The sequence below is a fragment of the Paenibacillus sp. GYB003 genome (assembly GCF_036577625.1).
Lineage (GTDB): Bacteria > Bacillota > Bacilli > Paenibacillales > NBRC-103111 > Paenibacillus_AB.
The window spans coordinates 1-57,671 of sequence record NZ_JARBDC010000045.1 but is presented as its reverse complement, the minus strand read 5'-3'; the positions used below and the strand labels follow the sequence as shown (position 1 = coordinate 57,671).

Sequence of the window (57,671 nt, the reverse complement as noted above, 5' to 3'; positions counted from 1 at the left end):
CTTTATAAAGAACGCCATGGAGTGGAGTGCTTCTTACAATAAAATAAAACATTATCGCCGAATTGCCACACGGTTTGAAAAATTAGCCTGTTTACTTTTAAGGCATTTTTGACTTTGGTTTCGATTATGCTTCGTTATGACTTAGGTTTGAAGAAAGGTCCTAATTGATCATTTTTTATAAATAGAGAATTTTATCGATTCTATTTGTTAAGGAGAAAGAGGTAGTGTCAAGAAGTTTGTGTAAGGCTTGGTAGGGGACCATCGGGACGATGGATAGTCAATATTTTTGTATTATTCAGACTTATTTCTTGAATAGGCGCTTAAGGAACCGGATGTCTTGATGATTATGGAAGTAATCCCCAAAGGCTTTATATGGAGTGGCGGGCATGATAGGCTTAATGCCTAGGTGACACAAGTATTTCGAGCTGTTGCGGCGTCGCCAACCATCATGCCCGCAGAGGCTCCATGTCAAGCCGGCTCATGCGTTACGGCCGCGGGATAACGTTCCTCGAACATCAAGGCGAGCTCTTTTTTGACTACTGCATCTCCGAAGCCGCGGATGACTCGACTACTGTATGTTTCGTTATAATCTAACACATCCAAATAGATGATCTTCTCCGCTGCATCAATAGTAGTCAGACTGTTCATGGGCTTCAGACGTTTGCGGAACTCTTTGTTCATACGCTCAATCGGATTCGACGTGTAGATGGCTGCTTTAATGAGTTCCGGATACTTGTAAAAGGTCAAAAGGGTGGGCAGTTGCTCTTCCCAAGATTGAATTTCCTTCGGATACTTTTTCCCCCACTTGGCCTTGACCGTATCGAAGGCAGCCAGAGCCAGATCATGATCCAGCGCGTTATAGATCGTTTTAAGGTCATCGATGAAGTCGGTTTTATCCTGCACGCGAATTTTTGGAAAAGTCGATCGAACTTTATGGACAATACAGTGTTGCACGTCGGCTTTCGGATACGTTTCCCGGAAGGCATCATCCAATCCAGGGAGGCCATCGAATACGCCCAGCAACACTTCTTGGGCACCTCGCTGGTATAAGTCTTTCAACACATCCCGCCAGCCGTTGGCGCTCTCTTGACCGCCTACGTAAAAACCAAGAATCTGACGATGACCGTCTTCATCGATGCCCATCGCAAAGTATATCACCTCACCGCTAACCGTGCTGCGTTTCAATTTCACATACAGGCCGTCCAGGTAGATAACCGAGTAACGTCTCTTCAGCGGTCTGGATTGCCAATTTTGAATATCTTCCAGAACGGTGGCTGTAATGTTACTTACGGTCGACGGTGAGTAGTGGCTACCAAACATACTTTCGATGAATCGCGCAACATCTCGGGTACCCATACCGCATTTGTACATCTGGATGACCGCCTCCTCCAGCCAGCCATCTCGGCGTTGGTACGGTTGAAATACCTGGGTATGGAAGTCCCCGTTCCGATCCCGCGGAACTTGTAAATCGTCGATATAGCCGAATTTGGTATGAAGCGACCGTTTGTAATATCCATTGCGGCTATTGTGTCCAGAATGATCGTCATCGTCCATGAAGCTTTTTATCTCCGCCTTCATGATCTTCTCGAGATTGTCTTGAATAAATTGTTTGACAAGATTTTCAAATAGCTCGGTAAGCATGTTTTCGTGTATAGTTGCCATGAGTAGGGTTCCTTTCTTGGTGACTTCAGCAATCCCGAGAATACCCTACTTTTTTGTTGCCTGACTAGGCTCCAAATCATGGTACACAAACAATTTTACACCGTCAGGAAAGATGTGATAAACGTAAGGTAAACCGGAGGTGTCTAATAATTTATGAAAAAAGAATTTAGTTTATCTGTCAATGCACGCCACATAAGTCAATTGGGTAGATGGTTAGTAACTGATTATGTTACTGCATTAGTTGAATTGGTGAAGAACTCGTACGATGCAGATGCCGAGGGAGTTAAAATAATTTTCGATGGAATAAAAACTAAGGATGGTAAAATCATACTGATTGATACTGGTTCTGGAATGACCACTGCGGACGTGGAAAAAAGGTGGGCCGTTATTGGAACAAATAATAAGGTTCGAAATTCATATAGTCCAGGTGGAAGAAAATATGCTGGAAAGAAAGGGATAGGTCGATTTTCTGTTGAAAGACTAGCAGAAAAGACAACGATATATTCATTCCCTCGAAATCATACTCCCTTCAAATTCTCACTTGATTGGAATAAATATGAAGAGATAAATATTAATGCATTATATCAAATGTTAAATATTTTAAAAATCTCCCCTAGTGATCATGAAAGTGCAAGATTTATCAAATGTAATGTTGATTACTTTATAACTAATCCTAATGTGAAAAAAGAACATAAAGAATTTATTATGAATACTCTTTTTAGTGGTTCTAAAAATCATTATTCTCTCTATTTGAATAATCCAGACATCCTAGAAAAAATAGAGGGAGAATTGATACCTATACTAAAAGAATATTCCGAAGAAGAAGTGCGGATCGATGCAGTAAAACATACTTTAGAGGATATCGGATCAACTGAAGAAAAAGAAATTCGATCGTTACTTTCGAATGTTTATGCTGAGATTTCTGTTTCAAAAGATATAGAAACTGGTTTGATTATTATTTTGGAGGGTTTAAGGGATGAGTGGAAACAGAAGGATATATTAAAGGTCCAAAAAGAACTTAGAGTATTAGTGGAACCGACGTTTTTGACTAATGATTCCTTTAAACCAATCCTACAAGCAGACGAATATGAATTAAAGAGTCATATTATTGTCAATAATATAATAGATCTGCATTATGCAAAAGTTGAAGCAAAACTCATTAATAATGGTGAAGTTCTGGAGTTATCTTATAAGGATAAATCAAAGCTAGTTCCGAAAAACGAAAACTTTTCTTTTAATCCAAGACTTTCTTGCGGAGATTGCTCTTTAGAGCTTTATTATTTTATCAGAGATGCACAGAATTTATCAAAAGAAGGGTTTAATATAACATTGGCCCGTGAAGTGTTAGATGAATTTTCTGGGATTAAAATATATAGGGATGGATTTCATGTTAAGCCTTATGGTGATGAAGGTAACGATTGGTTATTGTTGGATAACCAAAAAGTTAAGAATCCTCATAATTATTTAGTAAGCAATAATCAGGTTATAGGAATCGTAAGAATAACTGAACATTCTAATCCACTATTAATAGATGCTACAAACAGAGAAGGAATAATTGAGAATGAAGCATTTCAAGACCTGCAGAAATTTGTATTATTCTGTACAAACTTTATTAGCAACATTCGTTATGAAGACTATAAGAAGTCTTTAGAAACTAAAAAAATTGAAGCCCTCGATAAGAAAAGGATCGAAGAAGAAGACAAGAGGCGAATTGAGGAAGAAGAAAGGGAAAAACTCAGGCAACAAAGGTTAGAAAGCCAAAACCGAAAAATTCAATCATTATTGGAAAGCATCTCTGATTCTGAAGAAAAAAAAAATGTCTCACAGGTTATTGATCAAGTTGTTAAGAACGCAAATGACGAAGTGTTTTACCAAAAAAGTCAGTTAGAAAAAGAGCGAAAACAAGTAGACGATATAATTAAAACAACAAAAGAGGTTTATGAAGAAGAATTAGACAATAAAGAAAAAGAACTTAGTTTATATAAAAATCTTGCATCAATTGGAATGCTTACTGGAGCATTCGGACATGAGACATCAGACATAATACATAGAATGGCAATAAATATGAGTTATTTATCTAAAGTCATTTCGAGAAGTGAATTGGCTGCTAACGGGGATTTAAAAGCGTCAATTGAAAATATATCAAGTGATATATCAAGGATGCAGGGTTTTGGAAGATTGATTGTAAATTTTGTGAAAAAGGATAAAAGAGAAAAGTATGATTCGATAAATTTCAAAAGTATAATTGAAGAGATATCTGAGCTATATTTCAATATTATAAAATCACAAAACATAAATATTCTATTAGAACTAGATGATTTTCAATGTCATTTAAAAATGTTTCAAATTGACTTAGAGTCAATAATAATAAATTTGATTACAAATTCATTTGAGGCACTTAAGGCTACAAGAAATAAAGTAATAAAAATCTCCTCAAAGGAATATGAAGAATATTATGAAATCATTATTGAGGACAACGGTCATGGAATTAAAGAAGGGTATGAAAAGATAATTTTCTCCCCATTTCATTCTACAAAGGCCGGAGGAATTGGTTTGGGATTGGCTATTGTAAAAGATATTGTTGAAAATTATAACGGAGAAATTAGTGTTGCAAACTCTCAAGATCATGGGGGGGCAGTCTTTACAGTCAGATTTCCAAAAGGAGTTGGATAAATGTGTGCATAAAAGGATTTTATATTGAAGACGAATTAGAAAACATAAATTCTTTAAGAAGACACTTCAATCTTGAGGGAATTGAACTACATTATAAGGAAGAGCTACTAGAAAGCCCAAATCAATATTATGATTTATTCTGTGCGTTGAAAATAAATTTCTTAATAATTGATAAAAATCTGGACAAGAAGGGTATGGGATATTCAGGTCTTGATGTGCTTGAAGAAATTAGAAAACAGGATTCTAATATTTATATTGTTTTAATAACAAGTTATGTAAATGAAATAGAAATTAAAGACCTATCAGAGTTTGATCAGGTTATCGATAAAGGAAATCTTGAAAGCGAGTTGGATAGTTTGATCATTAGAATAAAAAGATCTTACAACAGAAGTAAAGTTAAACAAACTGTTGATGAATTTGAATTGGGTATGACTCAAAAAACATCTCGCCTAGATAGTGAAATATTGGAATTGAAGAAAATTAATGAAACAATTGAAAAATTACTTAAAGAGAAACATTAGGAGAATAAGTATGCCTCAATTTGTAAGAAGAAAAAGGTATGTAACATACAAAGATAAACGTTGTCGAAAATATTTGCGTATTGATTTCGATTATAAATGCGCATATTGTGGGTCTAATGAGGCGGAATTTATCGTTGGATATAAAGCTTTTCAAATCGATCATTTCATTCCACAAAATTTGGCTAGCATGTATCCAGAAGGCGATTTAGACAAATATGATAATTTATATTACTCCTGCGAAATGTGTAATAGTGTAACTGGTAAAAGTGGAAAGTGGGATAGTGATTTGCTTGATCCATGTAAAGATAATATTTATTCCGGTGAGAATCATCATATTGAATATGGAGTAAAATTGAAACATTTAACACAGCATGGTAAAAAATTTATCGAGACATTAAACTTGAATTCTTTAGAACATAGAAGGGTTCGAGAAGTAAGGGAAGAATTTTTCAGCGGTCTTAGAGAAAAAGAAAAAGAAATAGTTAGAATGTTGGAAAATCTCGATCATCTTGAGAAGCAGATTGGTAGTAACCCTAGTATTACTGATTCTCGGGACGCATTATTAAGATTGTTGGAACAAACAAAGGAAGAGTCTAAAGGAAAGTATTATTTCGTAAAGAGTGACGAACTATTTGATCATCATCAAGAAAGAATCTTTGAGAACGTATTAAGTAAGTATGTTTCTTTTAATAAAATATATTATGATTACGATTTGGATTATGAAATAATTTTTGAGGGAAATAATACGATCTGGTGTTCTTTTCACATAAGGGAGACAGTAAATTTTAATTCGCATAATACAAAGAAAATTAGATTGTCATCAGCACAAATTAGGGATTGGAAAGCTCATATTCTTCCAAAACCTATTGTAATAATGGTTTTAGACGAGAGCAATAATAAAATTTATTATTGTAATGCTTTAGATATAATTGAAAATGACTTTAGTGCTGAAAGGGAATTCATAACTTTTTATATTAGAAAAGATAGTGAACTCTGTGAAACAAACGCTGATAATTTTATATCGGTACTCTCAACGTTATCTGATCAAAGAATGAAGAGATTAGGATAAATACAATGGGTTTCTTTACGTTACTCTATATAAGTTATTCTGCCGCGAGTAACTTTTATATATTTTTTGGTTAGTGTTTTGTGCGCGAGCAATACAACATAATACAAGTGTAGTCTAAAGGTATCATCTAGAACAATATTATTATTCTAATTGGAAATATTAAATTTTGAAGGTAGTCTACAGCTTATTCTTTAGTCTAGTGTTCTCTTTGGCATCGGGAATATCACGGATGAATCTAAAGCGTCAGTCTACAACTTTATTATTTGTGAACAATAAAGTCTTAGTACTAGAGTGCACCAAACAATCAAGACAGCGGCAGCCACGGACGAAAGGTAAGTCCGGGACTGCCGCTGTATGATTGTATGATCGTTTTCGTTAGACCGATGTATCTTGCAAATATTAGCACATCGAGAGGTTCCCGAGCATTTCGGTCCCCGCAGCATTTCTGCCTTACGTTCCCCATGCAGACTTATAGCTTATCAAGCTCCACACCGTATTGATTAAAGATGGCCTTATAGTTAGTCTCGAATATGCTCCATCGCTTTTCTGTTCCGTACTTTTCCCGCAATGCCTTAAAATAATGTAAAGCGGCTGCCGCATCGTTCGATTGCAATAGCAAATGAAAGCTCTCTTCGCCCAGATGTAGAAATGGACCCGACATGTAATAATCGACAATGGATCTGGCGCTGGTCATAGTATCATAGAAATGAATAACCTGTTCGAATCCGGTTAGCAGCGTTTTCCTCAACACATCCATATTCGTATCAGGCGTAATTGAAAATCGATCCGGTACGGACTCGGCAATGTTCTCAATTCTTGCTCTGAAGTGACACTCCGCTTCTTTGGGCGCGGTCAAAATCGCTCTCGATTGGATCCGGGCCAGCTCCGTTGCATAAATTCCGCAGTTCACATAAAACATGACATTGTCGGCCGCATTTCCAGCGGATTTTTGGAAATTGAACATGTAGACGAGGCTTTCTGTTGCCTTATAGAAATTCAAACTGTTCTTTGCGAAGCCGTGCTTGGAAAGGAACGGCTTTACGTCCTGCTTTATGAAGTCGTTAAAGAGCTGCTGCAATAGGATCCCTCCTAGATTCTATACCCCGCCGTTTAATGGAACGAGCCACCGACCGTAACATTTTACCATAGTCGGGCGTGCTTGTATTTCAGCTATTGTGCCTGTTCTCGACGCCACCGCATGAGTCTAATTCTTTATTTTTACCGTGAAAAGTCACCGGGATTTTTTTTTAAAGAATGTGATTGACTAATCAATAACAAGGTGCTATATTAAGCTTAAATTAGTGATTGATCAATCACTAAACTCGTGACGAGGTGATTCTTATGAAAAAAGCGATAGTCGTAGGAGCAACGGGAGGCACGGGCGCTTCGGTTACCGAAGAGCTGGTCAGGCGAGGGATCCGGACCGTGGCCTTCGGACGATCTCGCAGGAAGCTGGAACAATTTCGGGCCAGGCTGGGTCAACCGGATCATTTGACGATCGCCGTTGGCGATGCTTTCCGCCCGGATGACATCGTCTCGGCTGCGGAAGATGCGGACGTCCTGTTTCATTGCGCGAACGTACCGTATCACGAGATGGCAAGCAAGCTGATTCCTTTGGGCGAATCCGTGATGGAGGCTGCCGAGCGGCTGAATGTAAAGGTAGTTGCGATTGACGGCATCTATCCCTACGGAAGAAAGCAAATGGAAAGGGCGACCGAAGATCATCCGAAGCAGCCGCATACGAGAAAAGGCAGGACCCGGCTTGCATACGAGAAAATGCTGTTCGACAAGCGGTGGAGCCGGGCCAAGGTCATGATCGTCCGCCTGCCGGATTATTACGGTCCGACGGCGAACGAGGCTTCTTATCTGGGATCGACGCTCGAAGCGATCGCAGCCGGCAAGACGGCGTTTTTCATCGGCAATATGCGAGTCCCCCGGGAATACGTCTACTTGCCGGACGCGGCGTTCATGATCGCGGAGATCGCGGGCAGGGACGAGGCTTACGGGCAGAACTGGCATATTCCGGGCCCAGGCGTCATATCGGGCAGGGAGATCGTGCGAATCGCCAGGCAGGCAAGCGGAAGCTCCAAACCGGTCATTTCGCTCGGAAAAATCGGCCTGTCCTTGCTCGGATTAGGCGTTCCGGTCATGAAGGAGGTAGTGGAAATGCTTTATTTGACGGAAGAGCCGCTTGTGCTCAGCGGGGACAAATACGAACGTTTGATCGGACCCGTACGGATAACCCCTTTCGAAAAAGGGATTGCGGATACGATTCGCGTCTTGCAGGAAAGAGGCGGCTCCCCTTCTCAACAATAGTTATTAATCAATCACTAACATGTCGAAAGTTATCTCGACACGACAAAGTTGCTGTTAAGCAGGCGCCGGACTCGTCTTTATCGACCGGCGCATTTGTTCCAGCGATGCTGCGCCGGCCGGTTATGCCGTACGCTTCGCCCGGAAGCATACGGCATAATCGGGAACGGTACAGCAAATTGCATGGCCCGTCGATTAGCCGAGTTTTGCGATAATGGCATTGGCGACCGCCCGAGTGGATTGAGGATTTTGTCCCGTGATCAGGCTGCCGTCCTCCTCATAATGCGAGGTCCAGTTCGGAGCCGCCACAAAAATCGCTCCCAGCTCGCGAAGCCGGCTTTCCAGCAAAAACGGAAGGTGCCGGGCGAGCGCGGTTTCCGCTTCTTCCTTGTCCGTAAAGGCATTGACCCGTTTGCCGGCGACAAGCGGAAGCCCGTTAGACAATGTAACGCCGGTCAATGCAGCCGGTCCGTGGCAAACGGCGGCGACGATTTTATTTCCTTCATAAAAATCGCGCAGCAGCTCTTGAAGCTTTCGATGGTTCGGAAGATCGTACATCGCCCCATGGCCGCCGGGCAAAAAAATCGCATCGAAAGCTTCGCCGTCCACTTCATCCAGTTTCGCCGTGTTCGCCAAATAGGCTTCGGCAGCTAAAATATCATCTTTAATGTCAGCCCCGATACTGCCGGGATCGACCGGGGCTTTTCCTCCAAGAGGGCTTGCCACGCTAATTTCGTACCCTTGGTTCAGAAAGTCCATGTAGGCTTCGGCAAATTCCGATAACCAAACACCGGTCGGTCTCCCTTCGTAAATTTCCGCATGGCTGGTGACGGCGATCAATACTTTTTTTGTCATTCGTACGGCCTCCCGCAGATTGGTTTTGGATACAACCTCATTCTACGGTTGAATTATCTATAAAACAAATTATGAAATATAGATATTATTATAAGAATATTTATAGAAGGAAACAGGAAAACGAGACCTGCACCTATTTTTTCCGGAAAGCGACTCGGATAAGGTGCCGGTAGGAAGGAAGACCTTACCCAAAGAAAAAGCCGCCGGCTTTATGCCGACGGCCTTTCTTCGATTCGCACAGCGTCTTACTTGATGTCGGCCAGCAATTCGGCCAAACGGTCCCACGTTTCGGTGACGCCCTGCATCATGCCCATATCGATTACTTTTTGGAGCGCTTCGGCCGTCTCGTAGCGGGCGCGGCTGATCAGCTTCGTCTTGCCTTCATGATCCTCGAAAAGCATCGTGATGCGGGGAGCGGGCATACCGGGCGTTTCATTGCCTTCGGCGTCCGAGAAATAATCGACGTAGACGAACTTCTCGTCCTGTACGATTTCTTCATAAACCGCTTTGCCCCAAGATTCGAAGCCGTAAAAGTCGCCCTGGTTTTTGTCGACGCATTTCATGCAGTAATGCCATACGCCGCCGGGACGGAAGTCGATATTGCATACCGTAAGATCCCATCCGCGCGGTCCCCACCAGCGCTTCAAATGCTCCGCTTGCGAGAAAGCCTGGAATACAAGCGAGCGCGGTGCGTCGAAGACGCGTTCCAATATGAGCTCCTGCTCGTTTTCCACCCGCGAAATCATGTTCGATGCCGTATTATTAGCCGACATTGCCGAATTCCTCCTCAAATCGATTGGTTTATGAATGGGTATCGCTCGTTACGATGGGTCTTTGTCCTTCTGCTGCAATTGCCGGAGATAGTCGTCCAGCCGGTCGAATCGTTCGTTCCATAGGCGGCGGTAATCTTCGAGCCAATCGTCCAGCTCCCGGAAAGGCTCGGGCCGCAGCCTGTAGATTCGCCGGTTGGCGACGGCTTGCAGCTCCACGATTCCGGAATCGAGCAGGACGCGAAGATGTTTGGACGCCTGAGGCTGCCGAAGCTGAAGCCGGTCGGCGATTTCCCCTACGGTGAGAGGGCCTCCGCGCAGCAGCTCGACGATATGCAAGCGGTTCGGTTCTGCGAGTGCACTCCATGTCGTAGTATCCATGACACGCTTAATCCTCTTTCATGGCATTGTTCGTGATTCGTATGGCCGCATCCGTCCTCCCATTATCGATTTTGCCAACGCATCGTGATCACATTTATAATATACCGAAAATGGAATATTCCAGTCAAGGAATATTTCTGGAGCAAAGCAAAAAACGATTGACGAATCGTGACGAAGGATGGTATCATTCCTAAGTAAATTCATAGTAAGTTTATAGGATTAAACAACATTGTCGACCGGACAGCCGGAGACTCGAACTTCCTACGCGCAAAGGGGAGGTCGTGTCTCCTTTTGTTTTTTTCAAGGACTGGAAGTTCCGGACTTGCAAAGGAGGTGACTTGCGCTTGAAACGGAAAGCGTTATGGTGCTACGCGTTTATCGCGCCGCAGCTCGTCATGTTTCTCGTATTCACGCTGTATCCGATCGTCATGAGCTACGTGTACAGCTTTTTCCGCTGGAACGGCTACGGGCCGCTGCAGCAGTTCGTCGGACTGGCGAACTTCGTCGAGACGATTCACGATCCGATCTTTTGGAACGCGTTCAAAAACAACTTTATTTTCATGGTCGTCCTTGTCGTCGTGCAAGTGCCGCTCGCTCTTGTCGTCGCGATGATTTTGAACGCCGTATGGCTGAAAGGCTCGGCCGTTTACCGCGCGATATACTTTTTGCCCGTCGTCACGACGACGGCGGTTGTCGGGCTCGTCATGCGGTTTATTTTCGGAGCTTACAAAGGTCTCGTCAACGAGGTGCTCCTGAAGCTGGGCCTGCTGGACAAACCGGTCGACTGGATCGGTTCGATCGACACGGCGCTGATCGTCGTCATTCTCGTGGGGATTTGGAAAAGCTTCGGCATGAAAATGATTTACTGGCTCGCCGGGCTGCAATCGCTGCCGAAGGACGTATACGAAGCCGCCAAGGTGGACGGGGCGAACGCGCTGCACTTGTTCCGTTATATAACGGTACCGCTGCTTCTGCCGGTCGGCAGCGTCATCGTGCTGCTGTCGGCGGTCAACGCCTTGCACGTCTTCGATCTGGTGAAGGCGATGACGGAAGGGGGACCGGCGTTCGCGACCGACATGGTCGATCTTTACATTTACCGCTATGCGTTCTCGAGCGCGGGAGAAGCGCGCGTCGGCTTCGCGTCGGCCGCGGGCATTTTTTACGGAATCGCCGTCCTGCTCATCTCGCTGCTGCTCGGAGCGTTCGTGAAGCTGGCCGGAGGCAAAGCGACGCATGGACATTGAGCGAAACGGTACGGGAGGGACAACGGGATGTTTACGCGGGGACTGAGGCGCGGGCTGCCCAAAGCCGCGCTGCATCTGGCGCTGATCGGCGTAGGGATCGTCTGGATTTATCCGTTTATATGGATGGTCGCTTCGTCGCTGAAAAGCAATGCGGAATATTTGACCGGCGGCTTGACGTTATGGCCGGAAAAGCTGCAATTCGACAATTACGTTCGGGCGTGGAAGACGGCGAACTTTTCGACGTACTTTTTCAATACGGTCGTCGTCACCTTGTCCACCGTTGCGATCGTAGTCGTGCTTTGCTCGTTGACGGGCTACGCGCTGGGCCGCTACCGGTTCAAAGGGCGGATCGCGTTCATTTCGGCGATTACGGCGACGATGTTCATGCCGAAAGGCTTTACGATCATTCCCGTCTACGCGCTGATCAACGCGATCGGCCTCAACAATACGCTGCTCGGCGTCGTGCTGGCCGAGTCCGGCGGCGCGCACGTGCTGTTCATTTTGCTGTTCATGACCCATTTCCGGGGGATTCCGAAGGAGCTGGAGGAATCCGCGGAGATGGACGGAAGCGGCTTTATCCGCACGTTCGTCCGAATTATGCTGCCGCTCTCCAAGCCGATCATCGCCACGACGGCGATCATGCAGTTTATGTGGACGTGGAATTCGTTCCTCGTTCCGCTCGTGTTTACGCTCTCGAAGGAGCAGCTGCGGACGCTCGGCGTCGGAATGTACCAGTTCGTCGGCGAGCACAGCATCGATTATACCGGAATGGCCGCGGCCGCGAGCATCTCGCTGCTGCCGATTATCGCCGTCTTCCTGCTGTTCCAGCGGTATTTCGTCGAAGGCATCGCCGGCTCGGTCAAAGGGTAAACGCGTTAACGGTTAAGCTCATGAATATTTCTACCTGGGGGATGTTGCGATGGGAAGCAAACGAAATCGATGGACGTCGCTGGCCGCGACGATCGCGCTCGGCTCGGTGCTGGTTGCCGGGTGCTCGGATGGGGCGTCGAAGCAAGCCGATCACGCGGCGAACGCGGGCGGGGAGGCGATCGTTCGGATATGGGGGCCGCACGACTTCATGAAGGGCGACGAAAGCCCCGGCCAACAGACGGTCAAGCTGTTCAACGAGCGGCATAAAGGGAAAATTCGCGTCGAAATGAAATATATGCCGTGGGCCGAATACAATACGGCGATCCAGGCGGCGGTCACGTCGAACGATTTGCCGGACATTTTCAACATGCCGCAAAATATCGACTTTCAGCAGGTGCTCGCCTCCAAATGGATTCGGCCGCTCGACGGCCTCGTTTCGGATAAATGGAAAAGCCAGTTTTATTCCGGCGCTTTCGCGGAAGGCGTCAACGTGATCGACGGCAAAACGTATACGTGGCCGATTTTCGGACCTCAATTGAACCAGCTGCTGTACTATAATAAAGACGTATTGAAAAACGCCGGTCTCGATCCGGAGAAGCCGCCGAGAACTTGGGACGAACTGAGAAGCATGGCGAAGACGGTCACGGAAAAAGGCAAGGGCGACGTGTTCGGGGTCGTGTTCGCGCTCGCCGAGAACGGCTACGCGTCGAATACGGTCACCGGGCTCGCGGCCGGCATCGACAACCTGACGTCGAGCGGCTTCAACTACAAAATCGGCGCCTATGCGTACGACTCGAAGGCGATTTCCGACTCGCTCAAGTTCATCCTCGATCTGAAGAAGGACGGCAGCATTTTGCCTTCCGCCTACAGCTTGAAGCATCCGGAAGCCGGAGCGCTGTTCGGTCAAGGGAAAGCGGCGTTTCTGTTCGACGGCCGGTGGAGAATGTGGCTGATCAAGCGCGACACGCCGGATGCGAAGTTCGGCATGGCCCCGCTGCCGACGCCGACCGGCGAGCCGATCGTCATGCACCATACGCTGGCGAACAACGGCGGATTTCTCGTCTCGGCGAACACGAAATATCCGGAGGCGGTCGGCACGTTCATCGAGGAAGGGCTCGCTTCGGAGCTGTTTTACGAGCGGTTTATGAAGAGCGGCGTCGCGCTCGCTCCGATCGAGAAGCTGAACGCCGACAAGTCCAAGTACCCGTACCCGGAATACGAAACGTTCGCCAAGCTGCATCGGGACGTCCTGCGCCTGCGTCCGGACCCGGCGGTGCGCAATCCGGAGGTGGCCAAGGCGCTCGCCGAAATCGGCGGCATGGGGCAGCCGAAAATCAAGCCGAGCTTCAACGAAATTTTGCAGGCGGTCATTACCGGAGCGGAGAAAGATCCGGACGGGGCGCTGAAGCAGTATAACGAGAAAATGGCCAAAGGCTTCAAGGAAGGCGTCGACAAGGTGAAGCAGGGCGGAGCGAAGGTCGAAACCGGCGATTTCGGCTTCCCGAACTGGGATGCGGACAAGGACTATACGACCCAAGATTACGAAGCACTGAAAAAATGACGGGAGGCCGCGAATGAACGAGAAGCTGAACGTAGTCGTCTTCTTCACGGACCAGCAGCGATGGGATACGACCGGCGCGCACGGCAATCCGCTCGGATTGACGCCCCATTTCGACCGGATGGCCCGCACGGGCACGCATTTCTACCATACGTTCACGTGCCAGCCGGTTTGCGGGCCGGCCAGGTCGTGCCTGCAGACGGGTCTGTACGCGACGGCCAGCGGCTGCTACCGGAACGGCATCCCGCTGCGGCGGGAGCATCGGACGCTGGCGCATTATTTTAAAGACGCGGGCTATGCGACCGGGTATATCGGCAAATGGCATTTGGCCGGGCACGAGCCCGTGCCGGAGGAGGAGCGGGGCGGCTACGAGGAATGGCTCGCGGCCAACGTGCTGGAATTTTCGTCCGATGCGTACGATACGGTGCTGTACGACAACGACAACCGCGAGGTGAGGCTGCCGGGCTACCGGGTCGACGCGCAGACGGATGCGGCGATCCGGTATATCGACCGGCACAAGGACGAGCCGTTTTTCTTGTTCCTCTCGTATTTGGAGCCGCACCATCAAAACCATTCGGACAACTACCCGGCGCCGGACGGCTACGAGGAGCTGTACGCGGGCCGGTGGACGCCGCCGGATCTGCAGGCGCTCGGCGGCACGTCCGCCCAGCATCTGGGCGGCTATTACGGGATGGTGAAGCGGCTGGACGAAGCGCTGGGCCGGCTGCTCGACGCGCTGAAAAGCCTCGGCCTGCACGAGCGCACGCTCGTGCTGTTCACCTCGGATCACGGCTGCCACTTCAAGACGCGCAACTCCGAGTACAAGCGGTCGTGCCACGAAAGCTCGATCCGCATTCCTGCCGCGATGCTCGGGCCGAGGCGGCTGAACGGCGGACATATCCGCGAGCTCGTCAGCCTGATCGATTTTCCGCCGACGCTGCTCGACGCCGCCGGCATTCCGGTGCCGGAGACGATGCAGGGCCGGTCGGCGCTCCCGCTCATACGGCGAGACGACGCGGATTGGCAGACCGAAGTGTTCGTGCAGATCAGCGAGTCCGGAGTCGCCCGGGCGATCCGTACGGACCGTTGGAAATACGGCGTGCATGCGCCGGACCGGGACGGCAGGAAGGACGCGGGCTCGGACCGGTACGAGGAGCAGTTTTTGTACGATTTGGCCGCCGATCCTTACGAGCTGACGAATTTGATCGGCTTGGACAGCTACCGGGCGGTGACGGACGACCTGCGAAGCCGTCTCGCGAAACGAATGACGGAGGCCGGAGAGCCGGAGCCCGTCATCGTGCTGGCCGCCTCGCGAAAAAGCGGCCAGCGCGCCGTGTCGATCGCGGACCGGCGGGCGGACGTGTCGCGGGGGCCGATCAAGCGAGGCTGACGGCCGCGTGCCGGAGCGGGACCGCAAGGGCCGCGCCCGCGATTCGTACGCGAAGCGGCCGCATTTGCATTTTGCGAGGAGGCGTAACCGTTTTGAAAGCCATCATCGTATTGTTCGACTCGCTGAACCGCCACATGCTTCCCCCTTACGGCTGCGAATGGGTTCATGCGCCGAATTTCGCCCGGCTGGCGGAGAGAAGCGTCACGTTCGACGGAAATTGGGCCGGCAGCCTGCCGTGCATGCCGGCGCGGCGGGATTTGCTGACCGGCCGGCCGCATTTTTTGCACCGCGGCTGGGGGCCGCTCGAGCCTTTCGACGACTCGATGCCGGCCCTGCTGCAGCGGCACGGCGTCCATTCCCACCTCGTCAGCGACCATTACCATTATTGGGAGCCGGGCGGGGCGACCTACCACAGCCAGTACAGCACATGGGAATTCGTTCGCGGTCAGGAAGGCGATCCTTGGAAGGGAGAGGTCGCGGACCCGGATATACCGGAGCACGTCGGCAGCTATGAAGGGCATCGCGCCAAGCTGTTCCGCCAGGATTGGATCAACCGCAACTATATGGCGACGGAAGAGCTTCACCCGCAAGCCGAAACGTTCGCGAAAGGGCTCGAGTTTATCCGGACGAACCGCAGCGAGGACCGGTGGCTGCTGCAAATCGAGGCGTTCGACCCGCACGAGCCGTTCTTCTCCCCGCAAACGTACAAGGATTTGTATCCGCATGATTATACGGGCAAGCATTTCGACTGGCCGAACTATGCGCGCGTGCGCGAAACGCGGGAGGAAGCGGAGCATTGCAAATACGAATACGCCGCGCTGCTCAGCATGTGCGACGCCTACTTGGGCCGGCTGCTCGACGCGATGGACGAGTACGGCCTGTGGAGCGATACGATGCTGATCGTGACGACGGACCACGGCTTCCTGCTGGGCGAGCACGACTGGTGGGCGAAAAACGTCATGCCGTTCTACAACGAGATCGCCCGGACGCCGCTGTTCGTATGGGACCCGCGCGACGGCCGGAAAAACGAACGGTGCGGGCAGCTGACGCAGCTGATCGATGTGGCTCCGACGCTGCTCGACTATTTCGGCGTCCCCGTGCCCCCCGATATGCAGGGCATTTCGCTGCGGGAGGCGATGCGCCGAAACGAGCCGACCCGAGAGGCGGTGCTGTTCGGCATTCACGGCGGGCACGTGAACTGCACCGACGGCCGCTACGTCTATATGCGGGCGCCGGTTCGGCCGGACAACTCCCCGCTGTACAACTACACGCTGATGCCGACGCATATGGCATCGTTGTTCAGCCCCGAGGAGCTTCGGAGGATGGAGTTGGCCGAGCCGTTTTCGTTTACGAAAGGGGTGCGCACGCTGAAAATTCCGGCAGGCTCGTATATCCCGGCCCATACATACGGGACGCTGCTGTTCGACCTGGCGAACGATCCGGGGCAGCTGCATTCCATCGCCGGCGACCGCGCCGCGGAGGAGCGGATGGCGTCCCGTCTGGTTCGGCTGATGCGGCAGTACGACGCCCCGGCGGAGCAGTACGAGCGGCTCGGTTTGGTTGATGCGGCGAATCGTTAATGGGGTAAATAATTCGGGCTGCCGAACGATCGGCAGCCTGTTTCGTTTCGGTCGGGCCGTGCGCGGCTTCGGTTACCTGTTGTCGCGCGCGGCGCGTATTTTTTCCTCGTAATGCCGGAAAATGACGTTCCCGTCGTACTGCTCCATCAGCTGACGCCGGTATTCCGGCCAGCGGGCGCCCGATTTGTCGGTAACCATCATGCGAACGAAAAATTCGTTCTGTTTGGCGCGCATCGCTTCGACGTTAATGCCGAGCGGCGGGGTTAGCGTCGTGCCGAGCCCCTCGTGCACCGGAATGGACGCAACGGTTTGCAGCAAAATCCGATCGCGCGCCGACAGGCGGGGATCGATGACGGTCAGGCCGAGTACGTCCGGCGCGTCCGGGGTGAAGAAGTCCCATATTTTCAGGAAATTGCCTTGCCGGACGATGTCCTCCTCGATCCGGTCCGGCTTCAGCAGCACGGTGTTTCCCGTACGGGTATAGTGAACGTTCTCGAGTCCGTAGTGCGTAAGCAGAAACCCCTCTACGCCCGCCAGCCAATCGAGTATTCCGGTAATCTTCTTCAGCTTCTCCGGGTGAAGGCCGGCGGCGTTGTTCGAATACACGAACGGGTAGTCCGGCGTCGGGGCGGCGCGCAGCGGGACATCGCCGAACGGATTGAACGGAACCCAGTCCGCCTTCGGATCGAGCAGCCTGGTGCGCGTTTGGATGCTTTCCGGATTCGCGTCCAGCGCGAAGTCGGCGGAATCTCCCAGCACGACGCCCGCTTTCCCCTGCACCGCCTTGTCGAGATGCTGCCGCCCTTTGTTCAGAAACCAGTCCGGGTCGATGACGCCGCTGCCGATCACCTTCAAGATGTCGGTCACCGTCTGTTCGACGCGGAGGTCGGTCTGCATGTCGACGAGCGCGCCGTTCTCGAAATAGGCCGGGAACAGCAGGCCGTTCTTGACGAACTCCGGCCAGTCGAGCGACAAGGCGGAGCCGTTGCCGGAGGCGGTGAAGCCGTACGTATCGGGCTTGCCGTTGCCGTCCGGATCGCCGAACGTAAACGCGCGCAAGGCGTCGACGTATTCGCCGTACGTGCGCGGGACGGGCAGGCCGAGCTTGTCCAGCCAATCTTTGCGGATATAATAGGCGCGGTACGATCGTTTGTCGTACGGAATCGGCGCACGCACGAATTTGTTGTGCAGCTGGTATTCGCGAAGCTCTTTCTCGTTCATCCAGTACGTAAAATAGTTCGGCATCGTCTTCGGGGTGACGAAGTAGGTCATATCGGCCAGCACGTTGTCCAGCGCCTGCTTCGCGCCGCCGTCCGGACTGAGCTGAAGCCACATGTCCGGCGGATCGTTCGCGGCCAGCAGGCCGGCGATTTTCGCCTCGTACGGCTCGCCCGGCTCCATGAACGTCAGCTTGAGGCTGACGTCGAACTTCGATTCGATCGCCTTGCGGACGAAGTCCCGTTCGGGGGGCGGAAGCGCGGCGCCGGGCGAGCCGCTTATAAACAGGCTGAGCCTCATGCGCCCGTCATCGGCTCCGGGCCGCCCGTCCGACGCTCTTATGCCGGCATACCGGTGCCAGACGGCATAGACGAGCGCCGCGGCGCACAGAAAGGCAAGCGTCGCAAACGTACCCCATTTGGCGTATTTCAACGGAAGCAGGCCCCCTCTCGCGCGATTCAATTTCATCTTAAACCGTTTCGGACGCAAAGGAAAGCGATTCCGAAAAAGCGTTTACATTTCCTTGCGCCCGAATGTACAATCGGATCAACAGAGTACGCTCGCACGATCATGGCACATTGCCGGGGGGAGAAGGATGGGAAAAAAACGAGGGTTTCGGCGGCTGCTGTTGTCCTATTTGCCCGTCTTTTTCGTCATCAGTCTGACGCTGCTGCTGCTCGCCTATTTGGCGCTCAGCGAAATGTCGCAGCGTTCCGCGTCGAAGGCGAACACGCTGCTGTCGCATAATATTAGCCAGACGATCGACGACGCGCTGCGCGGACTGGACGAGCTGATGAGCAGCGAGCTGCGGGACAACGAGGCGATCAAGGCGTTCTTCGCGCCGGTTCCGGCCGCCGACCGGCAGCGGACCGATTACGAAGCCGCCGCGGCGCTGAACGAAACGATGCGCAAGCATCCGTTGCTGCATTCGATTTACTTGTACCGCACGCCGGACGCAACGGTGCTGACGCCGTCTTCGCTCATCCCGCTCGATCGTTTCGGCGACAAGCAGTTTATCGGCGCGAACGTGTCCGCGCTGACGCCGCTTCGCTGGGAGACGAAGCGGATATACAAGGAACGGCCGGACAGCGCCGGCGCGCCGGTCGTCAGCCTGGTGAAAATCGCCCATTTGGCCGAGCGCAGCCTCATCGTCTATCAAGTCGGCACGGACCGTCTCAGCGAGCTGATCGCCAAAATGTCCGAATCGAAGCTGAACTTCGTGGAGCTGGTCGACGACGACGGGAAGCTGATCGCCTCCAAGCGGCTGGCCGGCTCCGGAAGCGATGCCGGCGACGCGCCCGATTCCGGCAAGCAGCTGTCGTTCGTCCGATCCGACTATACCGGCTGGTCGGTGCGGAGCGGGATTTACGACTCGAGCGTCTTGGATTGGGTGTCGTCCCTGTTCTACGTCTGGATTTCGTTCGGCTTCGCCGTCATCGCGCTCGGCGCGGTTTGGCTGTCTTACGTCACCCGCCGCCATTTCAAGCCGATCGAGAGCGTGGCCGGCCGCATCGAGGCGTTCGCCAGGCAAAAATCCGAGCAGCTGCGCATCGACGAGAAGTCGGACGAGGTCAACTATATCGAAGCCGCGATCGAGCAGCTGCTCGACCAGCACAGCCTGATGCAGATGCGGCACGAAGAAAATATCGTATACCGGAAACGGCACGTCTTTCTGAACATGCTCGAGGACGAAGAGTTCGCGGAGCGCGCGTCGCAAGCCGAGCTATCGCTGCTCGGCATCGAGCCGCCGGTCGCGGAGGCGCTCGTCGCTCTGATCGAAATCGATCAAAGCTACGAATTCGCCGGCAAGTACAGCCGGAGAGACCGGCATTTGCTGAAGCAGGTCATCGGCAACGTCGCCGGGGAGATCGCCGGGAACGCCCCGGTTCGCCAATGCTCCGAATGGGTCGGTCCGCACCAGATGGGCATCGTGTTCGCGGCGGACGACCCCGGGGTCGCGGAGCGCGCCGCCGTCGAAACGCTGGAGAAGCTGCGCGCGTGGATCGAGCAAAACTTGTCGTTCACCGTAACGGCGAGCGTCGGCGGCCGCTGCCTGTCGACGGCCGGCTTGCCGGGAAGCTATCGCCGGGCGCAGCAGCTGCTCGGCTACAAAACGTCGCTCGGGACGAACCGTCTTATCGTTCCGGCCGACATCTCGCAGCCGCACGACGAAATGTTCAAACGGCTGCAGGACGTTCGCCTCCTGTGCCAATCGTTCCGCTCCGGCGATCCGGATTGGGCGGAACGGCTCAACGAGCTGTACCGTTCCGTCCGGGCCGCGCTGCTGACGCGCGAAGATTTGTTTCGTCTGTTCCATATGCTGACCGTTCACCTGCATCGCGAAATGATGGAGCTTCCCGGCGAATTTCAGGCGATCTGGTACACCGGGTTCGGCCGCCGGCTGGAACGGATCGCAGAGCGGCACGAGACGCTGGACGATACGTTCGCCGCGCTGGACGGGCTGCTCCAGGAAGCGTTCGGGCGGATGCGGGAGCTGCGGGAAGCGAAGACGGCGCACCAAACGCTGCAGAACGTCAAAGCGTACATCGAGGAGCGGTACGGCGACCCGGACCTTTCCCTCGCCCAGGTAAGCGAGGAATTCGGCTATAACGCCAGCTACTTCAGCCGCGCGTTCAAGGAAACGTTCGGCGTCAAATTGATCGACTACGTCACGCGGATCCGGGTGGACAAGGCGGCGGAGCTGCTGCGGGAAACGTCCGTCTCCATTCAGGAAATCGCCGAACGGGTCGGCTATACGAACGCGCTCTCGTTCATCCGGGCGTTCAAGAAGCTGACCGGCACGACCCCCGGCCATTACCGCAAGGAGCGTCCGGACGAGCCGGAGCGGACGAATCAACAAAAACGATAACCGCGTAAAAAAAGGACGATCCGCGTTAGTCCCGGTTCGCCCCGCTGCGGCATACGCGCCGCCGCCGGGAGCGGACCGTTTTTTTCGCCTCGCCAGCCGCGTCAACAAATTTGCATATGGCGTAAAAAATGAAATATTTACACGTTCTCCGAAAAAATGGTACGGTACATGGCGAGCCGGCCGGTTCATTCATCGCAGCGAAAAGTCCAAAGGAGGGTTCCCGCTTGATTCGAAACATGAAAACGATTTCAACCCCGTTCGTATCCGTCATGCTCGCGCTGGCCGTCGCGGCTTGCGGCGGCGCCGGAACGAAGACGCCGGCAAACGGCGAACAAGGAAGCGGGGGGCCGGGCGGTTCGACGAACGTTTACCCGGAAAACGGGCTGCCGAAAGACCGGAAGGTGACGCTCAAGGTCGGCTTTTTCGAAAGCGGCATGGGCCGCGAATGGTTCGACTACGCCATGGACTCGTTCAAGAAAAAATTTCCGAACGTCGGCTTCGAGGTCGTCTATTCGCCGAAAATCGATACGATTACCGGAACGAAAATATCCGCGAACAACGATCAGGATATGTTCGATTTGTTTTCCGGCGGCATTCCCGGCGGCGTGGAGCCGGTCGTGGCGGCCGGCAAGCTGGAGCCGCAGGAGGAGCTATGGGACCGCAAGGCGTACGACGGCGGCGGCAAGACGCTGAAGGAGATCGCGCTGGACGGCGAATACGTCGCGGCCCCGCGGGTGCTCGGGAAAACGTACGCGCTGCCGAACGCCGGGACGAGCGCCGGACTGATGTTCGACAAAAATGCGTTCGAGAAAAACGGCTGGAACCAAAACCCGAAAACGTGGGAGGAGTTTCTGAAGCTGTGCGAGGACATTAAAGCGAAAGGCGTCGTGCCGATCACGTTTCCCGGCCAATATCCCGGCTATCTCGATTACGCGTTCGGCGTCTGGAAGCTGTTCGAGCTCGCCGAGCTTAGCGGCAACCTGAAAAAGTTCGAGGACGACTACCGCAATTTCAAGCTGCCTCAGCATTTGGCGCCGGAAAGCGTCGAGCGGTGGAAGCGGGTGTACGAGATGGGGAAGAAAGGGTATTTCCCCGAAGGCGTCGCCGCGCTCAATCATACCCAGTCGCAAATGCAGGTGCTGCAGGGCAAAGCGGCGATGGTCGCCTCGGGCACGTGGGTGCAAAACGAAATGAAGGATTCGACGCCGAAAGACTTCAAATGGGGCTTCATGGCGGTGCCGATGAGCAGCAAGCCGGGCAGCACGATATACGCGCGCCTGAGCGCGGGCAACGGCTTCTACATTTGGGCGGCGAAGCCGGAACTGAACAAAAAATGGGCGAAAGAGTTCAACGTCTGGCTGTGGAATCTCGACATCCAGACCGTGATCGCCGAGAAGGGCGGCATGCTGCCGGTGCGCAAAGATTTTTCCGACGATCCCGTCCGCGCGGCGAAAATCCAGGATGCGCCGAAAGCGATGTACGACTATATGAAGACGAACAAGGTGATGCTGGAAAGCGGCTTCCGCAACGTTTCGCTGACCGATCCCGCCTACCAGCAGTCGAACAAGGTCGTAACCGAAGCGGTGACGCAAATCGCGCTCGGCAAGCAGGATCCGATGCCGGTGCTGCAGGAAGCCGAGGCGCTGCTGAAAAAAGCGATCGAAGCCCAAAAGTAAAGGAGTGTGCCCGAGTTGCACGCGGTCCGAAACGAAACGAACGCAGGCCGGGCCGTCCGGGCGGGACGGCTGCAAAAGGCGAACGTGCAGAAGCGGCTGTTTCTGCTGCTCGCCGTCGTCCCGGCGTACGGAGGGTACTTGCTCTTCACGCTGTACCCGAACCTGATGTCGGTCTATTATTCGCTGCTGAACTGGAACGGAATTTCGGACGCGAAATTCGTCGGCCTGCAAAATTACGCGTACATGATTCGCGACAAATACGTGTGGAGAGCGCTCGGCCACAACTTGTTCTACATGGCGACGGTCCCGGTCTGCGTCATCCTCATCTCGCTGTTTCTCGCGTATTTGCTGACGAACAAAGGGTATAAAGGAACGAAGCTGTTCAAGGTGCTGTTTTTTTTCCCGAACGTGCTGGCCACGGTCGTCGTCGCGCTGCTGTGGGCGTTCGTCTACGACGGCAGCTACGGGCTGCTCAACGCGCTGCTTCGCCTCGTCGGCATCGATATGAACGGCTACTACTGGCTTGGCGACGCGAAGACGGCGCTGGCCGCCATCGTCCCGCCATACGTCTGGGCCGGGGTCGGCTTGTATGTGGTCATTTTCATGAACGCCATGGCGACGATTCCGAAATCGCTCTACGAGTCGGCCGTCCTCGAAGGGGCCGGGCATACGACGAGGCTGTTTCGCATCACAATCCCGCTCATGTTGCCGATTATCCGCGTCTGCGCGCTGTTTCTCGTTCTGGGCTCGTTGAAAAGCTTCGACAAGGTGCTCATCTTGACGAACGGAGGACCGGCCGGCTCGACCGACCTGATCGGCCTGTACATGTTCAATTTGGCGTTCGGCAGCGAAGCGCACAATTACGGCTACGCGTCCGCGATCGGGATGTTTCTGTTCGTCGTTCTCGTCGCAGCCAAGCTGCTGATCGACAGGCTGATGCCGAACCGGGCTTACGAGTATTAAGGGGGAGAGCGCTCTATGAAGGAACGGCGCACGTGGGTCGACGTCTTCTGGCGGCTCGTCTTGGTCTTCTGGTCGCTCACCGTTTTGTTCCCGCTCGCGTGGGTGCTGTACGAATCGCTCAAAACGAACCGCGAATTTTTCCAGAACGTCTGGTCGCTGCCGGAATCGTGGAAATGGGTCAATTACAAAAACGCCTGGATCAAATATAGGCTCGGCGCCGCGCTGCTGAATACGCTTTATTACGTCGGGGCCAGTCTGCTCCTCGGCACGCTCCTTACGACGCTGAACGCGTACGCGCTGACGCGCCTGGAGTTCAAGGGGCGCAAGCTGATCTGGGGCACGATCATGCTGTCGCTGTTTTTGCCGGGAATCAACGCGCTCATTCCGCAGTACGTGTTGATGCGCGACCTGCATTTGACGAACAGCCTGACCGGGCTGATCGTGCTCGAAAGCTTGGGCGAGAGCGTCTTTTTCCTGATGCTGCTCGGCGGGTTCATGCAGTCGCTGCCGAAGGAGCTGGAGGAGAGCGCGTTTATGGACGGTGCGTCGCTGTTTCAAGTATTCGGGCGCATCATCGTGCCGCTGGCGATGCCCGGCATCGTCACCGTGGCGATTTTCAAATTTTTGGGGCTGTACAACAATTTCCTGGCGCCGTTCATTTATTTGAGCGATCCGAACAAATATACGATCGGGGTCAATATGTACCAGGCCAATCAAATGATGCAGTACACGGCCGACTGGGTCACGCTGTTCGCCGGCGTGACGATCGCGATGATTCCGTCCGTCGTCATGTACGTCCTGTTCCAGCGCTCGATCATGGAAGGGGCTACGATGGGGGCGGTAAAAGGATAATGCGGAGCCGGCCGACACGGGCCGCGCGCCGCAGAGGAGGTGATGCGCTCATACGTGAGAGGCGGCAACGACGGCAGCATGACGACTTCCGGTCAGACCTATCCGAAAAAGACGGAACGGCTCGATCGTTCCGGCGGTACCCCATTCGATCAGGTCAAGGAGGAATTTGAAAATGGAAACACCCATACGCAATCCGATGCGCAAATGGCTCGTCGCGCTGCTGGCCGCGTTGGTCGCCGGCTTGTTTCCGGCAGGCGGCGGAATTACCGGTCAAGCGTTCGCGCAGGGCGGCGGAGAGCTGCGCATCGTGGAAAACGGCGCCCCGCACGCAGTCGTGCTCGTGCCGGAGCAAGCGGACGCGACGACCGCCCATGCGGCCGGCGAGCTGGTCGAATACGTACGGAAGTCGACCGGCGCCGTTTTGCCGGTCATGACGGAGGCGGAGCTCCATGCGGGAGGCGGGAGCCTGAACGGCCGCGTCCGACTCTATGTCGGCGACCCCGGCTCCGATCCGCATATGGCGGGCTTGCTGCAGGGGATGGACGGCGACGGCTTCGTCATCCATCCGCACGGCAACTGCGTCGTCATCGCCGGACCGACGCCGGCCGGCACGTCGTACGGCGTGTACGAGTTTCTGGAACGGTACGTCGGCGTGCGGTGGCTGATGCCCGGCAGCGACGGCGAAGACGTGCCGGTTCGCACCGATATAACGGTACCGAAGCAGGACGTGAAGGAGCAGCCGGCCTTTTTCTCGAGAGTGTTTTCTCCCGGCATCAGCTGGGCGCAATTTCCGGAGCGGTCGGATTGGCAGGACAAAAACCGGCTCCATAACCGCATCCAGTTCCATCACAACCTGCTGAAGCTGTTCCCTCCGTCGCGGTACGGGACGACACATCCCGAATATTTTCCGATGCGAAACGGGGAGCGGTATATTCCGCCCAACGACACGACGCACAACTGGCAGCCCTGCTTTACGGCGCCCGGCATCGTGCAGGAGGCGGTAAGCAACATCATCCGCTATTTCGACGAACATCCGGACGAAACGTCGTACTCGCTCGGGATGAACGATTCCGGCGGTTTTTGCGAAGCGGACCCGAATCATCCGGACTACCCGAACAAAAAGAACTCGATCGGCCTTGTGGACATGTCGGACATTTATTACAACTGGGTCAACCAGGTCGCCGAAGGCGTGCTGGCCGTTTATCCGGACAAATGGTTCGGCCTGCTCGCCTACCAGGAAGTGATGGACCCGCCGTCGTTTCCGCTCAACCCCCGCGTCGTTCCGTTTCTGACGAAAGATCGGATGGCGTGGGCCGACCCGGCCGTCGAGGCGGCGGGCAAGGCGCAGATGGAAGCGTGGGCGGCTGTAACGGAAAATTTGGCCTGGTACGACTACATGTACGGCACGCCGTATGTGCTGCCCCGAGTGTACAACCATCGGATGGCCGACAATTACAAATACGGCAAACAGGCCGGCGTTACCGCCCATTATGCGGAGCTGTATCCGAACTGGGGGGAAGGTCCGAAGCCGTGGCTGTCCGCCAAGCTGCAGTGGAACCCGGACGCGAATGTGGACGAGCTGCTGCAGGAATGGTACGTCCGGGCGGTAGGGCCGGCGGCGGCCGCCGATCTGGCGGCGTACTACGATCATTGGGAGCGGTTTTGGACGCAGCGCGTGCTGTCGACGACCTGGTTCCAGACCCGGAAAATATCCACATACTTGCCTTTTAACGCGGCGGACTATTTGAACATCGTGACCGACCAGGAAATCGCCGAAAGCCGCCGGCTGCTCGAGTCGGTCGTCAGCAAGGCGCAGACGGCGCCGCAAAAAGCGCGTGCGACTATGCTGCTGCGGGCGTTCGAATATTACGAGGCTTCGGCACTGAGCTACCCGAAAGATACGGCGCCTCCGACGGACGCCGCCTCCGCGTTGGCGCTGCTGACCGATCTGGACGCGAAGCGGCTGATGCAGCAAAAACGGTTCGCGCTGGTCGACTCGTTCAAGAGCGACCCGGTGCTCGCCCATCCGTTAGATCCGAGAACGTACTCGCTCGAATGGTCGATCTGGAACGCGTCGACGTTCTGGGATTTGGCCAACTATATGAAAACGTACGAACCGAACGGCGGAACGGTGACGAATCGGGTCGCCGAGCTGGCCGCAAGCTCGCCCTCGGCGACGCTGCAGGCGTTCGCCAAGCTGCTGCAGGAAGCGGTGCGCGGTTTGTTCCCGCTCGAGACGAACGGATCGTTCGAATCCGGCGCATCGACCGCGCCGCCTTGGACCCACTGGATTCAAAGTACGGGGACGATGCAGCGGTCGACGGAGCAAGCCCGGACGGGATCGGCCAGCCTGAAAATTCAAGGACTCGATCGCGGCGGGCCTGTTCAAGTATTCGCGGTCAACCCCGGCTTGCTGGCGGCGCGTGTCTATTACTCCGTTCCGGCTTCTTATACGGGCAGCGCCACGATTCAGCTCGCCATGAATTTGCGGGATGCGTCCGGCAAACAGATCGGCACCGTCCGCGGGAAGCTGCAGCCGCTCGCCGCCGGCGCCGGCGCGTGGAAGGAAGCGGTTATGCTGTACGAGATCCCGGCGCAAATAAGCGGCGCCGAAGTCAAAAGCGCGCAGTTCGTCGTCATCGTCGACGGTTTGCAGAACGGCGTCGCGTATGTGGACGACGTATCGGTGTATCAGGCGTCCGGCGGCTTGAAGCTGGAGTCGACGTTCTGGAACGTGCTCGATTACATCCGCGCTTCGGAGCCGCAGGGCGGGCCGGTGAAGCAGTCGGTCGCGGATACGGTGTATGGGTCCGTCTATGCGGCGGAGCGGAGCTATGCGAAGCTGATTCTGGACTTCGCCGACAACCGGCCGTCCGCGACGGCAAACGGTTCGTTCGAGACGGGAACGGGGGCATCCGCGACGCCCTGGAGCTACTGGGTCAGAACGACCGGCAGCATCGCCCGCCTGACGGAGGCGTCGCGCACCGGACAGTACGGCCTGCTGATCCAAAATATGGAGCGGGGCGGTCCGGCCCAAACGGTGACGGCCGAATCGGGTTACTTCGCCGCGGAAGCGTGGTACAAAGTGAAGGAAGGGACTCCGCCGGGCGGCACGATCCAGCTGGGTCTCAACCTGATGGACGCCGCCGGAAAAACGCTGTCCACCGTCTTGTCGGACATCCGCCCGCTCGATGCCGCTTCGGTCGGCACGTGGCGGCCGGTCCGATTGAAAGGGATCATTCCCGCCTCCGTCGGCGCGAGCGAAGTGAAAAAAGCGCAGCTCGTAGTCATCGCCGATAAAGCTTGGAACGGAACGGCGCTGTATGTGGACGACGTCTCTCTGTATATGACTCCATCCGGTCCGTAACGGGACGAAACGATAAAAAAGGCTGCCGATCGTTCGGCAGCCCTCTTTTCCGTTATCGCGGCGTTTCTTACAGCCCGGATTTCAAATTCGTCGACTTGCGCTTCCAGGGCAGCTTGCCGATCGCCTTTTTGCCGATCGCGAATGCGGCCCGGGCGACGCTGTCCGCTCCGTACGCGACCGCGATCGCGATGAACGGGATGCTGGGCGCCCTGTACCGGTACATGCCGTCGATGAACAGGACGATGCAGAAGATGAAGATGGCCAGGATGCATAACCAAACGATCGACGCCTTTTTGAATATCCCGTTGACGATCGAGGCGACGAAGCCCGCTACGAAAAGCGCGGTCGGCACCATGTTGGAGACGAACGTTTTGATGCCCCCGAACGTCGACAAGTCGGTCAGCCATACCCAGCGGCCGAGAAAAGCGACGACCCTTCTCGCGTAAATGGCGGCGACATGGTCCCAGTTATGGACGAGAAAGCTCAGGATCAGACTGTTTCCGATATCGATCGTGTAGTCGGGCTTGTAGAAGATGGCGCCGGGTGTCGGCTGGTCGTATACCCAGCCTCTGGCGTAAATGTTGTACAGCACCAGCTTGGCGTTATACTGCAGCGATTGAACGAGCGGGGCCAGCTTCCCGCCGAACAGCGCGTAGGCGCCGACGGCGACAAGGGCGGCGGCGATGCCGCCGAGCGTATATTTGTGCCTGCGCACAAACCGGAGCGCCTTCGGTTTGTCCATGCGTATCGCGATATAGATCAGGATGAACAGCAGCGACAAAATCCCCGTCGGCCTGAAGATGAACAAATATGCCGCTGACGCGACAAACAGCGCCTTATACGCCGTTTTGCCGGACTCGAAGCTTTTGAGCAGAAGAAAGACGCACAGCAGCAGCAGGCTGATAAAGAAGCTGTCGGTCAAAATGTACGTCGTCCACAGCGTAATGTCCCACGAATAGCCGTACAAAATGGAAGCGATTACGGCCGTCGTCCTGTTGAAAAGCATTCGTGCGATTTTAAAGACAAGGATGACGCTGAGGCCGGCGGTCACGGCTTGAATGAACAAGATCGCGACCGGATCCTTGAACAGCATAAGCAGCACGGTAAGCAGCATGTTGTAGCCGAAATACAGCAGATCGTTCATATGCAGGCCGATTTTGAAATCGGTCATGAGCGATCGTGCGTAGGCGAGGTACCACTGGCTGTCGGCCGCATCCGGAAAGCCTTTGCCGGACGAGGCGAGAAAGAAAAAGTACCGCAGCCGCACGTACAGCGACAGCGCCACGAGCGGAACGAGGAGAACGAAATCGCGGTGCTTCAGTTTGTGATAGAGGGCAAGCATGCTTCACTGCTCCTGGTCGCAGGGTGGGATATGGGAAGTTGGACTCATTTTTTCATACTATATCAAATGGCTCGCGGGCTGACAATCTGAAAATGGGTCCCGTCTTTACAACGGGAAGCCCCCTGTATATAATTAAAACCGAATTGCATAACGGGATGTACGGGAGGAGCCTGCCAAGCGCGGGCTCTTTTTGTCTTTTTTCGGCGATAGGAAAGGCGGACGAACTAAATCCGCGCCGGATCGGGCAAATTATAACATCCGCATGAATCGGGAGGAATTATGGAACTGCAAGCTTTAGTCGCCATCGGCATTTTTCTTGTTACATACGGTCTTATCATCGCCGAAAAAATTCATCGGACGATCGTCGCCATGATCGGGGGCGTCGTGATGGTGGCGATCGGCATCGTGGACCAGGAGACGGCCGTCCACCATATCGACTTCAATACGCTCGGGCTGCTGATCGGTATGATGATCATCGTCAGCATAACGGCGGAAACCGGGCTGTTCAAATACGTCGCGCTCGTTGCGGCCAAGAAGGCGAAAGGGGACCCCGTAAGGATCATGCTGTCGCTGGCGCTGCTCACGGCGGTCGGCTCGGCGTTTCTCGACAATGTGACCACGGTGCTGCTGATGGTTCCGGTCACGTTCAGCATTACGAGACAGCTGCGGGTCAACCCGGTTCCGTTTCTGATCACGCAGGTGCTGGCCTGCAATATCGGCGGCGCCGCCACGCTGATCGGCGATCCGCCGAACATCATGATCGGCAGCGCCGTCAAGGAGCTGACGTTCATGGCGTTTATCGTCAATCTCGGCCCGATCATCGCATTGATTATGGCCGTCCATCTCCCGATATTCGTCTGGCTGTACCGGAAGCGAATCCGGACGACCGACGAGCTGCGGCAATCGATCATGCGGATGGACGAGAAGGAAGTGATCACGGATCGCGCGCTGCTCGTCAAATGCTTGACCGTGCTGGGCGTAACGATCGTCGGCTTCTTCCTTCACCAGCTGCTTCATCTGGAATCGGCGACGGTCGCCCTCGCCGGGGCGTTTCTGCTTCTGCTGTTGACCGGGGAGCATGCGATGGAAAACGCCTTTACGAAGGTGGAGTGGACGACGATTTTCTTCTTCGTCGGCTTGTTCGTTCTGGTGTCGGGCCTGGTGGAAACCGGCGTCATTTCGCGGCTGGCGAAGGAAGCCGTCGATTTGACCGGCGGCGAGCTCGTCGCCACGTCGATGCTCATTTTGTGGCTGAGCGCGATCGCCTCCGCGTTTCTCGACAACATTCCGTTCGTGGCGACGATGATTCCGATGATTCAGGAAATGGGCAACATGGGCGTGGCCGACCTGGAGCCGCTTTGGTGGAGTCTGGCGCTCGGCGCCTGCCTCGGCGGAAACGGGACGCTGATCGGGGCGAGCGCCAATCTGATCGTGGCCGGCTTATCGGGGAAGGAAGGCTACCCGATCCGCTTCGTCTCGTACATGAAGGTCGCGTTTCCGCTCATGCTGCTGTCGATCGCCCTGTCGAGCGTCTATATTTACGTCCGTTATTTGATCTGAACCGGAAACGGAGGGAATCGGGATGAACATGCATTATGAATGGGATGCGGAGACGATCCGGATCGAAGAGAGCGCGAACGGCGAAGATACCGAATTCGCGATCGAAATCGTCCGACATGATCCGTTCGCGGAATCGATGAAGCGGGTGCAGGCGCATTTCGAGGCGAACGAGGTGCATACGGACGTGCTGTTTTACGCGTACCCGGGGCACCGGTACCAGGTGATCGTCCGCAAAGACTACTATGTCGATTTTTTGCTGGAGCTGATGAAGCATCGGCTGCTGCGGGCGTTGGAATGGAAATAAGATCAGCAGTCGGCGGTCAGCCGTCGATCACCCGTCCGGTCAACGCGTGAACGATGACCGTTCGGCCCGCGGCATTTCCTTCCCCGGCTCCGAACGATACGATATAGACGAGCGGAACGCCCTCCCGCTCCGGGAGGTAACAATCCCGCACGCGGGCGGTTGCCGCCGCGGAAGCGTCCCCGCGGACGTAACGGGCGGCTTCCTCCGCCGCCTCCTTCCCGGAAACGGCCGGAATCATCGGACGATGCAGCCTTTTGCGTTCCAGATCGGCATGCATCGTTCCTTCGACCCGGCGGACGACCCCGCTTTCGTCCAGCTCGATCCGCAGACCGTCCCCGCAGACCGGCTTGCCGTACAGCCGCCGCTCCATCGCGACCGTAACCGCGCCGGACCCGCTCCGCTCGACGCTTGCGACCTTCATCGATTCGTTTACGCGCTTCAACCCGTACGCAGCTTTGGCCCGCTCCAGAAATTCGTACGAAATCCATTCCGGCGAATGCCGCGACGGCTTGCTCAGCCGGCCTTCCAGCAGCTCCGGCGTTCCGCTCTCCGCGTTCCAGCGGACGACCGGCGCTTCGCCGCTTTCCGCCTCCAGCCTTTGCACGAACCGCTCGGCAAGCCCGCGCACGCCGCCTTCCGATTTCAAGCCGCCGACCGGCGCGAAAGTCCAAATCAGCGCCGCCATCCCGATCATCCATTTGCCGCCCCGCATGTCGCATCGCCTCCGATACAAACCAGTTTCGGCCAGTACGGCCCGGTTTTATTCCCGGCGCGAGCGGGTTCACAAAAAAATAATCATAATATTTTGTTCATATACTTAGAAAACGGCAGGAAATGCGATGATATACGTCGTAAAATAGAGGTTATAAGTTTCAAACGGCTGGATTCGAGGAGGAGTGGCAAAAATTGGATGAGAAAAGGTTACCGCTGAACCGCCTCGGGGTGATGATCGGCTAGCTGCTGACCAAGGAACGTTTACGTTCCCACGCCGCCCGACAATCGAACGCTTCCAGGCGATCGGCTTCTCCGTTAGAATAGAAAGCGTTCGATTGGACTACGAATCTGGAGCTGTTTAACCGCTGTGTATCGATTGTACATGAAATGGAAAGACCGGGACTTCGTCTACTGGATCCCGCTTGCGCTGTTTGCATTGACGGTCAAATTCCGTTACTTTTTCTTCCTGCTCCGATCGGGCCAAGGAATCCCGCAATCTCCGGATTCCGACTGGTATCTCGCATACGCCCGCTCGCTGATGGCGAATTTCCGCATCGGCCTCAATATGGACGATTTGATGTACGCCGGCTATAATTTGCTGCTTACGCTGCTGCTGGCCGTATTCAAGGATCCGGTCGCGGTCGTGTTCGTGCAAGTGCTGACCGCCGGTCTCAGCGTCATTCTCGTCTATCAAATCGCGCGCATGCTGTTCGGGCGCACGACCGCCGTTTTGGCGTCGCTGTTTTACGGCTACTCGTGGGACATTACGCTGTGGTCGACGTACATTTTGACCGACAGCTTCTTTATCGACCTGCTGCTGCTGTGCGTCTTTTTTCTGCTCAAAAGCTACGAGTCCGGCAAAACGGCGTATAAGGCGCTGTTCGTCGCGACTTCGTTCTATATGTTCATCTTCCGCCCTACCGGCGTCATGACGCTCTTCTTCATTCTGGTGTACATCGTCGTCCGGACGGACAAACAAAAGCTGGCCGCCTTGTTCGTCCGCTACCGGCTGGTCGCCGGAGGGGCGCTCGCCGTCGCGGCGGCGGCGCTAACGATCGCTTTAGCCGGCGGCAAGCTGGACCCTCTCGTGGAATCTTTACAGATCAACGCGAAAAAAGTGTTGTATAATATGTACGCGAACGGATGGATTTACGACAAGCCGTCGGACCAAGACTATCATTTCGAGCCGGACTTCACGGTCGATATCGGCGGAAGCGTCGTCGCCAGCTTCTTCGTCCATAACTGGAACGACATTCTCGTCCTGTACGGAAAAAGGACGATCGCCTTCCTGGGGCGATGGGTTTGGGAAATCGGCACGGGCCACGGGATCGGCTGGTACGCAAGACATATACTGCCGGTTGTGCTGTTCGCCGCCGGAACCGCGGCCGCCGCGATGAACGGTCTGTTCCGCAAAGCGTCCGTCGTCTGGCTCGTTACGCTCGCCGTCTTTCTGTTTTGTTTGGTCTTTTTCATCGACGGTCTGTACCGGTACAAGGCGCCCGCCATTCCGTTCGTCGCGATGGCCGCCGCTTACGGGGCGGACCGGATCGGTCGGGGATTGGTTGTCTTCGCAAAAAAAACGACGGGGATGCTGTTATGGAACAAGGAAAAATACTGATAGTCGTTCCGGCCTTCAACGAGCAAAACAATATTTTGAAAGTGATCGGCGACATTCGCAGCAGCATCGAGGGCGGCGACATCCTCGTCGTCAACGACTGCTCCCTCGACGCGACGTCGGCTACGGCCCGCGCGGCGGAAGGGGTGAAGGTCGTCGATCTCCCGTACAATCTCGGCATCGGCGGCGCGGTGCAGACCGGCTTCAAATACGCCGCCGTCCAAGGCTACTCCTACATGGTGCAGATCGACGGCGACGGCCAGCATCTTCCGCGCGAAGTGAACAAGCTGCGGGAGACGATGGAGCGGACCGGCGCGGACATGGTAATCGGCTCGCGGTTTCTCGACGTACAGTCGTTCCGGACGACGTGGACGCGGAGGCTCGGCATCAAAGTGTTTTCGGTGCTGTTCCGGGTGCTCATCCGCACGAAGGTGACGGACGGCACGTCGGGGTTTCGCATGTACAACCGCAAAAGCATCGAGCTGCTGAGCAAGCATTATTCGGACGACTATCCGGAGCCGGACGCCATTATTTTGCTGAAAAAGAACGGGCTGCGCATCTGCGAGGTCGGCGTCGAAATGAGCCGCCGCGAGCACGGCACCTCATCCATTACTCCGCTTCGCAGCGCGTATTACATGGCGAAGGTCACGTTATCGATGCTCTTTTCCTGCATCCGGACAAGGTGGTGAGGCGGCTATGGATAGCTTGAACAGCGTTCAACTGATGGGCATCGCGTTCAGTCTCGTTTTGATCGTATCGGTGTTTTTCATGGTGCGGGCGCGCATGATCCGGGAAAAATATTCGCTCGTCTGGTTTTTGATCGGAACGTTTACGCTCATTATGTCCGTCTTTAAAGATATGCTGGACTGGTTTTCGAGCTTGATCGGCGTTTATTACGCGCCGTCGGCCTTTTTCGCCATATTGATCGTTTGCGCTTACTTGCTGCTGCTGAACATGAGCGTCAGCATTTCGAGGCTGAAAATGCACAACAAGGCGTTGACCCAGGAGCTCGGCCTGACAAAGCTCAGATTGGACGAGCTGGAGAAGCGACTGAAAGAGAGGGAGCTCTAATCAAATATTTCATGCTTTTCGGAAGCGTGATGATGACCGTTACGGGCAGCACGCTGCTGAAGCTCGGCAGCCGGTCGGTGTCGTTCGACGCTCCGCTGTTCGGCATCATCATGGGCTATTTGACCACGCCGGCCTTGCTGGCCGGCTTCGCCGCTTACGCGCTGGGCGCCTTTCTATGGGTGTACTGCCTGTCCCAGTTCGACCTGAGCTACGTCACGTTTGTGACCAGCTTTCAATACGTGCTGCTGCTCCTCGTGTCCATCTTCATTTTCCACGAACAGATCAGCGTGATGAAATGGGCCGGATGCGCTATTATTATGGTAGGCGTATTTATGTGGCTGAAAGGATAACGAACCGATGTACAAATGCGTGGCGTATACCGAACGGATGAAGGACGAGTGGGACCGGCTCGCGCGGGAGCGGGGGACGGTGTTTCATACGACGGCGTTCCGGGACGTCTTGATCCGCTCCTTCGGGTACGATTGTTTGTATCATGCCGTCGTGGAAGGCGATCATCGCGTGCGGGCGCTCATCCCGCTCGTCGCCGGCCGCAATCTGGGGCTGCGGAAGGTGGCCGTATCGCTTCCGTTCGCGAACTATACCGATATATGCGCGGACGATGCCGAAGCGCTGCGCTTCGCCATCGACTCGGTGCCGGCGATCAAGGACGAAGCCCGGCTCGGCTACGTCGAGCTGCGGCTGAAGGACCAGAGCGTGGGAGGCCGTACCGGCTGGAGCGCGAGCGCGCACAACTACACGTTCAAGCTTCCTCTCGAGGGCGGCGAAGAACGGGTGCTGGCGCTGTCGACCGGAAGCAACCGGAACCATGTGCGGAAAGCGTACAAAAACGATTGGTTTGACGTTTCGTTCGACGCCGGCCGTTTGGAGGCGTTTTATCGCATTTACGTGCGAAGAATGAAGCAGCTCGGTTCGCCGGCGCCCGATATCCGCTTTTTTCGCGCGTTTTTCGAACTGATGCCGGAGCATGCGCATCTGCTGACCGTGCTGGACAAGCAGAGCGGAAGCGTGGCGGGCGGCATGCTGCTGCTGACGAGCCCGGGCAACTCGACGGTGTATTATCCGTACGGGGCGAATTTGATCGAGTACAACTCGAAATATTTGAACAATTTCATGTATTGGGAAGCGGCGAAGTTCGCCATGCGGGGCGGGTTCGGCCATCTGGACCTCGGCCGCTCGCCGGCCGGCTCCGGTACGTACAGGTACAAGGAGCAGTGGGGCGCGAAGCCGGAGCCGCTCGAGTATTCCGTTTTCGACGGCGGGGCGGGGAAGAGCGGGCCGCCGGACAAAGAAAGTCTCGGCTTTTTCGTCGAGCTGTGGAAGAAGACGCCGAAGTTCGTGACCGACGCGGCGGGCAAGCGGCTGATCAAATACATTTTTCCTTAACGCGGAGGGCTTGGGCTCATGGGCAATATCCACTGGAAGCAGTATTTCGACAAAAAGGCCGAGGTGCATGGCGCTTCCGTCAAATCGTCCGATTATTTCAACGAGAAAAGCTTTTTCATGCAGCGGGACAACACGCTGCGCTGGCTCGGACCGTGCAAGGGCAAGCTGATTCTGGACGCGGGCTGCGGCGTAGGCGCTTTCAGCGAGCCGCTGACCGAGCATAATATCGTCTACGGCGTCGACTTCTCCGAGAAAAGTCTCGAATATGCCGCCGCCCGCGGACTGAAGACGATGCCCGGCGATTTGACGGCGCTCGAGTTCGAGGACGGCAAGTTCGACATCGTCGTCTGCAACGGCGTCATTCAGCTGATCGAGCAGTACGAGGACGTCATCAAGGAGCTGGCGCGCGTCACGAAGCCGGGGGGAACGCTTCTGGTGGAGACGCTCAACCGGGGTTCGATTCAGCGCAAGCTGCTCAAGCTGCTGGAGAAGGACAAAAAATTCGACCGCATGTACGAGATGAGCGAGCTGCGCGACGTTTTCGCCAAATACGGCTTCGACAACATCGAGTTTCTGCATATTTACCATCCGTTCCATTTCGTGACGCAAGGAAGCGGACAGAACATGCTGGCGAACAAGTTCAGCACGTCGTTCGCGATCAAAGGGAGAAAAGCGAATTGACTACACAAGGCAAGGCGTCCGCCGCCAATATGCTGACGTTCGACATCGAGGAATGGTTTCACGCCAACTACGACGGGCTTGCGATGGACGGCGCGGGCAAAGAGACGCACTTTCGGGCCAATATGGACGAGCTGCTTCGGCTGTGCAGCGATGCGAACGCCAAGGCGACGTTTTTCGTGCTCGGCTATATCGGCGAGCGTTACCCGGACGTCGTGCGGGCGATCGCGCGGGAAGGGCATGACGTCGCCTCCCACGGGTACGGGCACGAGCTGGCGTACAAGCAGACGTACGAGCAGTTTTACGAGGACGTCCGCAAGTCGGTCGGCATTTTGGAAAGCCTGACCGGCAAGCCGGTGCTCGGCTACCGCGCCCCGTCCTGGTCGATCGTGGAACGCAACCTGCACTATTTGGAGGCGCTCGAGAAGCTCGGGCTGAAATACGATGCGAGCGTGTTCCCGGTCCGAACGTTTCTGTACGGCATCCCGGACGCTCCGACGCACATTCACAAGCCGCGGGTCGGCGGCCGGGAGCTCGATCTGTACGAGGTTCCGATGTCGGTCATGAGGCTGGCCGGTCGAAATATCGGGTACTCCGGCGGCTTTTACTTCCGCTTTTTCCCGACGTTTTACATCAAACGGCAAATCGCGAAGGCGAACCGCCGCGGCGAAAACGCGATCGTCTATTTGCATCCGCGGGAGATCGACCCGACCGAGCATCGGCTCGAATTGCCGGCCAAGGAACGCTTTATTCATTACTACAACGTCGGCGGCACGAAGGCGAAGCTGGCGAGCATACTGCACAGCTTCCGCTTTACGTCGATCGCCGATCATTTGCGGCAAACGCACGGCTTGGACGGATGAGCCGAATCCTCTTCCCGGCAATGACGGGGAGGGGATTTTTTTGTTCGGCGCGATGGGCTTCCCGGCTCCGCTCCGTTTATTCGAACCAGCCCTTTTTCCGAAACCAGGCGAACATGCCGAGACCGATGACGAGCATGACGCCGAGCACCGCGAAATAGCCCCAATGCCACTTCAGCTCCGGCATATAGTCGAAATTCATCCCGTAGATGCCCGCGATAAACGTCAGCGGCATGAAGATGGTCGTAATGACCGTCAGCCGTTTCATGATGGCGTTCATCCGGTTGGAGCTGACCGACATATATTGGTCGCGGAGGTCGGCCGTAATGTCGCGGTTCGAATCGATCATCTCGGACAGCTTCAGCAGGTGATCGTAAATGTCCGTAAAATAAACGTGCTGCTCCTTCAGCCCGGCGATCCGGTCCGAATTGACGATCCGGTACAGCAGGTCGCGCATCGGCACGATCGTTTTGCGCAGCTTGAGCAGCTTGGAACGAATGTCGAAGACGTCGTTCATCAAGGTGCGGCTCATGTTGCGGCCGCCGCCCGTTTCGATGTCGAGCAGCTGGTCCTCGATCGAATAGACGGCGGGGAAATATTGGTCGACCAGCTTGTCGATGACCGTGTACATCGCGTGAAGGCGGCCCTTTTCCCACAGGCCGCCGCTTTCCGTTATGCGCCGCCAGGCGTCGTCCAGCTCCGCGAGCTCGACGTGATGGAACGTGACGATAAAGTTCGGGCCGACAAACAGGTCGACCTCGTGCACGGACAAATTTTGTTGATTCAGGGCATGCAGCACGAAAAAATGCACGTCGCCGTAATGGTCCAGCTTCGGCCGCTGGAGCAGGTGAAAGCAATCTTCGATGGCGAGCGGATGGAAGCGGAAATGGCGCTCGAGCTCCATCGCTTCCTCCTCGGTCGGCGCGTTGAAGTCGACCCAATACCACGCAAGCCGCCGCTCGTCGAGCTCGCCGAGCGGCAAGTCCCGCAGCGTCTCCGATTCGCGGGTGACGGCGAACGTTCGCAGCATAAGCATCCTCCTCTTGGCCGTTTCCACTATTATACAACGGCGCCGCCCAATCGCCTAAGTGTCGCCCGTTCGTTTTTTGCAAATGAGTGATTACTCACTTTACAAACCGTTGTCCGCAGAGTATGATAAAACCATAAAATGAGTGAGTGGTTACTCACTATTAAGGAGTGAGTGTGCGATGCCTATCGCGATGTCCGGCGACATCTCGCAAACGGCGGCGGTCGAACTGCACGATATCGTGCGCAAATTCGGCGGCCGCACCGTACTCGAAGGAATTACGCTGCGCGTGGAGCGCGGCGAGCTGTTCGGGCTGCTCGGCCCTTCGGGCTCGGGCAAAACGACGCTGATCAAGCTGATCACCGGCATCGACAAGGCCGACGGCGGCACGGTCCGTCTGCTCGGCGAGCCGATGCCGAAGCTCGCCATGCTCCACCGGTTCGGCTATATGGCGCAATCCGACGCGCTGTACGGCGAGCTGACGGCGAAAGAAAACTTGCTGTTTTTCGCATCGCTTTACGGGCTGTCCGGCTCCCGGCGTCTGGCGCGCATCGAAGCGGCGATGGCCGTCGTCGGTCTGCAGGACCATCTGAACAAGCAGGTGGCCGCCTATTCCGGCGGCATGAAGCGCCGGCTGTCGCTCGCGATCGCGCTGCTGCACGAGCCGGAGCTGCTCGTGCTGGACGAACCGACCGTCGGCATCGATCCGGTGCTGCGGCAATCGATCTGGAAGGAGCTGCTCGCCTTGCGGGAGAAAGGGACAACGATCCTATTGACGACGCACGTGATGGACGAAGCCGACAAATGCGACCGGATCGCGCTCATCCGGGAAGGCCGTTTAACCGCGGTCGACAGTCCCGAAGCGCTTAAAGCGAAAAGCGGGACGACGAATATCGAAGACGCGTTCATCGCGCTCGGGGGAGGGGGGCGGTCATGAGAACGCGAGCGCTCGCCCTCCGCATTATCCGGCAGTTCATTCGCGACAAGCGAACGCTGGCGCTGCTGTTTTTGGCGCCGCTGCTCGTGCTCACGCTGCTCCATTACGTGTTCAACGGGCAGGCGGTCAAGCTCGACATCGGCACCGTGGACGTTCCGGCACTGATGACGGAGCGACTGAAAAACGCGGACGTCCAAGTCACGGCTTACGCGAACGCCGACCAGGCGAAGCAGGCTTTGGAGGAACGCACCCTCGACGCCGTATTGTCGCTGGGGGGCGGGAAGCCCGTCATTACGCTCGAAGGCAGCGATCCTTCGGTCAGCAAGGCGGCGCTGCTCGCGCTGCAGCGGTCGATGCAGACGGCGGCGCAAGCCGTTCAGCCGGAGATCGCTTATTTGCACGGCAAAGAGGACTTGTCCTCGTTCGACTCGTTCGGCCCGGTGCTGATCGGCTTCTTCTCGTTTTTCTTCGTCTTCCTGCTGGCCGGGGTGGCGTTTCTGCGGGAGCGGACGACCGGCACGCTGGAGCGGCTTATGGCGACGCCGATTCGCCGGTACGAGGTCGTGGCCGGGTATTTGGCCGGAATCGGCGTGTTTACGCTGCTGCAGGCGGCGCTTATCGCGTCGTATTCGATCGGCGTCCTCGGTTTGTACATGGAAGGCTCGATCGGGCTCGTGCTGCTGATCAATCTGCTGCTGACGTTAACGGCGTTGACGCTCGGCACGCTGCTTAGCTCCTATGCCGGAAGCGAGTTCCAGATCATTCAGTTCATCCCGCTCGTCGTCGTGCCGCAAGTGTTTTTCTCCGGCTTGTTCAGCCTGGAGGCGATGGAGCCGTGGCTGCAAAAGCTGAGCTACGTCATGCCGCTATATTACGGGGCCGACGCGCTGCGCGGCATTATGATTCGCGGGGAACGGTTCGCGGACATTCAGCTCGACGTTTACGTCCTGCTCGGCTTCTCGATCGTCTTCGCGCTGCTGAACGTGATCGCGCTGAAAAAGCAGCGGGCGATTTAACAAGGGGCTCGCGGTTATGGTATGATGAGGCTTACAGAAACCACGCGCGGCGAGGGTAGAAGTAAGGGGTTGGCGCACTATGTCCGACGCTGTCGAGCCTTGGATCGAAGAGCTGCTGCAGGCCGGCAACGCTCCCAATAAAATGACCGACAAGCAGCGTCGCATCTTCGAGGCGGCCATCGAGGTGTTCGCGGAGAAAGGGTTCGCCGCATCGTCGACGAGCGAAATCGCGCAGCGGGCGGGAGTGGCCGAGGGCACGATTTTCCGGCATTATAAAACGAAAAAGGAGCTGCTGGTGTCGATCGTCACGCCGACGATGGTGAAGATGATCGCTCCGTTCGTGCTTCGGGAATTTAACGACGTTCTGAATAAAGAGTACGACAGCTACGACCAGTTTTTGCGGGCGATGATCGCGAACCGAATTTCGTTTTTGCAAAAAAATATGAGCCTGCTCAAAATCGTCGTGCAGGAAATCCCGTTTCACCCCGACCTGCAGGAGCAGTTCAAGCAGGTCGTGCTGCTGAAAATTATAGATCGGCTCGAGATCGTGATCGACAAATTCAAAGCCGCGGGCAAGCTGGCCGATTTGCCGAGTACGACGATCATGCGCCTTACGATTTCGGCCGTGATGGGCTACATCGCGACCCGAACGTTTTACGGCATGCGGGAGGACGCGATATGGGACGACGAGCGGGAGCTCGAGGCGACGATCGGCTTTTTGATGAAAGGGCTGGCGCCCTGATGCGAGGCGAAGCGCCCCGTAGCGGACGCGAAGCGTCATGCCGGGCGGAGCGGACGCAATGCCGGAGAAGCCGGCGTCGGCAATAACCGGCGTCGGCTTTTTGGCGCCCGCGGATAGCGGACGATCGGGACTTTTCATACGGCCGGGGCGGCGCGGCGGCATGAGACCGGGCTGCTCAAAGACTGCGGCGAAACTCGTTGTTCCGGAACGCGCGGGGCGTCTCCCCGAGCTCCCGTTTGAAGATGGTGCAAAACTGGGCGTCGTTTGAAAAGCCGCATTCCGACGCGACCGACGACACCGGAAGCTCGGTAAAGCGGAGCAGACTGCGCGCCTTCTCGAGCCGTTTGTCGATCAAATACCGGATCGGCGAGACGCCGAATTTCTTTTTGAACAAGTGCCGGAAGTGGTGGTAGCTGTAGCCGGCCATCGCCGCGAGATCTTCGACGGCTATTTTCTGGTTGAAATTTTCGTCGATGAACGTGCGGGCGTACAGCAGATTGTCGTCGGGGCGGCCGGGCTGCCCCGGGGCGACGGAACGCGCGTGCTCGATCAGGATTTCGCTCATGCGCAAGTTCAATTTTTGGGCGTAAAAGGCGTGCTTCTCGTGCATTTCCGCTTTCATGCCGAGGAGGAGACCGAGAATGGAAGCCGGGTCCGAATCCTGAAACAAGCCGTGCTGCAGCGACGGCATGTCGCGGCTGACGAGACTGAAGCCGATGAAAAGGACGTCGGTGTCCGCAAGCCGCCTTTCGTCGTGAGGCATGCCGGGGGGAATGACCGTGTACGTGTTCGGCTCGTACCGGTACTCGAGATCGTCGAGGCGGGTCACGCCCGTCCCGGCCATGTAATAGACGAGCTCGTAGCAGCGATGGCGGTGCATCGGCATGTACGTGTCGGCCGGGCGCATCGCGTGAAAGATGAAATCCGTCTGAGCCAGCATAAACGGCCTCTCTTTCCGGCTGAAATCCTACATTAGCCATTTCATATAAACAAATCGCCGAATCGTGAAATAACGGGCCGACACGCTTGTGTAGAATGGGGAAGTAGGAGGCGAGGTACATGATCCCATATCCAACCATTCCGCAAGAGAAGCTGCTGCGGCGGCTCACCTATCCGAAGCGCGCCGTGCGCATGGTGCTCGACACCGATACGTTTAACGAAATCGACGACCAGTTCGCCGTCGTCTACGCGATGAAGTCGCCGGAGCGGCTGCGCGTCGAGGCGATTTACGCGGCGCCGTTTCACAACGCATTGTCGACCGGGCCGCTGGACGGGATGGAGAAAAGCTATAACGAGCTGCTGACGATCCGCTCCCATCTGCCCGAAATGGCCGGCGTTCCGATTTATCGCGGATCGGGATCGTTTTTGCCCGGCCCGGAAACGCCCGTGGAAAGCGAGGCGGCGCGAAACCTGGTAGAACGCGCCATGGCTTCCCCCGATGACGACCCGTTGTACGTCGTGGCAATCGGAGCGATCACGAACGTGGCGTCGGCGATCCTGATGGAGCCGCGGATCATCGGGAAAATCGTCGTCGTCTGGCTCGGCGGTCACGCGCTGCATTGGCCGAACACCCGGGAATTCAATTTGTTCCAGGATTTGCACGCTTCCCGCACCGTCCTGAACAGCGGCGTCCCGTTAGTGCTGATCCCGTGCCTCGGCGTAGCCTCGCATCTGCAAACGACGTTATCCGAGCTGCGGGACTACGTTAAGGACAGGGGGGCGATCGGCGGCTATTTGTACGAGACGTACGAGAACAGCAACAAGGATCATTTCGGATATTCCCGGGTCATCTGGGATATCGCCGCCATCGCCTATTTGATCGACGAGGCCTGGCTCCCGAACGAGCTTGTGCACAGCCCGCTGCTGTCGGACGATTTCCGCTGGAGCTTCGACGCGTCGCGCCATTTTATACGCTACGTCCATTATATTCATCGGGATCGCGTGTTTAAAGATTTGTTCGGCAAGCTGAAGTGAACGGGCGCGGGGCGCCCGCCCGAACATATGCGGATCCGGCGGCAACGCCGGATTTTCCCGTTTAGGAAGCGCGATGTCCCGGCCCGGGCTTCGGCGGCATTCATCACGTTTCGCTCCGTTTCGACGAAACTAGCGGGGGGAATGTCTGCGGCGAATAGGTCCAGAGAATCATGGAAACGCTTTCCTGGGTTGATATAGTAGACGTAGGACATACAGGTAAAAACCTTGTATATGATGACTACCCGGCAGCGACCGACTGTCCGAATTCAAACAAAAGGAAGGAGCGATTTGATGAACTTGCGCAAAATGAAGTGGCTCGGCTTGTTGACGATCATGACGCTGCTCGCGGCGCTGCTGCCGCCCATGGCTTCGGCCGATACCGGCGGGCCGACGGCTGCCGCGCCGCTCGTCAACGGCGGGTTCGAGCAAACGGCCGGCGGCAAGCCGGTCGGCTGGATCGGCTACGGGAGTTCGATTTACGGATCGGTTTACGCGCCCGTCCGCAGCGGGGGATTCAGCGTCAAGCTGACCGACAATTCGCCGCAGGCCGGAAACGGCGTGCGCAGCGGCAACCTTCCCGTCGAGCCGGGCAAGCCGTACAAAGCTTCGGCGTACGGGTATAACGAATCCGGCTCGTCCCAGCTGTATTTGGAATTTTGGAATGCGGCGGGCGAGCGGATCGACGTTAAAATCGCCGGCATTTCCGGGACCCAGCAATGGAGGGGCGGCGAGGTGATCGCCGAAGCTCCGGCCGGAGCGGCTTACGCCACGCTGCTGCTTTATCAGCCCGTGGGGAATGTGGGCGTCGCTTATTTCGACGATGCGATGTTTGCGGAGGTGTCGCGCGATATGCCGTACAACGGCGGTTTTGAAGAAGTGTCCGCCGGCAAGCCGGTCGGCTGGACGCCGCTCGGCTCGGGATTCGAGTACGGGGCGGTGACGAATACCGTTTACAGCGGCGTTTACAGCCTGAAGCTGGTCGATCCGAACAATACGGCGGCGCCGGGATTGCGCAGCGGCAGCATGCCGGTCGTGCCGGACCAGCTGTACGAGGCGTCCGTGCAGTCGTACAACGAATCGGGCGTATCGCAGCTGTATTTGGAGTTCTGGAACAGCTCGAACGTACGGATCGATACGAAAATCGCCACCAATTCGACGACCGGCACATGGAGCCCGCTCAAAATCGAGGGCTACGCCCCGCAGGGCGCCGCCTATGCGACGCTGCTCGTCTATTTGCATAAAGCGAATATCGGCACCGCTTATTTCGACGCGGCTTCCTTCAGGCTCCTACCGCCCGAACCGGTGCGGGAGTTTCCGCTGCTGACGGCGGGCCATCCGCGGCTGTATTTCACGTCCGCCGACTTGCCCGCGATGCAGGCGAGAGCCGCCGACACGACGAACGCTCCGTTCGGGCGGACCGGGAAGCAGCTTTGGGATTCGGTGAAGAGCGCGGCCGACGCTTATTTGACGGAAACGAGCTTTTCCAGAACGTATTATGCCGGAAAAGTCGTCACCTTCCCGCTGCCGCCCGTGCAGCCGGGACCGATCGAAAATCCGCCGGGCTTTACGTCCCCGTATCCGTACTGGACCATGATGACCCGATCGATTCAGGACCGGCTGGAAACGTTAAGTCTCGCTTATGCGGTATCCGGCAATACGGCTTATGCGGATAAAGCGAAGCAGTATGTGCTGTCGCTCGCCGGCTGGAACGCCTGGACCGATCCGACTTACCCTTGCGGCGGCTATACGTGTCTGGATACGGCGCATTTGACGTTCGGGGTCAGCATGGCGTTCGACGTGCTGTACGACCGGCTGACCGCGGAAGAGCGGACGCTCGTCATGAACGCGCTCGAAACCAAAGGACTCATCCCGCTGTATAAGGACGCCCGGAGCAAAATCGACCATAACATCCAGTCGCTGCGAGCCGCTGCGCTCGGTACGGGCGCGTCGGTGCTGCTCGGCCACAGCCCGAACGCGAACGCTTATTTGACGAGGGCGATGGACTATTACCGCTGGTATCTCGACGAGCGGATGACGTCCGGCAAGCAGGAAGGCATGCAGTATACGAGCTATGCGATGGACAATATGATCAAGGCGTTCGACCATATCGACCGCGTCACCGGGGTGCGGGAGCTGGCCGATCATCCGTTCCTGAACGATTTTCTCGTTCGATGGATCGTCTATGCGCTTGCGCCGGGGGGAGCGGGGCTGGCCAACTTCTCGGACTCCGGAACGGCGAACTATTTCGGCTTGACGATGACCGTCATCAATGCGTGGCTGAACAACGGGCAGGCCGGCTGGTATTTGAAAGAGACCGGCGGAGCGGCCGGAGGCACGGACGGCTTCCTCTACTTCCGTCCGAACGCGGCGATCGCGTCTCCGGAGGAGTGGCCGGCTTCCGCCGTGCTGGACGAGAACGGCTGGGCGACGCTGCGCAGCGGCTGGGGAAGCGACGACGTGCTGTTCGCGATGGTCGCCAATAATTCGACGCTCGGCCATAACCATTACGACCAGAACAGCTTCCAGATCGCGACGAACCGCAGCTGGATCGCCACGGACCCCGGCTACCAGGATTATGTCGCCGGTCCGGTCAATCAATTTACGGTCCGATTCGGCCACAGCACGATCCAGGTCGACGGCAAAGGGCAGTCGGTATTGGGCGGCGGCTCGATGACCGAGGGGCTGCTCGCCCCGACGTACGATTACGTAAAAGGCTCGGCGGCGGGAGCCTATACCAATCCGAAGCTGACCCGCTTCGACCGCCACGTCGTCTACTTGAAGCCGGATACGTTCGTCATGCTGGACGATCTCCGGTCGGACGCTCCGCATACGTACGATTGGGTGCTGTACAGCGGCGATCTGGCGGAATTCGAGATCGACGGCGAGCCGGCGACGGCGGGTGAAACGAAGGCGGGCAACAGCCTGTATTTGCGCAAGGGCGGAGCGGAGCTGGCGGCGGCCTTTTTGGACGATACGCAGCTGCCGATCACCGTAACGAAGTATGCCGGCGCCGAATCGTACGGCTATTACTCGAAGGTCGGAAGCGGAGGCGCGGCGAGCGATCACCGGTTCCTGACGGTTATGAAGGCGAGGCCGTATGAAGCCCCGGGAGCATTCGACGAGTCGAACCTGCTGCCTTTGACGGACAGCTCCGGGCGCGAGGTCAAGCTCGTACAGGCGAACGGAAGCACGGTCATCTTTTACCGCGGCGAAGCGGTCGGCGATTACATGACGGTAACGGTCGACGTGCCGGAAACGGGCGATTACAGCTTGACGAGCCGGTTTCTGAAGTCCCCGCTTTACGGGACGGTGCAGGCGTACGTGGACGGACAGCCGGTAGGCGGCGTATACGACGGTTATGCCGCGGCCGTGGAAGGTCCCGTCGCGTTCCCGCAAGGAAACGTCTCCTTGACGGCGGGGACGCATACGATCCGCTACGAGATCGTGGGCAAAAACGCCTCGTCCGGCAACTATTTTATCGGACTCGACGCGATCCAGCTTCTTCCCGAGGGCTCCGGCGATCCGAGCAAGCTGACGGTCCAAGCCGAGCTGGTCCAAGGAACGAACGGCATCGGCGCGCTGGTGGACCGCGATGACGACAGCGGCGTTCGCGATCTGGTCGCGTTCCGCACCGGCTCCGGTTCGTTTGCGGTCGGCGATGCGACGGGCGACGCCGAACAGGCGGTCGTCAGCCGGACGGAGGAAGGCGGATTCGCCGGCTTCAAGATGACCCGCGGCACCGCGCTCGGCTCCGGCGGCTCCGTGCTGCTGGCGGGCGCTGCGCCGTTCAGCGCGTCGTTCGATACCGATTCCGTGACGAAGGAAACGTACGGCATCGTCGAAACCGATTCGGCCCAAAACGTTCGCATCCATGCCCCGGAGGGAGCCATGGTCATCGTGGACGGCGCGCTTCTCGGCCCGAGCGGGTATACCGTGCAGGCGGCGGCCGGAACGATCGAAATCGCGCTGACGGCGGGACGGCACGACGTGCGCATCGTACCGCTGGCCGACGAGGTCGCGGGGCTGATCGAGCGTTGGAGCTTGCAGCCGCCGGTCGCGCCTGCGGCGCTGAACGCGGCGAGGCAGGCGGAGCATCACTGGAACAAAGGCTCGGCCGCCAAAGCGGCGGAGCATCTGCAGCGGCTGCTCGATCATGTGAACGACCCTTCGCTGCGCAAGTTTATCGCCGAACCGGCCCGAGCTCAAATCAACGAAGCGGTCGAGCGGGTGAAACGGTTGATGCAGCTTTGAACGAAAACGGGGGCAGGGACGCTTGATGCGTCTCCGCCTCCGTTTTTTGTGCTGCGGAACCTTGTCATCGAGACTCGGTCGGCTCGACGTTTGCTTGAGCGAGCCGCGAGGGGAGGGACAACAAGGCGGCGGCGCGGCGAGGAGCGGCCGAGGGAACGCGGAGCGAACCCGAAATCGGCGCGGTCCGAGCGGCTGATTGCCGCATCGAGGCGGTCCGTAAATGAACCTGAGTGTTGGAATAGTCAATGAACCTAAGTTCATTAGTAGTGAACATGGATACGCTAATTTGCCGGTTTCCGCCCGTTTTCTTATAATAGCGACCTTGATTTTATTAATACGGGATCCAAGTTCACTACTAGTAAAAATGAGTTGCTTATTTGCCCGTTTTCGCTATTTTCGATCGAATGAACGAATTGGCGTTCGTTATTAGCGAATTATGGTTCGCTATGCCAGAAGCTGTCTAAGTCCAACACCCGGTCCTGCACGAAGTTATAAGCGCGGCTTTGGACGGCGGCCTTCCGAGACTGCTGGTGCCCGTCCTTTGTCAGGCTATAGCGAATCATTCGCAAACTTAAAAGTTTTTAGAGTCCGTTAAATCGGCCCGTATGGCCGCGAAATAGGGAAACGATCGATTTGGCGGAAAATAGAGGGTGCCAAAGACCGCTATCCCGACTCGCACGGTTACGGTAGGCGAAAAATGAACGCCCGGCCGGGTTTCATTCGGACCGCCTGCCGTTTCGTACGCGGAAATCGAGCTTGTACCGGGACGGCTTATGTCGCGGGATCGTGCAAAGCGGGCGGGCGGTTGTCCGTTCCGTACGGATGCCGGCGGCATAAGATGTGTAAGATGGAGCCGGGAGGGAGTCATTCCATATGCCGAAATATTTGATCGTCAATGCCGACGATTTCGGATTGTCGAAAGCCGTGAACGACGGAATAGGGCGAGCCCATGCCGACGGAATCGTGACAAGCGCCTCCTTGCTCGCCAATATGTCCGGCTTCGATCATGCCGTAAAGCTGGCGCGGCGCACGCCGACGCTCGGGGTTGGGCTGCACGTCAACCTGACGTACGGAAAGCCGCTCGCTCCCGCGAATGCCGTTTCCTCCCTCGTTGGGGCGGAAGGCCATTTCTCGGACAAACGAAGCGAGTGGCTGGAGGAGCACGTCGAGCGGGAAATGGAGCTGCAGCTCGCCAAGCTGCTGGCCGCGGGGCTGCATCCGACGCATCTGGACTCGCACCACCATATTCATATCGAAGTTCCGTCCGTTTACGCCGCGATGAAGAAGCTGGCCAAGCGTCTCGGAATTCCGATCCGGCTGCATCCTTGGGCGGCGGACGGCGAAGACGGTCCGCTTCGTACGGACCGGTTGATGATGGATACGTTCGACGACGGCGGCGGCGTCTCCCGCCTCCTCGGCCATATTTCCGCTCTGCAGGAAGGGACGACGGAGATCATGTGCCATCCCGGCTTACCCGACCGAGACGGGCCGGGCGGCTCCAAAGAGTCCGGCAAACGCATCGCGGAACTGGAGGCGCTGCTCGATTCGCGGGTCAAGGACGCGCTGCGCGAGCATGGCGTCCGCTTGATCCACTTCGGCCAGCTTGCTGCGGCGGCTTCCGCTGCGCCGGAAATCCGCGTTTCGCCGCCGCCGGACGAAGCGGCCCCGCTTCCCGCGGCGGAGACGGATGGCCCCGGACTCGACTGCGACGCACAGGGGCAAGCCGGAAGACGCAAACCGGCACGCCCGAAGCGGCTCCGCAAAAAGCGTTTCCGCAGCCCCCGCCGGGCCGGGGCCAAAAAGCGCAAGCCGAGTCGCCGGCTTCGCCGTGGCGGACGGCGGATTCGGCCGTGACCGGGTACTCGGACCGCTCGGCCTGTCCTCACGAAACGAAAAAAACGGGAGTATCGGCTTGACGGCCATACTCCCGTTTTCCATGGCAAATCGTCGTCATTTCGCCGCATCGGCCCGCCCCCGCTCCAGCTTCCGCTGCCCGCCACGGACTTACTTCGCCAACGGCACCGTCCAGCTTCCTTCCTCGATCCACGACCGGTCCATAAATTCCCGCGCGCGAAGCTCGACCCGATCGGCGTACACTTGCACGAACAGCCCTTGGGACGTCGCCGCTCCGTCTCCCGGCGCGGGGCGGGTACGGCCGACCGAGGCGTTATGAAACCAGTGGAACGTCTCCGGCGTGTAGTGCTGGCCGCTGCGGAAATTTTGGTGGCGATGGCCGGAGAAGACGAATGCGTTTTTGTAAGGCTCCAAAATGGCGCGGAACTCCTTGGCGCGAATGAGCTGGCCGGAGCCGCCGTCCTGGCCGGCGGCCGGCAGCGGCTGGTGGATCATGACGAATACGGGGCTGCCGTCCCGGTGCGGCTCCAGCGCCTTTCGGAACCAGTCGAGCTGTTCGTCGGAATACCACGCCCCTTCGCCGACCTCGGGCTTTTCCTGCACGTACGTTTCCTGCGACAGCATGATGATATGGTAACCGTTTACATAAAAATCGTGATACACGCGCTCCAGTCCGAACCGATCCTGAAACAGCTTGCGCGACAGCGCGTCCGACTTGCCGTTCGGCATCGCGTCCTTGTTCCACTGGCCGTCTTTGTCGATCCATATGCCGTAATAATCGTGATTGCCCATGTTGGCGTGGATCGGCGGGATCGTTTTGAACTCCTTGACGATTTTGTCGTATTCCCGGTAATCCGATTCGCTCCCGGCGTCCGTTATGTCCCCGGTGATGAGCAGCGCATCGATCTTCGGCTCGAAGGCGGCGACGTCGCCCAGCGCTTTGCGCAGCTTGTCGCTTTGTTCGGCGAAGGCGCCGTTGACGTGCGTATCGCTCAAAACCATGAACGACAGCAGCGGCTCCGCGGATACGACGGAAGAGTCGGCGGAATCCGGCGGAGGCGCGCCCGGCGCGTGGGCAAGCGGCCTTCCCGGCGGTTCGCTTTTGCCCGGAGCGCCTCCGAGCCATCTCCACAGCCCGGCGATCGAGGCGATCGCTACCGTCAGCATGGAGATCAGCAGCTTGATGAATTGTCTTCTCGACATGGGCTTTCACCTCGGGCGAATTTCCGCGAATCGCAGCTTTCCTCTATCATAGCATGCGGGGCGGCCGGTGCAGAAGACGCCGCCGCCCGAAAAACCCGCTTCGAGCGCCGTTTTCAGCAAACTTTCAGGCAACGCTCAGGCGGTGTTAAGGACTCCCGGGGCGGGCGGGCCTTATAGTTAAAAGCAGAGGCTATGGCACGCCGGCGGAAGCGCCGTAAGCCGCCGGTTAACGCGCGCATGGAAGGAAGTGGAGCAGGCATTGAAACGTACGATGAAATGGACGATCGTCGCGGCGGTCGCGGTCGCGCTCGGCGGCGGAGGGACGTATTGGTTCGCGAAGTCCGATCGCCCGACGACCGCGGCGCAAAGCGCGGAGCAGACGGCCAAGGTGCAGAGGGGCAACATTCGCCTGTCGGTATCGGGCACGTCGCAATTTTCCACGCAAAACTTGCAAAATATAACCGCCCCGGCCGACGGCACGATCAAGACGATGAATTTGACCCGGAGCCAGCCGGTCAAAAAGGACGACATCCTCGTCGAAATTTCGAACAGCTCGCTGGAGGCGGCTTTGAAGGACGCCCAGACGGCGCTCGAAACGCAGCAGCAGGAGCTGAACGATTTGCTCAAGCAGAAGCAGGGGCTGCGCATCGTCGCGCCCGCTTCGGGCAAGCTCGCGATCGCCAATTTGGACGTCGGCTCGTCCGTGAACAAATCGGCCAAGCTCGGGACCGTCTCGGTCATCGCGAAGCTGCTCGCGAAGCTGCCGTTCCCGCTCGAAGAAGCGGCCGGGTTCAAGGCGGGCGACGAGGTCGATTTGTCGATCGCCGGCTTTGCTTTGACGAAAACCGGCCGCGTTCAATCGGTCGGGCAAACGGTAAAAGCGGACGCCTCCGGCAACCGGCTCGTCGACGTGACGGTCGAGGTGGACAACGACGGGACGCTGGCGGCGGACATGGAAGCTTCCGGCACCATGATCGCGGGCGGGCGCGAAATCAAGGCGAAAGGAACGGCGAAGCTGGAAGCCGTACAAACGGCCGTCCTGCTGTCCGAAACGTCCGGCACGATTGCGGAAATGAAAAAGAAGGACGGGGACATCGTGCAGGCCGGCGAGCTGATCGCCGTCGTCGCGAACGATACGCTGGACGAGTCGATCGCGAGCAAGCAGGCGAGCATCGAGCGCCAGCTGCGGACGGTCGAGTCGGCGCAGCAGAAGGTCGACGATTTGACGATCAAGGCGCCGTTCGACGGCGTCTTCTCGACCGACTTCGCCAACCAGAAGGCGAACGTGCTGGCGAACTTCCCGGTCGGCGCTTCGGTGACGGCCGGCAGCCTGTTCGGAGCCGTCGCCAGTCTCGACGTCATGACGCTGCCGATTCAGATCGACGAGCTGGACCTGACGAGCATCAAGCCCGGCCTGAAAGCGGAGGTGACCGTAGACGCCATCGCCGGCAAAACGTTTCAAGGCGAGGTGCTCCAGGTATCGACCGTCGGCACGACGACGAACGGCGTCACGTATTACGACGCGATTATCGCCGTCGACAATAAAGATCAGCAGTTGAAGTACGGCATGACCGGAACCGCGCAAATACTGATACAAGACAAACAAAACGTGCTGACGGTCCCGATCGAAGCGATCCGGCGCCAGCGCGGCTCTACGACGGTTACCGTCAAACGGCCCGACGGGTCGACGGAAGAAAACGTGCCGATCCAGATCGGCATCCAAAGCAAAACGGCCGTCGAAGTGACCGGAGGTTTGAACGAAGGCGACGTCGTCGTCCTCCCGAAAAGCCGGACGACCGGGACGAACCAACAGCAGCAGCAAATGATGCAGGGCGGGTTCCCCGGCGGCGGCATGCCCGGCGGCGGTATGCCGGGAGGAGGAATGCCCGGCGGAGGAGCCGGCGTAGGCGGGGGCGGAGGTGGAGGCGGCCGATGACGAAGCCGATTATCGAGCTGACCGATATTTGCAAGACGTACGGACAAGGAGCCGAGCAGATCCGGATATTGAAAAACGTTTCGATGACCGTCGCCCAAGGCGATTTCGTCGCCATCGTCGGACCGAGCGGCTCGGGGAAGTCGACGCTGATGAACACGATCGGCCTGCTCGATTCCCCGACGTCGGGGATGTATACGCTCGACGGCACGGCGACCGAGAAGCTGAGCGACAGCCAAATGGCCGGCGTTCGCAACAAAAAAATCGGCTTCATTTTTCAGCAATTCAATCTCCTCCCCCGGCTCACAGCGTTGGAAAACGTGGAGCTGCCGCTCATCTATGCGGGCTTCGGCAAAGCCGAGCGGCGGGAGCGGGCCCGGCGCATGCTGGAATCGCTCGGCATGGGGGAGCGCACCGGACATAAGCCGAGCCAGCTGTCCGGCGGCCAGCAGCAGCGGGTAGCCATCGCCCGCGCGCTCGCCGGGTCCCCGTCGCTGCTGCTGGCGGACGAACCGACCGGCGCCCTGGACTCCAGAACCGGCACGGAAGTGCTCGAGCTGATGATCGAGCTGAACGAGCGGGGCAATACGATTGTGTTGATCACGCACGATTTGCATATCGCGGACAATGCGAAGCGCGTCGTTTCCATCAGAGACGGGGAGATTGTGGACGACAAGCGGAATCGTCCGCTCGGGAACGGGGCGGAGGCGTACAGCGACGCGGACTTCCGTACCGAAGCAAGGCAGGTGGGGCAAGCATGAACATACTGGAGCTCGTCGCGATGGCGCTCCGCACGATTACGGCCAAGCCGATGCGCACGCTGCTGACGATGCTCGGCGTCATTATCGGCGTCGCCTCCGTCATTACCCTCGTCTCCATCGGACAGGGGACGACGGCGCAAATCGAGAAGCAGTACGAGGCGCTCGGCACGAACCTGCTCGTGGTCAATTTGATGGGCAACGGGCGGGCGCAGCAGCTGAACTACGACGAATTGATGGAGCTCGAGCTGCTGCCGGAAATCGAATCGATCGCCCCGACCGTTACAAAGAGCGGCGCGAACGTGAAGTACGACCGGGAATCGGAAAGCTTCAACGTCATCGGCACGAACGACCGCTATTTTACGCTGATGAAAACCGAAATGGAGTCCGGCAGGGCGCTCGCGGAAGCGGACGTCGAATTTCGCAACCAGGTGGCGGTCATCGGCAGCGAAGTCGCCGAGACGCTGTTCGGCAAAGCCGATCCGGTCGGCCAAGACATCAACATCGACGGCAGCGTGTTCACGATCGTCGGCAAGCTGGCGGCGAAAGGCTCGTCCATCGGCGGAGCGTCCCCCGACGGCTCGGTCATCGTACCGATCGTAACGGCGATACGGACGTTCAAGCTCGGGCAAATTCGCACCGCCTACCTGGAGGCGCCGGACGTCGACCAGCTGTCCGCCGCCCAGACGACGATCACGCAATTTTTGACGGCGACATTCAAAAGCGCAAGCGGCTTCCGCATTTCCAACCAAGACGAGCTGATGAACGCGCGCAAGGAGGCGTCGAGCTCGCTGACGAACCAGATGATCAGCGTCGCGCTCATATCGCTGCTCGTCGGCGGCATCGGGATTATGAACATCATGCTCGTGACCGTCAGCGAACGGACGAGAGAGATCGGGATCCGCAAATCGATCGGCGCCCGGCGGAGGCATATCATGATGCAGTTTTTGATGGAAGCTACGGTCATCGGCGGCATGGGCGGCCTGCTCGGGCTGCTGCTCGGAATCGGCGCGTCGCTCGGCTGGCCGCTGCTCAATCCGAATCAGCCGACGCAGCTGTCGATTTCGTTCGGCCTATACGCGCTGCTGTTTTCCGTACTGGTAGGCGTCGTATTCGGGCTGTACCCCGCGAACAAAGCGTCGCGCCTGAAGCCGATCGATGCGCTTCGGTTCGACTAAGCGGGATTCGGCGCATCGTTCATTCGCGCATGGACGCCGCGTCCCGGACATGGAGGGATTTACGCGATGAGCAAAACGAGAACGCGCGGCGCGTTTCGAAATATCGGACTGGCCGCGCTTATGGTCGGGCTGCTGTGCGGCCTGTTGGCTCCGTTACCCGCCCAGGCGGGCAAGGAAGGCATTTATTTGAGCGACAACGTTTATTTTACGCTGGAGAAGGTTCGCTTCTCCGAAGGATCGGACGATTCGATTCTGCGCTTTGCGGTCATGCTGCACAACGGCGGCGGCACGACCGTCGACTACAATTATTACGGCGCGCGGGTTACGGACGCGGACGGCTTCGGCTATTCGGCGCAGCTGACCGGGACGCAGACCGCGCGCGTGCTGCCCGGCGCCGAGAAGGAATTCGCGTACGAAGCGCGGGTGGCGAAGGGGCTACGGCCGGAACAGCTGCGCGTGACGATGTTCGGCTGGAGCTTTGCGGCCGCCCCGTCGATGAACGACATCGCTTCGTTCTCGGTGGCGAACGCCCTGGAGGAATCGGCAGGCGAAGCCCAGGAGGCGAGCGTGCCGGTAGCGCGCGCGGATGCGACGCTGGCTAGCGACGCCCGACTGGCCGTCGGCGTCGGCAGCGAATACGCGGTGTACGAAAACGGCAGGTGGAGCGTATACGCCGAGCTGATCGCGACGAATCGAAGCGATTCCGGCTTTGCGTGGCCGACCGGTCTGAAGATGCGGCTGGAAAACGCCCAAGGCCAGCAAATGGCGGCAACGGCCGTCGAGGGCGCCGACAAGTCGCTGCTTCCCGGCAAGCCGACGCGGATTACGGTTCGCGCGGAAATGCCGGACGGCGGCGAGGCGCAGGGCTGGACGCTGCAGTTTTATTACATGAACGGAGAGACGGCGACCGTGCTCGACAGCCTCGACCTGTCGGGCGTATCCGCTGCGGCGTCCATAGGCGATAGCCGGCCGGTCACGGACAGCGGAGGCGCCGAAACCGTATCGCTTCGGGTCGTATCGGCCGTCGTGTCGCAAAGCGGCGACGGACAATGGGTTCGCGCCCAAATGGCGGCGACCAACAACGGAAGCGGCGTCATGGAGACGCCGGGCTTGTCCGGCAAATTCCAATCGGCGGCAGGCGGCATTACGGTCGAGGCGTCGGATGCGGAGACGCATGACGCCTACTTGTCTCCGGGCGAGACGGAGTCGTATTCGTTCAGCGGCTTGCTGCCGAAAGGCATGACGGCAAACGAGCTGCAGCTCGTCTTGTTCGAGAAGCGCGGCGGAAGCTCCGGAACGAGCTCCGGCTCGGCCGCGGGCGGCACGGGCACGGGGACAAGCGCAGGAGCGGGGACGTCGTCCGGAGCGTCGTCCGACAACGCGGGCGCAGGGTCGTCCGGTACGGCGGTCCCGGTGCTCGTCGCCTCGCTGGCGCAAGCGGAACTGGTCGATCAGGGCGCGGGCGCGGAGTATACGGCAGGCGACTCGATCGATCTCCCGCTGGATCATCGGTTCGATGTGGCCGTAACGGAGCTGAAGCTGTACGACAACGAAAATTACGGCTTCAAAACGGCGGTGGCGAAGCTGAAAATCGGCAACACGGACAATGCCGCGTATGCGCTGCCGGGACTGGCCCTCGATATCGCCGACGAGAACGGGCGCATTTACACGGGAACGAGACAAACGAACGTCATCTCCGAGCTGGCGACGAACAGCAGTTATCTCGTGACGTACTCGTTCATCATGCCGGAGGCGGAGGCCGGCCAGCCGGTCACGCTGCGCCTGTACAACGGCACGGACTCGATCCTGCTCGGAGCCGTCAAGCTCGCGCTCGAGCAGGACAATACGGCCGACGACGTATGGGATACGTATCCGTACCGGATTACGGTGAACGAAGCCGACCTGCTTCTCGGCGGCCAGCTGAGCGCGACGTTTACGTATACGCTCAAGCTGAACGTCGGCCTGGAGCGATCCGGACAAGTGATCGAGGACGCTTCGGTGTCCAAGCTTCAATTCGAGATCGAAGACGCGTCCGGGCTCGTTTTATCCGCTCAAACGATTCCGTTCCAGGGCGCAACCAAGCTGTTGAACGGAGACAATACGATTTCGTTCACGAACCTGAAGCTGAATCAATACAATTCGACCAACTACGTCAACGTGTATGAAGTGATCGATACGCCGAACGGTACGGTGAAGCGGAAGCTCGGAGAAATCCGGTAAAACGGAAGCAAAGCGAAACAAAGAAGGGCGGCCCGAAAAAGGACCGCCCTTTGCCGCTATGCGTCTACGCACAACGCGTTCTCAACACCTGAACCGTCACGGCCCGGCATAATATTTCACACCATTAAGTGACGAAGCAGGAGGTAAACGGGAAATTCTCCATTTGATTTCTATGCCGGGCCCGGTTTTGGTTCATCGAACGGGAAAACATCACGTTAATTCCTGCGAATTCGTGCGATTCTGCAAATGGGTACGAAATTAGCATGACTTTTTCCCGTTTGACTTCGTGGCTTCCGGTTCCCTTGCTCAATTAGACGGAAAAATTCCAGTTACGATCGGGAAGGATGCTGCAAACACGTGCGAATAGGGGCTTGCGGCTGACGCAAATGCAGCAAAAAAGGCCGGCCGGAAATCTCCGGTTGACCGCAAATGCGAAAGGACGGCCCTTGCGAGCCGTCCATGCGTGTTCCGTCAAATCGACACCGGTTTGCCGGCCGATCCGGCTTTTTGGAAGCCGCGAACGTCCGCCTTGCTGCCTTGGCCGGCCTCGTTCGCCGCCGGGCCGTCGGTTCCGGGAGCGGCTTTGCCGCGCGGGAAGCCGCCTTTGAAAGCGGCCCCTTTGCGTTCGAGGGGAAGCCCCGCTTTGCCGCCGATTTCGCCGTTGACGAACTTCGTGGCGCGTTCGGTCAAAGCCGCTTTCGCCTTGTCGTACTGCTCCTGCGTCAGCTTGCCATCCGCAAGCTGCTTGTCGAGCTTCTCGAGCGGAGCTTTGACGAGCAGGCCGACGACGGAGTCGACGGAGACGTTTTTCTCGGCGGCGATGGCGGCGATCGTTTTGCCGCCCTTGATCGCTTGGGCCAGCTCGTCTTTCGTCGTGCCGAGCAGAGCGGCGAGCTCGCCCGTGACGGCCAGCCGGAATTCGAAGTGCGCGCCGTCCCTGTCCTTAAAGTCGAGCTTGCCGAAAGGCAGCCCCGCTTTGCCGCCGCTTTCGCCGTTGACGAACTTCGTGGCGCGTTCGGTCAAAGCCGCCTTCGCCTTGTCGTACTGCACCTGCGTCAGCTTGCCTTCCGCCAGCTGCTTGTCGAGCTTCTCGAGCGGAGCTTTGACGAGCAGGCCGACGACGGAGTCGACGGAGACGTTTTTCTCGGCGGCGATGGCGGCGATCGTTTTGCCGCCCTTGATCGCTTGGGCCAGCTCGT

General features: G+C 56.9%; 45 protein-coding genes and 1 pseudogene (1 of these 46 running past the window's edge). 34 read left to right on the top strand and 12 right to left on the bottom strand.

The window, feature by feature from the left end; translation table 11 throughout:
• Positions 1-112 (top strand): annotated as a pseudogene (locus PV407_RS29580) (IS5 family transposase); it begins 576 nt to the left of the window's first position.
• 356 nt (positions 113-468) lie between these two features.
• Here PV407_RS29580 and PV407_RS16240 read toward each other — a convergent pair.
• Entirely contained in the window at positions 469-1,662 is a 1,194-nt protein-coding gene (locus tag PV407_RS16240; RefSeq protein ID WP_332090984.1) for an IS256 family transposase, read from the bottom strand.
• A gap of 153 nt (positions 1,663-1,815) precedes the next feature.
• Between PV407_RS16240 and PV407_RS16235 the strand changes: the two genes are divergently transcribed.
• From PV407_RS16235 to PV407_RS16225, 3 genes are read left to right on the top strand one after another with little or no spacing between them, the layout of a single operon-like run.
• Complete coding sequence (locus tag PV407_RS16235) at positions 1,816-4,335, top strand: sensor histidine kinase (protein ID WP_332090983.1); 2,520 nt, start codon at positions 1,816-1,818, stop codon at positions 4,333-4,335.
• A 2-nt stretch (positions 4,336-4,337) separates the two neighbouring features.
• Positions 4,338-4,856, top strand: a complete 519-nt coding sequence (locus PV407_RS16230) for a hypothetical protein (protein ID WP_332090982.1) — start codon at positions 4,338-4,340, stop codon at positions 4,854-4,856.
• 10 nt (positions 4,857-4,866) lie between these two features.
• The gene (locus PV407_RS16225; protein ID WP_332090981.1) at positions 4,867-5,925 is read left to right on the top strand and encodes an HNH endonuclease; all 1,059 of its coding nucleotides are present in this window, start codon (positions 4,867-4,869) and stop codon (positions 5,923-5,925) included.
• Positions 5,926-6,394: 469 nt separating this feature from the next.
• Here the strand turns inward: PV407_RS16225 and PV407_RS16220 are convergent, their stop codons facing one another.
• The gene (locus tag PV407_RS16220; RefSeq protein ID WP_332090980.1) at positions 6,395-7,003 is read right to left on the bottom strand and encodes a DUF4304 domain-containing protein; all 609 of its coding nucleotides are present in this window, start codon (positions 7,001-7,003) and stop codon (positions 6,395-6,397) included.
• A 263-nt stretch (positions 7,004-7,266) separates the two neighbouring features.
• Between PV407_RS16220 and PV407_RS16215 the strand changes: the two genes are divergently transcribed.
• Positions 7,267-8,241: an NAD-dependent epimerase/dehydratase family protein gene (locus tag PV407_RS16215; protein ID WP_332090979.1), complete on the top strand. Its 975-nt coding sequence runs from the start codon at positions 7,267-7,269 to the stop codon at positions 8,239-8,241.
• Positions 8,242-8,433: 192 nt separating this feature from the next.
• On the opposite strand, the gene PV407_RS16210 is transcribed toward PV407_RS16215, so the two are convergent.
• The 3 genes from PV407_RS16210 to PV407_RS16200 all read right to left on the bottom strand — a co-directional run bounded on the left by PV407_RS16210 (position 8,434) and on the right by PV407_RS16200 (position 10,244).
• Positions 8,434-9,093, bottom strand: coding sequence for a type 1 glutamine amidotransferase domain-containing protein (locus PV407_RS16210; RefSeq protein WP_332090978.1), 660 nt, complete (start codon positions 9,091-9,093; stop codon positions 8,434-8,436).
• 245 nt (positions 9,094-9,338) lie between these two features.
• Positions 9,339-9,866 (bottom strand): SRPBCC domain-containing protein, encoded by a 528-nt coding sequence (locus tag PV407_RS16205; protein ID WP_332090977.1) that lies wholly within the window; start codon positions 9,864-9,866, stop codon positions 9,339-9,341.
• A gap of 48 nt (positions 9,867-9,914) precedes the next feature.
• On the bottom strand, positions 9,915-10,244 hold the full coding sequence (locus PV407_RS16200) for an ArsR/SmtB family transcription factor (RefSeq protein WP_332090976.1): 330 nt from the start codon (positions 10,242-10,244) through the stop codon (positions 9,915-9,917).
• Between the two features lie 344 nt (positions 10,245-10,588).
• On the opposite strand from PV407_RS16200, the gene PV407_RS16195 reads away from it, so the two are divergent.
• The 5 genes from PV407_RS16195 (at position 10,589) to PV407_RS16175 (ending at position 16,886) form a co-directional block, all read left to right on the top strand.
• Positions 10,589-11,488 carry a carbohydrate ABC transporter permease gene (locus tag PV407_RS16195; RefSeq protein WP_332090975.1) on the top strand — a complete coding sequence of 300 codons (900 nt, stop codon included), beginning with the start codon at positions 10,589-10,591 and terminating at the stop codon, positions 11,486-11,488.
• Between the two features lie 27 nt (positions 11,489-11,515).
• A complete protein-coding gene (locus tag PV407_RS16190; RefSeq protein ID WP_332090974.1) occupies positions 11,516-12,358 on the top strand; it encodes a carbohydrate ABC transporter permease in 843 nt (280 codons plus the stop codon).
• Positions 12,359-12,407: 49 nt separating this feature from the next.
• Positions 12,408-13,919: an ABC transporter substrate-binding protein gene (locus PV407_RS16185; RefSeq protein ID WP_332090973.1), complete on the top strand. Its 1,512-nt coding sequence runs from the start codon at positions 12,408-12,410 to the stop codon at positions 13,917-13,919.
• A 13-nt stretch (positions 13,920-13,932) separates the two neighbouring features.
• Entirely contained in the window at positions 13,933-15,306 is a 1,374-nt protein-coding gene (locus PV407_RS16180; protein WP_332090972.1) for a sulfatase-like hydrolase/transferase, read from the top strand.
• A gap of 92 nt (positions 15,307-15,398) precedes the next feature.
• A complete protein-coding gene (locus PV407_RS16175; RefSeq protein WP_332090971.1) occupies positions 15,399-16,886 on the top strand; it encodes a sulfatase-like hydrolase/transferase in 1,488 nt (495 codons plus the stop codon).
• Positions 16,887-16,958: 72 nt separating this feature from the next.
• Here the strand turns inward: PV407_RS16175 and PV407_RS16170 are convergent, their stop codons facing one another.
• Positions 16,959-18,536: a hypothetical protein gene (locus PV407_RS16170; RefSeq protein WP_332090970.1), complete on the bottom strand. Its 1,578-nt coding sequence runs from the start codon at positions 18,534-18,536 to the stop codon at positions 16,959-16,961.
• A 163-nt stretch (positions 18,537-18,699) separates the two neighbouring features.
• Between PV407_RS16170 and PV407_RS16165 the strand changes: the two genes are divergently transcribed.
• The 5 genes from PV407_RS16165 to PV407_RS16145 all read left to right on the top strand — a co-directional run bounded on the left by PV407_RS16165 (position 18,700) and on the right by PV407_RS16145 (position 27,831).
• Positions 18,700-20,973: an AraC family transcriptional regulator gene (locus PV407_RS16165; protein ID WP_332090969.1), complete on the top strand. Its 2,274-nt coding sequence runs from the start codon at positions 18,700-18,702 to the stop codon at positions 20,971-20,973.
• A 224-nt stretch (positions 20,974-21,197) separates the two neighbouring features.
• The gene (locus tag PV407_RS16160) at positions 21,198-22,649 is read left to right on the top strand and encodes an extracellular solute-binding protein (protein ID WP_332090968.1); all 1,452 of its coding nucleotides are present in this window, start codon (positions 21,198-21,200) and stop codon (positions 22,647-22,649) included.
• A 15-nt stretch (positions 22,650-22,664) separates the two neighbouring features.
• Entirely contained in the window at positions 22,665-23,612 is a 948-nt protein-coding gene (locus tag PV407_RS16155) for a carbohydrate ABC transporter permease (RefSeq protein ID WP_332090967.1), read from the top strand.
• 15 nt (positions 23,613-23,627) lie between these two features.
• Positions 23,628-24,464 (top strand): carbohydrate ABC transporter permease, encoded by an 837-nt coding sequence (locus PV407_RS16150; protein ID WP_332090966.1) that lies wholly within the window; start codon positions 23,628-23,630, stop codon positions 24,462-24,464.
• Positions 24,465-24,636: 172 nt separating this feature from the next.
• Positions 24,637-27,831, top strand: a complete 3,195-nt coding sequence (locus PV407_RS16145; protein ID WP_332090965.1) for a DUF4838 domain-containing protein — start codon at positions 24,637-24,639, stop codon at positions 27,829-27,831.
• A gap of 67 nt (positions 27,832-27,898) precedes the next feature.
• Here the strand turns inward: PV407_RS16145 and PV407_RS16140 are convergent, their stop codons facing one another.
• Positions 27,899-29,173, bottom strand: coding sequence for a glycosyltransferase family 39 protein (locus PV407_RS16140; protein ID WP_332090964.1), 1,275 nt, complete (start codon positions 29,171-29,173; stop codon positions 27,899-27,901).
• Between the two features lie 279 nt (positions 29,174-29,452).
• On the opposite strand from PV407_RS16140, the gene PV407_RS16135 reads away from it, so the two are divergent.
• Both PV407_RS16135 and PV407_RS16130 read left to right on the top strand, forming a co-directional pair.
• The gene (locus tag PV407_RS16135; RefSeq protein WP_332090963.1) at positions 29,453-30,733 is read left to right on the top strand and encodes an ArsB/NhaD family transporter; all 1,281 of its coding nucleotides are present in this window, start codon (positions 29,453-29,455) and stop codon (positions 30,731-30,733) included.
• Positions 30,734-30,755: 22 nt separating this feature from the next.
• Positions 30,756-31,037: a hypothetical protein gene (locus PV407_RS16130; protein ID WP_332090962.1), complete on the top strand. Its 282-nt coding sequence runs from the start codon at positions 30,756-30,758 to the stop codon at positions 31,035-31,037.
• 16 nt (positions 31,038-31,053) lie between these two features.
• Here PV407_RS16130 and PV407_RS16125 read toward each other — a convergent pair whose 3' ends face one another.
• Positions 31,054-31,749 carry a hypothetical protein gene (locus PV407_RS16125; protein WP_332090961.1) on the bottom strand — a complete coding sequence of 232 codons (696 nt, stop codon included), beginning with the start codon at positions 31,747-31,749 and terminating at the stop codon, positions 31,054-31,056.
• Positions 31,750-32,118: 369 nt separating this feature from the next.
• Here PV407_RS16125 and PV407_RS16120 point away from each other — a divergent pair, with 369 nt between their 5' ends.
• From PV407_RS16120 to PV407_RS16090, 7 genes are read left to right on the top strand one after another with little or no spacing between them, the layout of a single operon-like run.
• The gene (locus tag PV407_RS16120) at positions 32,119-33,369 is read left to right on the top strand and encodes a glycosyltransferase family 39 protein (protein WP_332090960.1); all 1,251 of its coding nucleotides are present in this window, start codon (positions 32,119-32,121) and stop codon (positions 33,367-33,369) included.
• Positions 33,348-34,055, top strand: a complete 708-nt coding sequence (locus PV407_RS16115; protein WP_332090959.1) for a glycosyltransferase family 2 protein — start codon at positions 33,348-33,350, stop codon at positions 34,053-34,055. Before PV407_RS16120 ends, PV407_RS16115 begins: the two co-directional genes overlap by 22 nt.
• Before the next feature lie 7 nt (positions 34,056-34,062).
• Positions 34,063-34,437 carry a DUF2304 domain-containing protein gene (locus PV407_RS16110; protein ID WP_332090958.1) on the top strand — a complete coding sequence of 125 codons (375 nt, stop codon included), beginning with the start codon at positions 34,063-34,065 and terminating at the stop codon, positions 34,435-34,437.
• Positions 34,438-34,466: 29 nt separating this feature from the next.
• Positions 34,467-34,787, top strand: a complete 321-nt coding sequence (locus PV407_RS16105; RefSeq protein ID WP_332090957.1) for an EamA family transporter — start codon at positions 34,467-34,469, stop codon at positions 34,785-34,787.
• A 7-nt stretch (positions 34,788-34,794) separates the two neighbouring features.
• Entirely contained in the window at positions 34,795-35,841 is a 1,047-nt protein-coding gene (locus PV407_RS16100; RefSeq protein WP_332090956.1) for a GNAT family N-acetyltransferase, read from the top strand.
• Positions 35,842-35,859: 18 nt separating this feature from the next.
• Positions 35,860-36,522 (top strand): class I SAM-dependent methyltransferase, encoded by a 663-nt coding sequence (locus PV407_RS16095; RefSeq protein WP_332090955.1) that lies wholly within the window; start codon positions 35,860-35,862, stop codon positions 36,520-36,522.
• On the top strand, positions 36,519-37,382 hold the full coding sequence (locus tag PV407_RS16090) for a DUF3473 domain-containing protein (RefSeq protein ID WP_332090954.1): 864 nt from the start codon (positions 36,519-36,521) through the stop codon (positions 37,380-37,382). Before PV407_RS16095 ends, PV407_RS16090 begins: the two co-directional genes overlap by 4 nt.
• A gap of 76 nt (positions 37,383-37,458) precedes the next feature.
• Here PV407_RS16090 and corA read toward each other — a convergent pair whose 3' ends face one another.
• Entirely contained in the window at positions 37,459-38,409 is a 951-nt protein-coding gene (gene corA, locus PV407_RS16085) for a magnesium/cobalt transporter CorA (protein ID WP_332090953.1), read from the bottom strand.
• Between the two features lie 178 nt (positions 38,410-38,587).
• Here corA and PV407_RS16080 point away from each other — a divergent pair, with 178 nt between their 5' ends.
• The 3 genes from PV407_RS16080 to PV407_RS16070 all read left to right on the top strand — a co-directional run bounded on the left by PV407_RS16080 (position 38,588) and on the right by PV407_RS16070 (position 41,101).
• Positions 38,588-39,343, top strand: coding sequence for an ABC transporter ATP-binding protein (locus PV407_RS16080; RefSeq protein WP_332090952.1), 756 nt, complete (start codon positions 38,588-38,590; stop codon positions 39,341-39,343).
• Positions 39,340-40,359, top strand: a complete 1,020-nt coding sequence (locus PV407_RS16075; protein ID WP_332090951.1) for an ABC transporter permease — start codon at positions 39,340-39,342, stop codon at positions 40,357-40,359. Before PV407_RS16080 ends, PV407_RS16075 begins: the two co-directional genes overlap by 4 nt.
• A gap of 79 nt (positions 40,360-40,438) precedes the next feature.
• Positions 40,439-41,101, top strand: coding sequence for a TetR/AcrR family transcriptional regulator (locus tag PV407_RS16070; protein ID WP_332090950.1), 663 nt, complete (start codon positions 40,439-40,441; stop codon positions 41,099-41,101).
• A 175-nt stretch (positions 41,102-41,276) separates the two neighbouring features.
• Here PV407_RS16070 and PV407_RS16065 read toward each other — a convergent pair whose 3' ends face one another.
• Positions 41,277-42,041 (bottom strand): AraC family transcriptional regulator, encoded by a 765-nt coding sequence (locus PV407_RS16065; protein ID WP_332090949.1) that lies wholly within the window; start codon positions 42,039-42,041, stop codon positions 41,277-41,279.
• A 119-nt stretch (positions 42,042-42,160) separates the two neighbouring features.
• On the opposite strand from PV407_RS16065, the gene PV407_RS16060 reads away from it, so the two are divergent.
• The 3 genes from PV407_RS16060 to PV407_RS16050 all read left to right on the top strand — a co-directional run bounded on the left by PV407_RS16060 (position 42,161) and on the right by PV407_RS16050 (position 49,180).
• The gene (locus PV407_RS16060) at positions 42,161-43,075 is read left to right on the top strand and encodes a nucleoside hydrolase (RefSeq protein WP_332090948.1); all 915 of its coding nucleotides are present in this window, start codon (positions 42,161-42,163) and stop codon (positions 43,073-43,075) included.
• 291 nt (positions 43,076-43,366) lie between these two features.
• Entirely contained in the window at positions 43,367-47,326 is a 3,960-nt protein-coding gene (locus PV407_RS16055; protein WP_332090947.1) for an FIMAH domain-containing protein, read from the top strand.
• An 873-nt stretch (positions 47,327-48,199) separates the two neighbouring features.
• Positions 48,200-49,180 (top strand): carbohydrate deacetylase, encoded by a 981-nt coding sequence (locus PV407_RS16050; RefSeq protein ID WP_332090946.1) that lies wholly within the window; start codon positions 48,200-48,202, stop codon positions 49,178-49,180.
• A 150-nt stretch (positions 49,181-49,330) separates the two neighbouring features.
• Here PV407_RS16050 and PV407_RS16045 read toward each other — a convergent pair whose 3' ends face one another.
• Positions 49,331-50,383, bottom strand: a complete 1,053-nt coding sequence (locus tag PV407_RS16045; RefSeq protein ID WP_332090945.1) for a metallophosphoesterase — start codon at positions 50,381-50,383, stop codon at positions 49,331-49,333.
• A 259-nt stretch (positions 50,384-50,642) separates the two neighbouring features.
• Between PV407_RS16045 and PV407_RS16040 the strand changes: the two genes are divergently transcribed.
• The 4 genes from PV407_RS16040 (at position 50,643) to PV407_RS16025 (ending at position 56,472) form a co-directional block, all read left to right on the top strand.
• Positions 50,643-52,319 carry an HlyD family efflux transporter periplasmic adaptor subunit gene (locus PV407_RS16040; RefSeq protein ID WP_332090944.1) on the top strand — a complete coding sequence of 559 codons (1,677 nt, stop codon included), beginning with the start codon at positions 50,643-50,645 and terminating at the stop codon, positions 52,317-52,319.
• Positions 52,316-53,077 (top strand): ABC transporter ATP-binding protein, encoded by a 762-nt coding sequence (locus tag PV407_RS16035; RefSeq protein WP_332090943.1) that lies wholly within the window; start codon positions 52,316-52,318, stop codon positions 53,075-53,077. Before PV407_RS16040 ends, PV407_RS16035 begins: the two co-directional genes overlap by 4 nt.
• Positions 53,074-54,252, top strand: coding sequence for an ABC transporter permease (locus tag PV407_RS16030; RefSeq protein WP_332090942.1), 1,179 nt, complete (start codon positions 53,074-53,076; stop codon positions 54,250-54,252). Before PV407_RS16035 ends, PV407_RS16030 begins: the two co-directional genes overlap by 4 nt.
• Before the next feature lie 66 nt (positions 54,253-54,318).
• A complete protein-coding gene (locus tag PV407_RS16025) occupies positions 54,319-56,472 on the top strand; it encodes a hypothetical protein (protein WP_332090941.1) in 2,154 nt (717 codons plus the stop codon).
• A gap of 471 nt (positions 56,473-56,943) precedes the next feature.
• Here PV407_RS16025 and PV407_RS16020 read toward each other — a convergent pair.
• Positions 56,944-57,671: SHOCT domain-containing protein (locus PV407_RS16020; protein WP_332090940.1), on the bottom strand; the 728-nt coding region annotated here is incomplete at its 5' end.

Bases quoted from the DNA above. Each gene is read 5' to 3' on its own strand.
- PV407_RS16240 (WP_332090984.1), bottom strand. From the start codon at position 1,662: ATGGCAACTATACACGAAAACATGCTTACCGAGCTATTTGAAAATCTT.
- PV407_RS16235 (WP_332090983.1), top strand. From the start codon at position 1,816: ATGAAAAAAGAATTTAGTTTATCTGTCAATGCACGCCACATAAGTCAA.
- PV407_RS16225 (WP_332090981.1), top strand. From the start codon at position 4,867: ATGCCTCAATTTGTAAGAAGAAAAAGGTATGTAACATACAAAGATAAA.
- PV407_RS16215 (WP_332090979.1), top strand. From the start codon at position 7,267: ATGAAAAAAGCGATAGTCGTAGGAGCAACGGGAGGCACGGGCGCTTCG.
- PV407_RS16210 (WP_332090978.1), bottom strand. From the start codon at position 9,093: ATGACAAAAAAAGTATTGATCGCCGTCACCAGCCATGCGGAAATTTAC.
- PV407_RS16205 (WP_332090977.1), bottom strand. From the start codon at position 9,866: ATGTCGGCTAATAATACGGCATCGAACATGATTTCGCGGGTGGAAAAC.
- PV407_RS16200 (WP_332090976.1), bottom strand. From the start codon at position 10,244: ATGGATACTACGACATGGAGTGCACTCGCAGAACCGAACCGCTTGCAT.
- PV407_RS16190 (WP_332090974.1), top strand. From the start codon at position 11,516: ATGTTTACGCGGGGACTGAGGCGCGGGCTGCCCAAAGCCGCGCTGCAT.
- PV407_RS16185 (WP_332090973.1), top strand. From the start codon at position 12,408: ATGGGAAGCAAACGAAATCGATGGACGTCGCTGGCCGCGACGATCGCG.
- PV407_RS16180 (WP_332090972.1), top strand. From the start codon at position 13,933: ATGAACGAGAAGCTGAACGTAGTCGTCTTCTTCACGGACCAGCAGCGA.
- PV407_RS16165 (WP_332090969.1), top strand. From the start codon at position 18,700: ATGGGAAAAAAACGAGGGTTTCGGCGGCTGCTGTTGTCCTATTTGCCC.
- PV407_RS16150 (WP_332090966.1), top strand. From the start codon at position 23,628: ATGAAGGAACGGCGCACGTGGGTCGACGTCTTCTGGCGGCTCGTCTTG.
- PV407_RS16145 (WP_332090965.1), top strand. From the start codon at position 24,637: ATGGAAACACCCATACGCAATCCGATGCGCAAATGGCTCGTCGCGCTG.
- PV407_RS16140 (WP_332090964.1), bottom strand. From the start codon at position 29,173: ATGCTTGCCCTCTATCACAAACTGAAGCACCGCGATTTCGTTCTCCTC.
- PV407_RS16135 (WP_332090963.1), top strand. From the start codon at position 29,453: ATGGAACTGCAAGCTTTAGTCGCCATCGGCATTTTTCTTGTTACATAC.
- PV407_RS16130 (WP_332090962.1), top strand. From the start codon at position 30,756: ATGAACATGCATTATGAATGGGATGCGGAGACGATCCGGATCGAAGAG.
- PV407_RS16125 (WP_332090961.1), bottom strand. From the start codon at position 31,749: ATGCGGGGCGGCAAATGGATGATCGGGATGGCGGCGCTGATTTGGACT.
- PV407_RS16115 (WP_332090959.1), top strand. From the start codon at position 33,348: ATGGAACAAGGAAAAATACTGATAGTCGTTCCGGCCTTCAACGAGCAA.
- PV407_RS16110 (WP_332090958.1), top strand. From the start codon at position 34,063: ATGGATAGCTTGAACAGCGTTCAACTGATGGGCATCGCGTTCAGTCTC.
- PV407_RS16105 (WP_332090957.1), top strand. From the start codon at position 34,467: ATGATGACCGTTACGGGCAGCACGCTGCTGAAGCTCGGCAGCCGGTCG.
- PV407_RS16100 (WP_332090956.1), top strand. From the start codon at position 34,795: ATGTACAAATGCGTGGCGTATACCGAACGGATGAAGGACGAGTGGGAC.
- PV407_RS16095 (WP_332090955.1), top strand. From the start codon at position 35,860: ATGGGCAATATCCACTGGAAGCAGTATTTCGACAAAAAGGCCGAGGTG.
- corA (WP_332090953.1), bottom strand. From the start codon at position 38,409: ATGCTGCGAACGTTCGCCGTCACCCGCGAATCGGAGACGCTGCGGGAC.
- PV407_RS16080 (WP_332090952.1), top strand. From the start codon at position 38,588: ATGCCTATCGCGATGTCCGGCGACATCTCGCAAACGGCGGCGGTCGAA.
- PV407_RS16075 (WP_332090951.1), top strand. From the start codon at position 39,340: ATGAGAACGCGAGCGCTCGCCCTCCGCATTATCCGGCAGTTCATTCGC.
- PV407_RS16070 (WP_332090950.1), top strand. From the start codon at position 40,439: ATGTCCGACGCTGTCGAGCCTTGGATCGAAGAGCTGCTGCAGGCCGGC.
- PV407_RS16065 (WP_332090949.1), bottom strand. From the start codon at position 42,041: ATGCTGGCTCAGACGGATTTCATCTTTCACGCGATGCGCCCGGCCGAC.
- PV407_RS16060 (WP_332090948.1), top strand. From the start codon at position 42,161: ATGATCCCATATCCAACCATTCCGCAAGAGAAGCTGCTGCGGCGGCTC.
- PV407_RS16055 (WP_332090947.1), top strand. From the start codon at position 43,367: ATGAACTTGCGCAAAATGAAGTGGCTCGGCTTGTTGACGATCATGACG.
- PV407_RS16050 (WP_332090946.1), top strand. From the start codon at position 48,200: ATGCCGAAATATTTGATCGTCAATGCCGACGATTTCGGATTGTCGAAA.
- PV407_RS16045 (WP_332090945.1), bottom strand. From the start codon at position 50,383: ATGTCGAGAAGACAATTCATCAAGCTGCTGATCTCCATGCTGACGGTA.
- PV407_RS16035 (WP_332090943.1), top strand. From the start codon at position 52,316: ATGACGAAGCCGATTATCGAGCTGACCGATATTTGCAAGACGTACGGA.
- PV407_RS16030 (WP_332090942.1), top strand. From the start codon at position 53,074: ATGAACATACTGGAGCTCGTCGCGATGGCGCTCCGCACGATTACGGCC.
- PV407_RS16025 (WP_332090941.1), top strand. From the start codon at position 54,319: ATGAGCAAAACGAGAACGCGCGGCGCGTTTCGAAATATCGGACTGGCC.